The sequence below is a fragment of the Dyadobacter sp. 676 genome (assembly GCF_040448675.1).
In the GTDB taxonomy this organism is placed as follows: Bacteria; Bacteroidota; Bacteroidia; order Cytophagales; family Spirosomataceae; genus Dyadobacter.
The window spans coordinates 2936609-2994279 of record NZ_CP159289.1 but is presented as its reverse complement, the minus strand read 5'-3'; the positions used below and the strand labels follow the sequence as shown (position 1 = coordinate 2994279).

The window sequence follows — 57671 nt, the reverse complement described above, 5'->3', positions numbered from 1 at the left end:
AGCAGCAACTGAAATCGCCATCAGCATATATTCTTCCGAATGCGAAAGGGAAGTATGCTCGAACGCAGCCGGATTTGCAGTTTTGGCCAGATCATACAACGGGCTCATGAACTGGGCCAACTGGTGCGACCCGTGCAATGCCTCAGGAACACCGATGAAACCACCCAGGGCAGAAAGAATGGCGAGGATGATCAACGGAATGGTCATCGAAGCAGGTGATTCGTGCAAATGGTGCTCCTGCTCGTGCGTGCCGCGGAAGGTCCCGAAGAATGTCAGGAACAACAGGCGGAACATATAGAAGGAAGTCATGATCGAGCCCAGCACACCGATTACCCACAGGATTTTGTTGTGTTCAAAAACGTGGGCAAGGATTTCATCTTTCGAGAAGAAACCTGCAAGTGGCGGGATACCTGAAATTGCCCAGGTTCCGAAAAAGAATGTAATGAACGTAACAGGCAATTTTTTTCTCAAACCACCCATCGACCGGATATCCTGCTCGTCGGACATGGCGTGGATCACGCTACCGGCGCCGAGGAAGAGCAATGCCTTGAAGAATGCATGGGTGATTACATGGAACATGGATGCCGAATAGGCCATCACGCCCAGGGCCATAAACATATAACCCAGCTGACTAACTGTGGAATATGCCAGTACTTTCTTGATGTCGTTTTGTAAAAGGCCGATCGAAGCGGCGAACAATGCGGTAGCGCCACCGATAATGCCCACGATTTCGAGGGTTGAAGGCGCCAATGAATAGAGCACGTTGGATCGGATCACCATGTAAATGCCCGCGGTAACCATCGTAGCGGCGTGGATCAGGGCCGAAACGGGCGTCGGGCCGGCCATCGCGTCGGGGAGCCAGGTATACAGCGGTATCTGTGCCGATTTACCCATCGCACCCACAAAAAGAAACAGCGTAATGGTAATTATCACCGGATCGCCTACCTGGAAACCGGCGGCCGCTTTGCTGAAAACCTCCGAGTATTCGACCGAACCGAACGTAGCAATGATCGTGAAGATACCCAGCAGGAAACCGAGGTCTCCTACACGGTTCATGATGAATGCTTTACGGGCTGCATTGTTGTAGCTGGTGTTCTTGTTCCAGAAGCCGATGAGTAGGTAAGAGCAAAGTCCCACACCTTCCCAGCCGATGAACATGATTACGTAGTTCGAGCCAAGCACCAGCAGGAGCATGAAAAACAAAAACAGGTTCAGATAAGCGAAAAATTTACCAAAACCTGAATCGTGATGCATGTAGCCGATCGAATAAATGTGGATCAGCGAACCTACGCCGGTGATGATCATCAGCATCAGCAACGAAAGCTGGTCGACCTGGAAGGAGAACGGGATATTAAGGTCGCCGACGGTGATCCAGTCGAAGAGCGGTACTATAAACGGCTGACTGCCCGAGGTAACGAACGCATTGAACGTCATGACCGACAGCGCGAAGCTGGCCACCACCGCCAAAGTTCCGATAATGCCTACTGCGCCTTTGGGGATGTTGGGAAATCCGATTCCGTTGATCAGAAAGCCTGCGAGCGGCAACAGCGGAATCAGGATGAGTAATGATGCAGACATGTCTATTTTTTAATCTTTAATCTCTTGGTTTTGACCGGTTAGTGCGCCGAAATCTTACCATTTCAGCTTGTTGAGGAACCCGATATCCGTATTTCTGGTGTTGCGGTAAATCATTACGATAATGGCGAGCCCCACGGCTACTTCGGCGGCTGCTACGGCCATAATAAAGAATACGAAAACCTGTGCGGAAGGATCGGACCGGTATGAAGAGAATGCGATCAGCAGCAGGTTTGCGGCATTCAGCATCAATTCAATCGACATGAAAATGATAATCGCATTCCTGCGCGTAAGCACACCGATAATGCCGATTACAAATAGTAAGGTGCTGAGAATTAAATAGCTTTGAAGTGGGATATTTTGAATAACCGCTGGTATGTTAACCTCTGGCATGGTGGGGTTTGGGATCATAGCAGGTTTACCTTATTGGATATCCGGTTAAAATAGTCAAAAATAGATTTCAGGCAAAAATAGACATAATTACTACTTACTCAAACCTGAGCCGAGATTATGTCAGCGTTGGGTTAATCCCCTCAATTTAATCTCCGTCAATTTCCGTTTAGTGTCGAGCGGGAACTCTCCTTTCATCATCCAGTCGAAGAACGACGGTTCGTTTTTAAGGATGTCGGCTACGCGTTTGCCATTGTGCTTGCCAAAATTGAAAACTTCCTCGCCCTTGTCGTTATACACCATCCGGCCCGCGAAGTCTACGATTTTCGACGCGGTCAGTTCGTGCAGTACGGCGATGTCGTTTTTGATCGGCTCGGTCACGTTGCCATGCGAATCGACTATCGTAACACCTTGATAGCGTTCGATTTGTCCTTGCAAAATTTCAAATGTGGCAATGGTATCGGCCTCGGCGCTGTGGGCGTTGTCGAGCGTTTTGCCGCAATAATATTTGTAGGCCGCTGCGAGGTTGCGAGGCTCCATCATGTGGTAAATGCGCTGCACATCGACCATCCGGCGGTTCTTGATATCGAAATCCACACCCACGCGCAGGAATTCTTCGACAAGCATCGGAATGTCGAAGCGGTTGCTGTTGAAACCAGCCAGATCGCAGCCTTCGAGGAAGGCCGCCAGGTTTTTTGCAATGCTTTTGAATGTGGGAGCGTCTTTGACGTCTTCGTCATAAATGCCGTGTATCAGGCTGCTTTCGAGCGGGATAGGCATTTCAGGATTAATACGCCGCGTGCGGATTTCGGTTTCGCCGTTCACCAATGCTTTCACAACGGAAATCTCTACAATGCGGTCGCGGACGATGTTGACTCCAGTTGTCTCAAGATCAAAAAAAGCAAGGGGCTTTTTGAGATGGAGGGTATGCATGGGTTACTAAGGTTGATTTGGCACCGCGAAGTTAAGGTGAACGGTGGGATAGCGCAAGGAATGGGCTTGTTTATACAGATTATAAAAAAGCGTTAGTCCGGCGGTTGTCAGGCATGGTCATTTGTAGTCAAGTATAGTCAGGGATTGACAGGAGTAGTCATTTGTTGTCAGGTATGGTCACTGTTAACCAAGTGTGGTCAGATATGGTCGGGAGTAGTCACGTATGGTCATTTGTAGCGGAGAAAGGAAAAATTTTGTTTTCAATTCCCAACCACACCTACTATTAATGACAATACTTGACAACAAATGACCACACCTGTCAATCCCTGACTATACTTGACAATACTTGACTACAAATGACCATGCCTGACCATTCCCGACAAAACACGCCACTAATCAATCCAGTCATACGACTTCGTAACCGCCTTCTTCCAGCCTTTGTAATAGGCATTGCGCTTTTCTTCGGCCATATTCGGGTTCCAGGTATGCGCTACCGCCCAGTTTTTCTTCAAATCCTCGGTGCTCGGCCAATATCCCACGGCCAATCCGGCGGCGTAGGCGGCTCCCAATGCGGTAGTTTCGGCAACAGCCGGGGACACAACCTGCGTGTTGAGAATATCGGATTGAAATTGCATCAGCAGCTGGTTATGCACCATACCGCCGTCCACTCGAAGACTGGAGAGCCGAATGGCGGAGTCCTGCTCCATCGCGCGGACTACGTCGACGGTCTGATAAGCAGTCGCTTCCAGTACCGCGCGGGCAATATGCCCTTTGGTCACATAGCGCGTCAGGCCGGCTATGACGCCGCGCGCGTCGTTGCGCCAGTAGGGTGCATACAAGCCGGAAAATGCAGGTACGAAATAGGCGCCGCCGTTGTCTTCGACGGTCCGGGCAAGCGGTTCTATGTCGCTGCTGTTCCGGATCAGGCCCAGGTTGTCGCGCAGCCATTGCACAAGCGCACCCGTGACGGCCACGCTTCCTTCCAGAGCGTATTGCACCGGCTGGTCGCCGAATTTGTAGGAAATGGTGGTTAGCAGGCCGTTTTCGGAGGTTTTCAGTTCGTTACCCGTATTCATGACCAGAAAGCAGCCGGTGCCATAGGTATTCTTGGCCATTCCGGGTTCGAAGCAGGTTTGCCCTACCAATGCGGCGTGCTGATCGCCCAGGTCGCCGGCCACAGGCACACCCGGAAGCACTTCGTGGGTGGCGTATCCATATATTTCGCTGCTGCTTTTTATGGCCGGCAGCATCGTTTCGGGGATATTGTATGCCGCGAGCATGGACTTGTCCCATTGCAGCGTACGGAGGTTCATAAGTTGTGTACGGCTTGCGTTGGTTACGTCGGTGACGTGAATGCCGCCGTGCGTGCCGCCGGTAAGGTGCCAGATGAGGAAAGTGTCGATATTCCCGAAAATCGCCTCACCTTTCTCGGCGTCCTCGCGGATGCCCGCGACATTTTCCAGCAACCATTTTAGTTTCAAACCACTGAAATAGGTCGAAACAGGCAGGCCGGTAATATCCCGGAACTGGTTGAGCCCGCCTTCCTTTTCATATTTCGCGACAAGGTCGGTGGTGCGGGTGTCTTGCCAGACCAATGCATTGTAATAGGGCTTGCCGGTCCGTTTGTTCCAGACGACCGTCGTTTCACGCTGGTTGGTAATACCCAGCGCCGCGATGTCCGACGCGTGTGCCGATACATTAATACGCGCCAGAGCGATCACTTCAAGGGTGTTTTTCCATATTTCCGTGGGATTATGCTCGACCCAACCCGGACGTGGGTAAATCTGTTCGTGCTCCTTTTGTCCTACCGAAACGATATTCCCTTGTTTGTTGAAAAGTATGCAGCGTGTGCTGGTGGTTCCCTGGTCGATGGCGGCAATGTATTTGGACATAATGGTATTATGATTGATTTTATTTGTAGTAAAGCAAGTAAATAGGGAAAATTAACCGAGCGGCACAAATACAGCCGCGATTTTATTGAACGGAACACATGAAAACGGCACGACGGCGTTGCCTATATTTACGGATACACTAAGTAATTTCAGGAAATCCTCTCATGAAGCATAGCAGGGTTAGAAAAGCGTTGTTGGCATTGGTCTGCCTCATCACCGTTTTCATAGCGCTCGACTTTGCGTTTCCGTTCAATCCGGATATCCATTATGCGACGCAGATTACCGATCGGAAAGGCCGCGTCATTCATGCTTTTTTGAGTAAGGAAGATAAATGGCGGCTGTATTCCAATGTGAACGAAATCACGCCGTTGCTCCGTAAAACGTTGATTTATAAAGAAGATCAGTATTTCTACTATCATCCAGGCGTGAACCCGTTTGCGGTGGTGCGTGCGGCGGCCAGGAATGCATTCTCGGGCAGAAGAACTTCTGGCGCATCCACGATCACCATGCAGGTGGTGCGCCTGATGGACCCGCGTCCGCGGACTTATTTAAATAAGGTAGTGGAAATGTGGCATGCGTTTCAACTGGAAATGCATTATTCCAAAGACGAAATCCTCCAATTTTATCTAAACCTGGTTCCCTATGGAGGAAACATCGAAGGCATAAAGGCCGCCTCGTTGTTTTATTTCGGCAAGGCGCCGCAGCTGCTGAGCCTCTCCGAAATCACAGCATTGACGATCGTGCCTAACCGGCCTTCAAGCCTGCGCCCGGGCACGCGAAACGACGCCCTGCGCCAGGCGAGGAACAACTGGCTGAAACGTTTTGAAGAAGCCGGCCTTTTCGACCAGAATGTGATCCGCGATGCACTGAACGAGCCGTTGGAAATTCGCCGCCTTCAAAGCCCTCGCCTCGCGCCGCACCTCTCCATCCGCCTTCGGCAGCAAAATCCTGACACGCCCGTGATCCGCACAAATCTTAACTTGCAAGCGCAAAGCCAGATCGAAGAGCAGGTGAGAAATTATATTAACCGGAGGCAATCCATGAATATCCACAACGCCGCTGTACTCGTTGTGAACAACGAAACCATGGAAGTGGAGGCTTACGTCGGTTCCGCGGATTTCGACAATCCTTTCGACGGCGGCCAGGTCGACGGCGTGCGGGCGGTGCGTTCGCCGGGAAGCACCTTGAAACCATTATTATATGCTATCGCATTCGACGCGGGTATCATCACACCGAAATCAGTATTGAACGATGTCCCGGGTAATTTTAACGGCTATGAACCTGAAAATTTTGACAGGCATTTCAACGGGGCGGTAACCACCGAATTCGCATTGGCCAATTCGCTGAATATTCCGGCGGTGAAAGTTTTGAAAGATATCGGCACACCCGCTTTGATTGCCAAACTTCGTAAAGCCGGTTTTAAGACAGTTGACAAGCAAGCCAGGGACCTCGGTCTTTCGATGATTCTGGGCGGCTGTGGGGTCACGCTGGAAGAGCTTACGCGACTTTTTGCTGCGTTTGCCAACGTAGGAAAGCTACGGAATCTTCGGTTTTTGGACGGCGATATTTTAGATAAAAAGGGAAATCCGATCCTTTCCGAAGAAGCGACTTTCCTCACCACAGGCATCCTCACCCAGATTACAAGGCCGGATTTGCCGACGAACTTTGCCAATACCTTCCATTTGCCCCGGATCGCCTGGAAAACCGGGACCTCCTATGGCAAGCGGGATGCATGGAGCATCGGTTACAACCGCCGGTACACGGTGGGTGTATGGGTAGGTAATTTTTCGGGCGAAGGCGTGCCCGAGCTAAGCGGCGCCAATACGGCCACGCCGCTGCTGTTTTCGATCTTCAATACGCTGGATTACAATTCACCGAAAGGCTGGTATAAATCGCCGGCCAACATTTCGCTCCGCAACGTTTGTCCGGTGAGCGGCGACATCCCGTCCGATTTCTGCGACCATCAGGTGCCGGATCAGTATATTTTAGGTGTTTCGGCCTACCGGAAATGCCGGCATATGCGCTGGGTTTTTACCGATGCGGTCGGAAAGATGTCATATTGTACCTATTGCCTTCCTGAAAAAGGATTTGAAAAAAAGGCTTACCCCAATCTCGCGCCGGAGCTGATTGCTTTCTATGAATTGCAAAAACTGCCCTACCAGAAAATCCCTCCCCATAATCCGCAATGCGAAAGGGTTTTCCACGAAGGCGCACCATTGATCGTTAGTCCCCACGAAGGAAGCGAATATTACATTCGCAAAGATGAGCCGCAGCAAATCCAGCTCGCATGTCAGGCCGCGAATGATGTTCAGGAAGTGTATTGGTATGTTAATGATAAGTTATACCAAAAATCGCCGCCGCAGGAAAGCGTTTTTCTAAGCCCGCCGCTTGGCAGTGTAAAAGTGTCGTGCAGCGACGACAAAGGCCGGAATTCGGATGTTTGGATTGTCGTCAAACGCATGTAGGGCGGGTTGATCCTGGTCGGGCGTTGTCAGGGATTGTCAAGTATGGTCGGGAATTGTCGGAGGTAGTCAGGTGTTGTCAGGGGTAGTCGGGTATGGTCGGGAATTGTCGGAGGTGGTCAGGAGTTGCCAGAGATAGTCAGGTATAGCCAGGTATTGTCAAGTATGGTCCGGAATTGCCAAGTGTTGATATAATTAATTAATAACAATACCTGACTACAATTGACTATACCTGACTACTTCCGACTACACTTGACCCTTATAACGGCTGGTCCTGTGCCTCCTGGTAAAGTACCTGAATGAGCGTCTGGCCGACCGCCTTTAATGTCTTCGGATCGATGTTTTCCATCGTATCGTGCGTGGTGTGCCACTGGTCGAAGAACGTTTTGGACGGATTGTTCTGGCGGGTATGGATGATGTCGATCATCGGAATGCGCGCCACTTTATTCACGGGGACGTGATCGTCGGTAATGGCGCCGCCGGTTTCATCGATAAAATAGTTGCTGTATCCCAGGCGGCTGGCTGTTGCCCATACCTGCCTTACTACGTCGCCGGCCATCTGGGTGGAATACCCTTCCTTGAGAAATGTGGCCCCTTTCGCGCCTACCATGTCGAGCAACACTCCAAAATAGGCTGTGTAGTTCGGATTATGCTTGTTAGCGGCCCAATGCTGCGAGCCCAGGCAGAAGCCGCTGTATTCCATGCCGTTATCTTCCGAGCCGGACGAGCCCCAGTCTTCGGCGTCGAAGAAGATAATATCCACACCGATTTCCGGCTTTGCCGCCTCTTTGGAAAGCACCCGTGCAATTTCAAGTAACACACCTATGCCGCTTGCGCCATCGTTCGCTGCGAGGACCGGTTTGTTTTTAACCAAAGAATCCTGATCAGAAAAAGGCCGAGAATCCCAGTGGGAGGCTAACAGAATACGCTTAGCTGCCTGGGGATTGAAACTCCCGATAATGTTCCGTGCATTCAGCTTGGTACCGTCGAATGTGGTGGCGGTAAAAGGCTGCTCCACCACTTGCCAGCCATATTTTTTCAATGTAGCCACGAGGTAATCGCCGCAGGCCCTGTGTGGGGGCGTATTGGGTACGCGTGCACCGAAATCGACTTGTTTTTGCACAAACTGAAAAGCACTGTCGGCATTGAAATCCGCGCTTTTTACAAGTGCCGGCGGAGCTTGTTCGGCCGTTTGCTCGGAGCTGGTGCTGCTTTTGCAGCCATAAATTCCGGCGATGATCGCAAGTGCGATCGGCAATCGTCTAAAAAACAAGTTGTTAGAAAGAAATGGCATCTCCTGATTGAATATTGTTACGCTTGGTAAAACCTGCATTGACCTCTACCACATATTGTACCAGACCATACGGAGGAATGCTTTCTTCCGAATACGGTTGAGTATTTTGTGCGATGGAAACGATTTTTTTGTCCGGACCTACATATATAATGTCCAACGGAATGGATGTGTTCTTCATCCAGAAGGCATGCTCGTCGGGCTGCTCAAAAATGAAAAGCATACCTACCGAATCGGGCAGGTAAGAGCGGAACATCAGACCTTTGGCGCGCTCGGCCTCGTTTTCTGCAATCTCAACCTCGATTTTCGTCAAAGGCCGACCTTTTTTCAGGAAGGTGACCTCGCCTTCTTTATTATAAACCGGACGGGGTACTGCCGGGGCAGGCATTTCGGCGGGTTTGCTCCTGTCCCGGAAAGAGGCGATGAAATACGCCGCTCCGCCCAGCAGAAACACGCCCAGCAATATGTATGCAAAAACCGACCGTCGATGTTTCATATTATTCTTCATACGCCCAGTCGATGCGCGTTTTGGTGTCGCGGATCACCAGACCCTGATTTTTGAAGTAAGAACGGATTTCGTCCACTTTTTCGTAGTTCTGGGAAAGTTTAAATTCCCGGTAGAGTTTGAGCATACCATCGAGGATTGCGTGGCCTTCGGCCAGTTCCTCTTTCAAGCCTAAAACATCTTCGAAAAAAACCACGAACTTCTCTTTCAGCGAAATAAATACCGCCTCTCCCAGCGCCGCCGACTTCAACTGACCCATGTTCAGCATATTGATGTATTTCAACATATTGAACAGGTTCGCAAATGCCACGGCGGTATTCAGATCATCATTCATCGCATTGTAAAACCCTTCGATCGACTTTTCGATATCGGCTTTTTTGGCTTCGTCAAAAGGGACACCATCTTCGTGCGTATACGTAAGGAGCTTGGCGATGCGCAGGCCGTTAGCAAGTTTTTTGTAACCTTTCTGAGCGGCCTTCAGTGCTTCGTTCGAGAAATCGAGCGTGCTCCGGTACTGGCTCTGGAGCATGAAAAAGCGAACCGTCATCGGACTGTAGGCCTGTTCCAGCAATTCGTGGTTACCCGAAAAGAGCTCGGCCGGCAAAAAAGAATTGCCCAGCGATTTTGACATTTTTTGCCCGTTGACAGTCAGCATATTGGTATGCATCCAGTAACGAACGGGTTCTTCGCCGGTGAGCGATTTACCTTGTGCAATTTCGCATTCGTGGTGCGGGAATTTGAGATCCATGCCACCGCCGTGGATATCGAACTGTTTACCTAAGTACTTGGCACTCATGCAGGTACATTCGAGGTGCCAGCCAGGGAAGCCTTTGCCCCAAGGCGATTCCCATTGCATAATGTGCTCGGGACTGGCTTTTTTCCACAATGCGAAATCGAGCGGATTGCGCTTCTCGGCCTGACCGTCGAGGTCACGTGTTTCGTTCAGCAAATCCTCGATAATGCGGCCTGAAAGCTTGCCATATTCATTGCCGCCTGCCTGGTATTTGTTAATATCGAAATATACCGAGCCATTGGACTCATACGCCACTCCCTTGTCGATCAACGCTTGCACCGCTTCGATTTGCTCGATCAAATGGCCGGTTGCAGTAGGCTCTATGCTGGGTGAAAGCAGGTTGAAAACCGCTGTAACCGCATGGAAATCATTGGTATATTGCTGCACGACCTCCATCGGTTCGAGCTTTTGCAGCTTGGCCATTTTGCCGATCTTGTCCTCGCCCTCGTCGCCATCGCCTACGAGGTGGCCTACATCGGTAATATTGCGGACGTAGCGGACCTTGTAGCCGATGTGCGTCAGATAGCGGAACAGGATATCGAATGAGAGAAACGTGCGGATGTTGCCCAAATGCACATTGTTGTAGACCGTCGGCCCGCACACATACATGCCGACATAGGGAGGGGCAATGGGAACGAAAACATCCTTTTTACGGGTAAGCGTATTGAATATTTTGAGTGGCTGGAAAGTTTGTGCGGTCATTTATATGTTATACTTTCTTGATTACTGGTTTGTCTTTTCGAGCCGGTTCTCGACCCAATGGATAATTCTTTCTGCATCCTGCAAGCCTATATTGGCCATTTTTGCACTCGGATTACCGTCATAGCCCATGCCGATATGCAATTGGTGATACGCATTCAGAAAGCTGGCTAATACCCGTTTGTCAATTGCACTAAGTTCTTTCTGGTACCATTCGACACTTTTGCGGGACCCTTTCTCTGGAAGCACCGCGTCAAGCGCCATCAAAACGCCGCTATAAGCCGTATGCCCTGCAATCTTCACGTATTTTGTATCCTGGTATACGCCATTTTCTTTGCGGGCATTGTTTCTAAGAAATCCCCTTGCATTGTCGATGTACCTTTTAGCTTCGTTGATTACTTCCATAATAGTATGTGAATTAGTTGATAGAGAATTTTACTTCAGACAAAAATAGCAAATAACGCAGGATTGATTTGTAGATAGAACTGAGAATGAGCAGGCGGGGAGAGGCTATTCGGGCGTTTTGTTTATCTTCGCAGCGTTTTTGCATTTAAAATCCAGTTTGAAACTAACTTAAAATCAACACAGTAATCACTTATGAGTTTACTTACCGTAGGATCTGTTGCATTCGATGCGCTCGAAACCCCGTTTGGAAAAACAGACAAAATTATCGGCGGTGCCGCCACTTACATCACACTAGCCGCCTCTTACTTCACGAAACAGAATAACCTGGTTGCGGTAGTAGGGGGTGATTTCCCCAAAGAAATGATTGACCTCCTTGAAGAACATGGTGTGGATACCAAGGGTTTGGAGATCGTTCAGGATGGCAAGACATTCTTCTGGTCGGGTAAGTACCATGAGGATATGAACACGCGCGACACGCTGATCACGGAGCTGAATGTGATGGAGCATTTCGACCCCATCATCCCGGATTCCTACCAGGGTACCGAGTTCCTGATGCTGGGCAATACGGTTCCCGTGACTCAGAAACTGGTGATCGAACGTTTGGCAAAACGCCCGAAGCTGATCATGCTCGATACCATGAACCTGTGGATGAATATCGCATTGGAAGACCTGAAATCGGTTTTGAAACTGGTCGACCTCCTGACGATCAACGACGAAGAGGCGCGCCAGCTTTCAGGCGAATACTCATTGCGCAAGGCCGCCAAGAAAATCCTGGCCATGGGCCCCAAGACGCTGATTATTAAAAAAGGCGAGCACGGCGCATTGCTGTTCCAGGAAGACCGCATCTTCTTCGCGCCCGCGTTGCCACTGGAAGAAGTTTTCGACCCGACCGGCGCCGGCGACTCATTTGCGGGTGGTTTTATCGGGTATCTCGCCGCTACCAACGACATCTCTTTCGACAATATGAAGCGTGCGATCATTTATGGTTCGGCGATGGCATCTTTCTGCGTGGAGAAATTCGGCACGGAGCGTTTGGTGAACCTTTCGCAGCAGGAAATCAACGACCGCGTGCAGGAATTTGTGAAACTGGCGAGCTTCGAAATACAATAAAAGTTTAAAGTTCAGAGCAGATGAGTCTATGAGTTGGAATTGCATTTCTGCTTGTAGACTCATTTTTTTACCGGCCCATTAGTCCGATTGGTTGAAAAAACGGTAACCCCGCTGATAACCTGAAATTCACGATGAAATTGTTTGTTCACAAAATCTGCTCCCTCGTAGCGTACGCCGCGCTTATTACACCAGCATTCGCGCAGCACCATGCGCATCCCGCATTACCGCATTCCAAACATAAAACGGTTGTGATAGCCCATCGTGGTAATCATGTAAACGCGCCTGAAAACACGCTCGCTTCCACGCGTGAAGCCATTAACTGCGGTGCCGATTATGTTGAGGTGGATTTAAGGACAACCAAAGACGGCCACCTCGTCGCGATGCATGACGCCAAAGTAGACCGGACTACAAATGGTGCGGGTAAGGTAGCCGATATGACCTGGCAGGAAGTGGAAGATTTACAGGTTTTCAACCGTAATAAAAAGCCCCACCGGGTTCCCGAATTCAAAGAGATACTCGCGCTTTGTAAGGGTAAAATCAATATTTATCTGGACTTCAAGGATGCGGACGTTGCCGAAACCTGGAAGCAGATCAAAGCCGCTGGCATGGAGCACCAGATCGTAGTCTATTTAAATAAGGAAGAACAATACAAAAAATGGAGGGAAGTGGCTCCCGAAATGCCGCTAATGACCAGCCTTCCGAAAGAAGTGACTAATAAGGAGCAACTGGCTGCATTTCTGAATCAAATGCACATTCAGGTGGTAGATAACGTATCCGATCCGGAATTGCTGAAAGCTGCGCATGAACATGGCCTGTCGGTTTGGCTGGATGTGCAAAGCCCTACCGAAGGCCCGGCGTCATGGAATGAGGCATTGCATAAAGGTGTGCAAGGGTTGCAAACGGATAAGCCCGCCGAGCTTGTTAATTATATCAAGAGCCATTCGTGACCATTCACGGCCGCCGCTGCAGTGTCTTTGCGGTTGGCCGCAGCGTGGCATTATAAACCGGACAATCGGCATCATGAGCGCCCGGCAAATATCCCGTACTCATCAGAAACTCGTTCACAATCTCCCCGCCCGTAAACTTAAAAGTCTTTTTAAACAGCTTGACCCACTGCTCTTTCGTCAAAGGATGATGCGCGTCGATCCATCCTTTGAACGAGCCGTATTCCTGTTTCAATTCAAGAATTTTCCGTGCATTCACAATAGCTGCATTCACCTTCAACCGGTTTCGAACGATGCCGGGATCGGCCAGTAGCCGCTCACGGTCCGACTCGTCATAAGCAGCCACTTTTTCAATGGAGAAATTATCGTAAGCGGCCCGGAAACTGTCTTGCTTTCGAAGCATCAGCGTCCAGCTGAGTCCGGCCTGGTTGATTTCCAGCAAAAGCCGCCCGAATAACTCGTCGTCATCGTCGATCGGAAAGCCATAGTGGTTATCATGATAATGTTTGTGGAGCAGGTAGTCGGCCTGCTCCGATTGGTTGTTGTTGACGTAAGTGCAATATGACATCGCGTAAAAAACTTTAAGATTGTCTCTTTGAGAAGTGCATGGCTAACAGATGACTTTGCAAAAGTGAAAGTGCCGGGTGACAACCCTATGTCAGCAGTATTTCAATTTTTTTTGCTATGCCGCCTTGCTTTCATTTTCCGCACCTGCTGCTGCATCCAGGGGTAGCTGATGTAAACAACTTTCGTCGCACCTATGCCTATGCCCGCGCCCATGAGCACGTCGGCGAGCCAGTGATGGTTGCCAAGCACGCGCATGGTACCTACGGCCGTGGCCGTGCCATAGCCGCCTATACTATATAATATGCTGCGTTCTCCGTATTCTTCGTGCAGGATCGCAGCATTGGCAAAAGCGGTAGTGCTGTGTCCCGATGGGAATGAGTGATAATCCTCGCCATTGGGCCGAGGATAACGCACAATGCGCTTCAAGCTCTGTGTAACGCCTTGCGCGATGACATTGGACAGCAACGCCAGAATCACCTGGTCGCCGAGCTTATGTTTGCCCTTCACGCCCGCGGACGCTAGCCCGAGGCTTACCACGCCCGGCGCATACGGTAGATATTCGTCCAAATTGGTGCGGTAATTAGGATAGCTGGAAACCACGCGCTCCTGCAAATGCCGGCTGATTTTTCCCTGAACAATAAGGCCCGCCAGCCCCAGCGAAACGGGCGGGATAACATCGCCGGCAGTTACTTTCCATAGTTTGGTGGAATCCTGCTGGGCAAATGCGGCCTGAGGGAGTATTTGCAGACAAAGAAAAAGGCATATCAGATATGCCTTCATAGTTTTTGGGATCATAAAATAGCTTCTCTCACGCGTACAAGTCTTTCCAGCAACCCTTCGAGCTGATCGAGCGGGAGCATGTTGGCACCGTCGGATTTGGCTTCGGCGGGATTGAAATGGGTTTCGATGAAAAGGCCGTCGGCTCCCACGGCGATGGCGGCTTTCGCGATGGTTTCGATGAGTTTGGGTTTACCGCCGGTGATGCCCGAAGCCTGGTTGGGCTGTTGCAACGAATGCGTGCAGTCCATCACCACCGGTACGCCAAATGCGGCCATTTCAGGGAGGTTACGATAATCTACCACCAAATCCCCGTAACCAAAGCTGTTACCGCGATCAGTAAGGATTACTTGTGCTTCCGGGTTTACTTCATTGATTTTCTCCGCGGCAAATTTCATCGATGCGCCGGAAAGAAATTGTCCTTTTTTGACATTCACTGCCTTGCCCGTGCGTGCAGCGGCCACGAGAAGCTCCGTCTGGCGACAAAGGAATGCCGGGATTTGCAGCACATCCACATATTCGGCCGCCATTGCTGCTTCGTGCGATTCGTGAATGTCGGTAACAGTAGGAATGCCGAAAGTCTGACTTACTTCCTGCAAGATTTTCAACGCTTTTTCATCGCCGATTCCTGTAAACGAGTCGATTTTGGTGCGGTTGGCTTTGCGGTAGGAACCCTTGAATATATAAGGAATGCGAAGGCGTTCGGTGATTGTAACGATATGCTCGGCGATTCGCAGCGCCATATCCCTTCCTTCTATCGCGCAGGGGCCAGCCATCAGGAAGAAATTGGTCGAATCGGTATTTTTCAACTTCGGTATCGAGATCATACTGGTGTTGGTATAGGTATTGATAAATGTTTCGCGAATGTACGGCTATCCGTAACGTTCTCTTCGCACTCGGCCGATTTCTTGAAACGGAGCCCTTATAATCGGCTGATTTCCTGCTTTTTTTTATTTCAAACAGGGATTATGCAATAAAATGAAGTGTTTAAAAAATTTTTGAAAAAGTGAACTGAAATATCTTTCTTTGTGGCGATTTTAACCAAAAAGTGATTATAAAATGTCAGCAATTGCAGAAAGAGTTAAGCAAATTATCGTCGAAAAACTCGGCGTTGAAGAGTCGGAGGTTACACCGGAAGCAAACTTCCAGAACGACTTGGGAGCGGACTCTCTAGACACCGTTGAGTTGATTATGGAATTCGAAAAAGAATTCAATCTTTCTATCCCTGACGATCAGGCAGAGAACATCGGTACAGTTGGTCAGGCTGTTGCATATCTGGAAGAAAACGTGAAGTAATCCGGTTTTTACCAGTACAATCTTCTATTTCTGTCCCAATTTTATGAGTTTTAAGCGAGTTGTAATTACAGGAATGGGCGCATTGACGCCCGTTGGCAATGATGTTCCTACCTTTTGGTCAAATCTGGTTGCAGGCGTAAGCGGTGCAGCCCCCATCACGCGGTTCGATGCTGAAAAGTTTCGTACGCGTTTCGCCTGTGAGGTGAAGGGATTGGACGTTACGAATTACATTCCTCGGCAAGAAGCCCGTAAAATGGACCCCTTTACACAATACGCCGTCATCGCGGCCGACGAAGCGATGAAGGACGCCGGCTTTGACGCAGATACGCTTGATCTCGACAAAGCCGGTGTAATTTGGGGCTCCGGCATCGGCGGCCTCAAAACTTTCGAGGAAGAGGTGATGAACTATTCCGAGAACGGCAGAACTCCCCGTTTCAATCCTTTCTTTATCCCGAAAATGATCGTCGACAGCGCTTCCGGCGTATTGTCGATCCGGTACGGTTTCCGGGGACCTAATTTTATCACGGTATCGGCTTGCGCTTCGGCGACCAACGCGTTGATCGACGCATACAATTACATCAAGCTCGGTTTGATGAACGTATGTATCTCCGGCGGTTCCGAAGCGGCGGTGACGATTGCCGGTGTGGGCGGTTTCAATGCACTGAAAGCATTGTCCGAAAGAAACGATTCGCCTGAAACTGCCTCGCGCCCTTACGACAAGGACCGTGACGGTTTCGTGCTCGGAGAAGGAGGAGCGGCGATTATTTTGGAAGAACTCGAACATGCGAAAGCACGCGGGGCAAAGATTTACGCCGAAATGATCGGTGCCGGGATGTCGTCCGACGCCTATCACATCACCGCTCCGCATCCGGAAGGACTCGGCGCTTACATTGTAATGAAAAATGCGGTCGATAACGCAGGCATCAAGCCTGAGGATATCGATTACATCAATACCCACGGTACATCTACCCCGATCGGTGACCCGCAGGAGATCAAGGCCATAGAAAAATTCTTCGGCGAGCATGCATATGATCTGAATATCAGCTCAACGAAATCGATGACAGGGCATTTATTGGGAGGAGCAGGAGCCATCGAAGCTGCCGCCTGTATCATGGCGATCAAGGACCAGGTGGTGCCGCCTACCATTAACCATTTTACCGACGACCCGGAAATTAATCCGCGCCTGAAACTTACATTCAATAAGGCCGAAAAACGTCGTGTAAATGTCGCTTTGAGCAATACTTTCGGTTTCGGAGGTCATAATGCGTCAGTCGTTTTCAAGAAATACGAAGACTGATTAAATCTCTACCATTGGCAAAGCGAATTCTTATACCGATACTTTCCCTGTTCAGGACCGGAAGTGCTGAGGACAAAAAATTTAAGGAGTCGATTGCGCATGTTATAGGCGACAAGCCTTCTAATCTCGGCGTTTATCAGCTGGCTTTCAGGCACACCTCCGCTTCCCGCGAGACCGCTATCAAAGGTTTCAGGGAATCGAACGAGCGTTTGGAATACCTGGGCGACGCGGTGCTGGGCATGGTGGTGGCAGAGTTTCTTTTTACCAAATATCCCTACAAAGACGAGGGCTTCCTCACCGAAATCCGCTCTCGGATCGTGAATCGCGAGTCGCTGAACCAGATTTCGCGCAAGCTGGGCCTCGACCGGCTGATCGAATACGACGGCAACCGCCGCGGTATGTCGCCACGCTCATCCATGTACGGGGACGCGCTCGAAGCATTCGTAGGCGCCATTTACCTCGATAAGGGCTTCCGTTTCACGCGGACCTTCATCATCAGCAAGCTCATCACACATTACGATCTGGACAGTATTATCCAGAACAATGTGAACTTCAAAAGTCTCATCATCGAATGGGCGCAGCGCGAGGGCAAGGAGATCCGCTTCGAAATACTCGAAGAACGGGGTACCCGGCACCACCGCGAATTCATCTCCCAAATCCTCGTTAACGACGAGCCCTTCGCCATTGGCAACGGCTTTACCAAGAAAAAAGCCGAACAATCCGCTTCCGAGCAGGCCTGCGCAATCCTTGAATTGAAATAACCTTACTTGTTTTTAAAGCGTCTGCTCATTGGTTCTCCTATGGGCTAATGTCGTTTTGTGTGTTTTGAAAAAACGATTGTCGGTCATTTTGTCTGCATTCCGGAGAAAAGCCGGACGAATGCGGCCATTTTGTCACTATTTTTCCCATTTTTCCAGCCCGGAACAGAAGTTGTTAAATACAGGGCATAACCACGACGGTTAGAAGAAACTGAAAACATAGAACATAAAAATCTTATAACAATGAGCACATTAGTCAAACATTTCGCAGGTCCATCTTATTTGAACGGATTTTTTGGTAAGGATCTATTCCACGAGTTTAACACCCCTGCTTTCGCAGGTACCGTGCCAGCTGTGAATGTGGTTGAAAATAAGGAAGGTTTCCGCATTGAAGTAGCGGCTCCCGGCCTTCAGAAATCAGACTTCAAACTGAACCTCGAGAAAAATCAACTGACCATTTCAGCTGAGAAAGAGCAGAAGGAAGAAGAAAAAAATGAGAAGTACACCAGGAAAGAATTTAAATACACATCTTTCCAGAGAACTTTCACTTTACCCAATACCGTTGACGGGGACAAGATCGAGGCGAATTATGCCGACGGCATCCTGAGTATCGTGCTCCCCAAACGTGAGGAAGCAAAAGAAAAACCTGCCCGACTGATTGAGATTGCCTGATCGGGGCGGTCTGCATAATGGGCGTTATTCGTGAGGATAACGCCTTTTTTATGAACGCCGGTAGATAATCGCCTGGCAGGATATTTTAGTAAATCCCCAGATGAAATATCTTTGTTAAAAGATGTTAAACGAATCTACGGCGGGAATAATTTGTTGATTGATTTGCGTTATTTGTCCATAAAAATATAACCCCAACATATGTCTATGAAAACAAATTGGAAAGGTTTGGTGTTGGTTGGGTTGATTTCAAGTGCATCAACCGTGGCTGGCCTCAAACTGCTTGGTCCTGATAGTGATAGAGATGTAATTTTTAAAGAAGCCCCCGCCGAGTCCCTGGCACGTTTTACGTCGGCAGGTGCCCCGGCAGGTGCTCCCGGTGATTTTGTTTACGCGGCAGAAGCGACTACGCCAACGGTGGTCCACATTAAGTCTATCAGCACAAGGCAGGCTTACCGCGGCCAGCAAATCCCCGATATTTTCCGCGATTTTTTCGGCGATGACTTCGGAAGCCCCCGGGGCCCGCAGCAATCGGAAGCGACCGGTTCCGGTGTAATCATTACAAATGATGGTTATATCGTGACCAACAACCACGTTGTGGAAGGCGCGCAGGAGCTCGAAGTTACCTTGCATAACAAGAGTAAGTTTCGGGCGAAAATCATCGGTACCGACCCGTCAACCGACATCGCGGTGATTAAAATCGAAGGAAAGGACCTACCCGCGGTAACGCTGGGTAATTCGGATGCCGTGAAAGTAGGGGAGTGGGTGGTTGCCGTTGGTAACCCTTTCAACCTTGAGTCGACCGTTACTGCCGGTATTGTGAGCGCCAAAGGCCGTGGCCTGGGTATTATCGGCCAATCGCGCCGTAACCAGATGCAGCCGACTTCTTCTGCTCCCGGTGATTCGCCACTGGAATCTTTTATCCAGACCGACGCCGTCGTGAACCCCGGAAACAGTGGTGGCGCATTGGTGAACCTGAAAGGTGAGCTGATCGGTATCAACACCGCGATTGCAAGCCCTACGGGTAGCTTCGCCGGTTACGCATTCGCAGTGCCTTCGAGCATTGTGAAAAAGGTGTCCAGCGACCTGATCAAGTTCGGTAATGTACAACGTGGTTATCTAGGTATTTCCCTCGACGACCTCGATAGCAGAAAAGCGGAAGAATACGGTGTCAAAGTAAGCGACGGTGTGTACGTCCGCGATTTCACCGAAAACAGTGCCGCGAAAGCAGGTGGCGTCAACAAGGGTGACGTGATTGTGAAAGTGGATGGTGTAAATATCCACTCGATCCCTGAATTGCAGCAATCGATCGGCCTGCACAAACCCGGCGATAAAGTGAACCTGACCATTAACCGCGACGGTAAAGAAAAAGAGCTGACCGTTACGTTGCGTAACCGCGCAGGCGGCTCTGAAATCATCAAGAGAGACGAAGCGGCCGCGGTAATGAGCTCACTCGGAGCGCAGTTCGGGAACCTGACCGACCAGGAGAAACAAAGACTGTCACGCTACAAAATCGATGGTGGTGTGAAAGTGTTGTCGATCGAAGGCGGCAAGTTCGCGCGCTCGCAAGTGGAAGAAGGGTTTATTATCACCAAAGTCAATGGTAAAACCGTAAAAACTGTAAAGGAATTCGAAGCGGCGATCGCGGGTAAAGAAGATTCGATGGTACAATTCGAAGGACTTTATCCCGATGCTCCTTACGATATCTACTCATTCGGATTCAGATTGTAATTTCAATCTAATGTATAAATAAGCGAAGGGCTGCGATGATCACCATCGCAGCCCTTCTTGTTTTCAATGCTTTGTGAATCAAAGCAGGAATTTCAGCTTAATCACCTCTTTCTCCGTCAGGAAGCGCCATTTTCCTCTGGGCAGGTCTTTTTTGTTCAAACCGGCGAAAACGGTACGGTCGAGTTTCTGGACTTCGTAACCCAAATGCTCGAACATGCGGCGAACGATGCGGTTGCGGCCGCTGTGAATTTCCAGGCCTACGACATAGGCGTCGGGCGTAACGATACCCACTTCGTCGGGGCGGATGAAGCCGTCTTCCAGTTCCAGGCCGGCTTGAAGCCGCTCGAAGTCCTCGGTAGTGATGGGTTTATCTAGTTCGGCCTGATAGATTTTCTTGATTCCGCTCGACGGATGCGTCAGTTTCTCGGCGAGTTCACCGTCATTGGTAAGCAAAAGCAGGCCGGTCGTATTACGGTCGAGGCGGCCTACGGGATACACGCGCTCCGAGCATGCGCCCGCAATCAGGTCGAGGACGGTTTTGCGTTCTTCGGGATCGTCGGTTGTCGTGATGTAATCCTTCGGTTTATTGATCAGGATGTACACCATTTTCTCCGGGTTCAATGCCTTTTTGCCGTATTTCACCACGTCGGTGGGCTTTACTTTGTAGCCCATTTCAGTGATGATCTTGCCGTTAACGGAAATCTGACCCGAAGATATCAGGTCATCGGCCTCACGGCGGGAGCAAATGCCCGCGTTGGCGATGTAACGGTTGAGGCGGATCTCGTTGCTTTCGTCCTTCTCTTTATGCCTCGCCGCCGGCTTTTTCTTATGCTCGTAGTTGTCGAGATTATAGCGTGGTGCGGTTTCATAACGGCCTACGCGCCTTTCCAGCCCACTGCGGTCTTCCTGCTCATCGTCCTGAAAACGGGAGCGATAGGGTTTATCGTCCCTATCTTCTTTTTTTTGAACGGACCTTCGTTCCGGTCGAATGAACGCCCCGGCCTATCCTGGCCCGGCCGCTCACCACGCGGTTTGAAATCGCGGTCGTCCCTTTCAAAACGTGGTTTGAATTCACGATCGCCATTGCCTCTTTCGGGCCGCGATTTGAAATCACGCGCGTCTCTTTCAGGGCGTGGCCTGAACTCTCGCTCGTCATTATCTCTGTCGAACCGGGGTTTGAACTCACGGTTGCGGTCTCCGCCGAAGCCCGGTCTTTCAGGACGGTCACCGGAACGGAAATCTTTTTTACCAAAATCCTTTTTAAAACCGCGTTCGGCAGAATCACCTTCGCGGCGGAAGGGGCGATCGTTACCGCCTTTGTCCCATTTCTTGAAATCCGGCCTGGTGAAGCCCGGTTTATCATAGCCGGAACGCTCATCGCGGGACCTTTCATGATCGAAGCTGGGACGTGCTTTCTGGCCCTTGTTTTCGGCAGGCGCTGAAAAACGCAGGCTGGATTTTTTAATGCTGGGCTTGCTGAACCGGCTTTCCACTTCCGGCTTTGTGCGTTTGAAGTAGCCGCCTCCATCTTTGGAGCCTCCGGCCGACGGGCGGGAGCTGTTGCCGCCTCTGGAATTGTTTCTGTTTCTCATCAGGAATGCAGTATCACTACTGGATTTATTTCCTCTTTACAAATTTACCTTGTAACCGATTAGTGCATTAATTCGCACAGAATGGTATGCATTGCCACTAAAACTGGTTAGCCAACGTATCTGATGGTCAGAGTACTTAGTGTTAGAAAAAAATAGCCTGCAAAGATACGGGAATTTTGCGAGAAAATATTTTTGGAAGTGTTTATGCCAAAAATGCAACAGGAACGTTTATAAGTACTATCAGAGAAATGCGGCCGAAAATGGGCATTTTCCCTAACTAAACCTTCATTAACAAGTGCATTATGTCAGCTGAGGCGCAGGCGCAACCTTTGTGGAAACCGGGGAGGACCCTGTTGGAACAGTCCAATCTGAAAAAGTACATGGACTGGCTGTTTGTCAAAAAAGGGCTCTATTTCCGTTCTTATCACGATCTTTGGGAATGGTCGGTTACCGACCTGGAAGATTTCTGGGAAAGTCTCTGGAATAACTTCAATATCAAATCGCACGACCTGTATCTGGAAGTGCTGCAACGGCCGGTAAGCGGCTTTATCGGCACACGCTGGTTCACCCGCTCGAAGCTGAACTATGCGGAGCACATTTTCAGAAACAAAACAAAGGACAGGCCGGCGATCCTCTTTCAGTCTGAAAAATCGGAGCTTGTCGAAATCTCCTGGGACACGCTCGAAGGGCAGGTCGCGGCCGTTTCCACCTGGTTGAAACAGCGCGGAGTGAAGCCGGGCGATCGTGTGGCGGCCGTATTACCCAATATTCCGGAAGCAATAGTCGCATTCCTGGCTACGAATGCGGTAGGCGCAGTTTGGTCGTCCTGTTCGCCGGACTTTGGAAAACCCGCGATAACCGAACGTTTTTCGCAAATCGAGCCAAAGGTTTTGTTTACTGTAGACGGGTATTTTTACAATGGCAAAGTCTACGACATTACCTCGTTCGCCGGTGAGCTGCACGCATCGCTTCCCACCGTCGGAGACACGGTGCTGATCAACAATATATTTTCGGAAACCCGTCCCGACCGGTTTACCTCGTGGGACGATATTCTGCATTTCGAAAATTCCGGAATCGACTTCGAGCCCGTGCCATTCGACCATCCGATCTGGGTCCTCTATTCTTCCGGAACGACGGCGAAGCCCAAAGCTATTACCCATAGCGTCGGCGGTTGCCTGATCGAGCATATGAAGGCGCTGATTTTACATCAGAATGTAAAGCCCGGCGACCGTTATTTCTGGTACTCGACAACCGGCTGGATGATGTGGAATTATGCGCTGAGTTCGTTGCTGTGCGGAGCCACACTGGTGCTGTACGACGGCGCACCGGCCTATCCATCGTCGCAAGTGCTCTGGACATTGGCCGAAAAGGCCCGTATTACGCATTTTGGCAGCGGAGCGGCATTCTATATCGCTTCGATGAAAAGCGGCGTCAGCATTAGTTCCGAGCGATTAAACCATCTGGAAACGATCGGTTCGACAGGCTCGCCATTGCCACCCGAGGCGTTTGAATGGATTTACAGGCAAGTCAAAAAGGATGTGTGGCTGATCTCGTTGAGCGGAGGCACAGACGTGTGCAGCGCGTTCGTAGGCGGTTGTCCGCTGCTCCCCGTGTATGCGGGAGAAATCCAGTGCCGGATGCTGGGTGCTAAAATCGAAGCGTTCGATGAAAACGGCCGGTCTGTTTTGAATGAATTGGGCGAAATGGTCATCACACAGCCCATGCCGTCGATGCCCATTTACTTCTGGAACGATGATCATGACGAAAAATACTTGTCCAGCTATTTTGAAATGTACCCGCATGTGTGGCGGCACGGCGACTGGATCAAAATCACGGACCGGAAATCGGTCATCATTTACGGGCGATCCGATGCTACCCTGAACCGCGGCGGCGTGCGCATCGGGACGGCGGAGATATACCGGGCGGTGGAAAGTATTCCGGATGTGAAGGATAGTCTGGCCGTTTATCTCGAAAAATCGAATGGAGAGGGCACCATATCGCTGTTTGTCGTTTTGGCGAAAGATAAGGAACTGACCGACGAGCTGAAACAGCAGATCAGGGACACATTGCGGACGCAATACAGCCCGCGGCACGTTCCGGACACAATCGAGCAGGTGAGCGATATTCCCTACACGATCAACGGCAAAAAAATGGAAGCGCCGATGAAGCGGATACTGATGGGGCAGGATCCGGCGAAATGCATTAATATCGATACCATGCGTAATCCCGAGTCGTTGAAGGCATTTATCTAGAAATCCGTGTCGTTGGTCTGTTAACACGCTGCATTCATTTGCATTAGGCAACCAAAATTATTTAATTCACGTTGGGGAAATAGGCAATTTCTCCGGCGCCAGCCATACTCCTAATTCCAACAGGTATGAACTCAGAAAGACCTCAGCCTCCGATTCAGAACTCGAAATCCGTAGTTCGTTTGCCCATCATCATTGCGATCACGCTGGCGGCTGGTGTGCTGCTGGGAAGTACGTTTTTCAGTGGCGGGAAGAAGCTATCCGACGTCGCGAAGGGTTACGGCAAGTTCAGGGAAGTTTTAATGCTGGTCGAAAACAACTATGTGGATTCGGTAAATACCGAAGAGCTGGTCGATTTCTCGATTTCCAAAATGCTCGAAAAGCTCGATCCGCACACTGCCTATTTCAATGCGGAAGAGGCTACCGCGGCGAGGTCGCAACTCGAATCAGGCTTCGACGGCATCGGCGTGGAGTTCAATATTTATAACGACACCGTGTATGTGGTTACGCCTTTGAGCGGAGGGCCTTCGGAAGCGGCGGGTATCCAGAGCGGCGACCGTATCATTTCCGTTAATAAAGAAAACCTGTCCGGCCCCGGCGTTACCAATGCGCAGGTATACAAGTTGCTGCGTGGAAAACGGGGTACGAAAGTCGATCTGTCTATCGAGCGGGTCGGATTGAAGGATAGAATGAACTTCTCGGTGGTCCGCGACCGCATTCCTACTTTCTCGGTGGATGCGGCCTATATGGTGGACCAGGAAATAGGTTATATCAAAGTGAGCCGTTTTTCGGAAACCACTTACGACGAATTTAAGTCCGCCCTGAAAACATTGAAGGCCGAGGGTTTGAAAAACCTCATTCTCGACCTCCGCGGCAACCCGGGAGGGTATATGGAGCGCGCCACAAGCATGGCCGACGAGTTTATCGCTGGCGATAAGCTGCTTGTTTACACCGAAGGAAAAGACAGCCGTTTCGACCGCAAGACGCGTTCGCATGTGGAGGGTCTCTTTGAGCAGGGGCCGCTGATCGTGCTGGTCGACGAAGGCAGCGCATCCGCCTCCGAGATCCTTGCAGGCGCATTGCAGGACCACGACCGCGCGTTGGTTGTCGGAAGAAGGTCTTACGGAAAAGGCCTCGTACAAATGCCGATCAAACTGTCCGACGGCTCGGAATTGAGGTTGACGATTTCACGCTACTACACGCCGAGCGGCCGCAGCATTCAGAAGCCCTACGAATTGGGTAAGGGCGAAGATTACAGCCAGGACCTGGCTCACCGCTACGAAAGCGGCGAGCTGTTCAATGCCGACAGCATTAAATTCGATAAGAGCAAAGTTTACAAAACCGACGGTGGTCGGATCGTGTACGGTGGCGGCGGCATTACGCCCGACATTTTTGTTCCGAAGGATACTTTGCTGAACAGCAAATACCTTTTTGAATTGTATTCGAAGAATATTATCCGTGAATATGCTTTACGGTATGCCAACGAGAATCAGAAACGGCTTGAAAAGCAGCCTTTCAAAGAATTCCTGAAGTCGTTCCAGGTAACCGACGCCATGGTGGCCGAGCTCGTCAAAGACGCATCGAAAGCGGGCATTAAACCCAATGAAAAGGAACTGAACCTTTCCAAACCGCTCATTACCTCGCAAACGAAGGCAATCATCGGTCGTTATGTGTGGGGCAGAAAGCAGAAAAGCGGGTTAAACAACGAGGTGTTCCAGGTGCTGAACCCGACGGATAATGTTTACCGGCAGGCCGTCCAGCTGTTCAGCCAGGCCGCACAACTGGAAAAGGGTGAATTCAGCAGCCTTAATATTCCGAAAAACAAAAAGTAATTCACGCCACACCATTTAACTCAATGTCCCGTATTGCATTTATTACCGGAGCCACGTCCGGTATCGGTAAGGCTACGGCGGATGCATTCGCCGCTGCCGGAATAGACCTTATTTTGTGCGGCCGCCGCCAGGAGCGCCTCGATGAAGTCGCTGCCGAACTGTCTTCAAAAGTAAAAGTAACCACACTCATATTCGACGTTCGCGATAAAGGTGCAGTGCTAGCGGCAGTCGGGTCGCTGCCCGATGAGTGGAAAAATATCGATATTCTGGTCAACAATGCCGGCAATGCGCACGGCCTGGGCACAATCGATGAAGGCGATACCGATGACTGGGACGCGATGATCGATGGCAATGTCAAAGGGCTTCTTTACGTTTCGAAGGCCGTTATCCCGCTGCTTTTGGAACGCGGAAAAGGGCATATCGTGAACATCAGCTCGATTGCCGGTAAGCAAACTTACGTGAACGGCGCGGTATACTGTGCGTCCAAAGCGGCAGTAGAGGTGATCAGCGAGGGAATGCGCCTCGAACTGACCCAGCATGGCATTAAAACGACCAATGTCGCGCCAGGTGCGGTAGAAACCGAGTTTTCCCTGGTGCGCTTTAAAGGCGACGAGGAGCGGGCCGATAAGGTATACCAGGGCTTTGATCCCTTGCAGGCAAGCGACATTGCCGACGCCATTCTTTACGCCGTCAATGCGCCGGACCGCGTTACGATTGCCGACATCACCATTCTGGCGGGAGCGCAATCTACTGCTACGACTATTTATCGTAAATAGCATTTTATTTGGTTTCTGGCCATAATGCGAACAGGAATCGATACCTTTGTCATTCTTTTTGGGCCCCGACTTCCATAAATAGGAAGTCGGGGGTATTTCGATTGCCTATGAAAAGTTTTGACCAAAGTTCCCCGGCCGGTTCCGCCGCGCCGGTTCCGGCCTCCCAGACTGTATTCCCGATCCTTCTGGCACTGAGTTTCTCACACTTGCTGAACGACACCATGCAATCGCTCATCCCGTCGATTTACCCGATGGTGAAGGAGTCGTTCAACCTCAGCTTTTCACAGATCGGGCTCATTACCTTTACATTCCAGGTCAGTGCGTCGGTTTTCCAACCGCTTGTAGGGTCATTTACGGATAAAAGGCCCCAGCCATATGCCCTGGCGGTTGGCATGTGTTTTACATTGCTGGGGCTCGTTTCGCTTTCCATGGCAAACAGCTTCCATATTGTACTGCTTTCGGTAGGTTTGATTGGTGTCGGATCGGCGGTTTTCCATCCGGAAGCGTCGCGGGTAGCACGTATGGCATCCGGGGGGAAGCATGGGATGGCGCAGTCGCTGTTTCAGGTAGGTGGTAATGCGGGCAGTTCGCTCGGGCCGCTGCTGGCGGCCTTGATATTGTTGCCTTATGGCCGTTTTCAGGTAATCTGGTTTTCGCTGGTAGCCTTGCTGGCGATTGTTATCCTGTCGTGGGTGGGTGGCTGGTACAAGCAAAACCTGGCTATGGTTGTTAGGAAGGCAAGCGGCCCTGTCGTACGGGAGAATGCCATTTCAAAGACGAAAGTGGTGGTGTCGATCGGCATTCTGCTCCTGCTGATCTTCTCGAAATATATTTATATGGCCAGTATTTCGAGCTATTTCACTTTCTACCTCATCCATAAATTCGGCGTTTCCATTCAAAGCTCGCAGATTTATTTGTTTGCCTTCCTTTTTGCCGTAGCGGCCGGGACCTTCGTCGGCGGGCCTGTCGGGGACAAAATTGGCCGTAAGTATGTAATATGGATCTCGATCCTCGGCGCGGCACCTTTTGCGCTGTTACTGCCTTATGTCGATCTTTTCTGGACAGGCGTATTGAGCTGCATCATCGGACTGATCCTGTCTTCGGCATTCTCCGCGATCCTCGTGTACGCGCAGGAGCTGATCCCGGGAAAAGTAGGAATGATCGCCGGTTTGTTCTTCGGTTTCGCATTTGGTATTGCGGGTATCGGCTCGGCTATTCTTGGTACGCTGGCCGACAAGACGAGTATCGAATACGTCTTCTGGATTTGCTCGTTTTTGCCGTTGATCGGGCTGCTAACCGGATTTTTGCCAAATTTAGAGAGGAAGTCCTGAGCAGTTCAGGTGTATTGCTTATCAAGCAGATTTAGAAAACCGGGGATGTCGTAAACGGGTAAGAGCGTTAGGGCATCCTTTTTCAGTTTTTTATCCCTGCTAAGAAAGAAGTCTATTTTGTGATGAATTGCGGTATAATATTGCAGGGCATCTTCAATATCGTCTATTTGAGAAGTTAGAGCGAGGTTCACAACGTCGTGACCGGCATCGATAATCCTGACATCTGAAAGAAGGAGCAATAGAAGATCTTTGGACTTGGCACTTCCGTAAGCTTTGGTTAGCCAGTAGCTTACAATATGCAAAATGGAGGGAGAAATGAAGGCTTTGATTTTCTTTTCCAATACAAGCACCATGACTTTCCTGGCATTTTCATAATCTTTTCTTTTCAAAAGAAAATCGAGAATAATGTTGGCATCGAGAAAAGCGCTAACTGCCATATTTTTCTGAACGGGCTTCGTGATAGGCTTTCACAAGGTCTTGATCGGCATTTATACTAATGGGCGCATCCATTTCATCCACTACTTCGAGAATGTTGCGCTTTTGTTCGGCAGACCGTGCAATAGATTTCAAATGATCCTCAATAATCTGAGAAACACTGACCTGCCGCGCAGCCGCATAGCTTTTAATGTATGCCAGAACAGTATCTTCGATCGTGATATTCAAGCGAGTTTTCATACCACTAATATGCGCATAAACTTTCAGATATGCGCATAATTTCTAAGCTTTTATTCTCAAAATCAACTCCGGATCAGGACATAAATCCAGATAATAACCCCGATCCGCGGCATTGCAAACGCCGGGGAAATCGCCCCGGTAACTTCCCATATCCCTGATAACCTGGAAATGCAAATGCGGCGGCCAGTCGCCGTTTTCAGGGTAAGGGCCGATGGCGGCGAAGCGTTCGCCGGCCCGGATCGTTTTGCCTTCGTGTAAGCCTTCCAATGAGCTTAATGATAAATGTCCATAGAGCGTAAAGAAGGTTATCCCGCTTAATTTATGCGCAAGAATAATGGTTGGGCCATAATCCCCATAATGGTCGTTGAATGCGAAACTGTGCACAGTCGCGTCGAGCGGGGCATAAAGCGGAGTGCCGGCCTCCGCCCAGATATCGACTCCCAGGTGAATGCTCCGGGGCTTTTCGATGTCGGTAGTGAAATGTTTGCGGTGCCTGTAAATCACGCGGTCTTCGTCGTAGCCGCCAATCCCGTTAAAAGTGCTCCCGGAGAGTAGCTCGTTGAAAACGTAGGCGTTGAAATCCGTTGTTTCGGATAAATCCCTTGTTAACAGACCGGTATTGCCGGCTGTAAAATCCAGCTTTCGGTAGGGTTTGCCGTTTTGTACAATGGCTGTGAATGCGGGGTGATGGCGGAGTAGCCGGACGAGTTCAGACATCGATCAACAGATTTTAAAACAAACAGGCAAGCCGTTGCCGACTTGCCTGTTTCGGGAAAACATTATTTCGGATCCAGCGCCTGCCTGATTCTTTGTGAAACATCCTGTAAATGGTAGCGCGTGTTTTTATCGGTGCTTTTTGCAACGGCAGCATTCACCGTCACTCTCAGGCTTTCCAAATGTGCCCGTGCGATTGACGGTAAATCCGTTTTTTCAAGTTCCACCGAGCGCGTGGAAAAGCCGTAAGTGATGCCAACGGGAATCGATTGAACATTCGCGCGGCCTGGTTTCAGCAGAGAAATCAGCTTTTCGGCATATACTTTCTGGAGATTTCTTCGATACAGGTCAATCGGCTTGCCGGTTTTGATTTCCGACCATATTCCCGTTTCCAGATCAGTGAAAAGGTCATCCAGCGTGTAGTTCTTAGCCGAAACGCCCGTCTCCATCAGCCGCACGGCGCGATCGCCTGCAAAGAGGGCGGTTAGCGCGTAATCCTGCAATGCCTTAACCGCCTCTACACCGGTTTCAGGCTTCACTTTATTAAGTATGTTCTGGTCAAGTAGCCAGGTCGGTGTTTTGAAAAGCTGTGTATTCAGGAAATCGATCGCCTCCTTCTGAGTGGCTTTTGGAACAGTGGTGAAGGTGGGCCCTTCCATGTCGTAGGTGGTCGGGGTGTCGTAAATACCGCCTACGTTTTTTATCACATGGCCGAGGTAACGGCGGTATTGCGTTACCACATTGCCATAGATTTCGTCCAGCTCTTTATAGCTTTCGCCGTCTTCCCTGCTCCATTCGATCAGGTTCGGCATAATGCGTTTCAGGTTTTTGATGCCGTATTCGGAAGCTTTCATGGCATTGTCGCCCAGATCCTCCGTCTGGTAACGCGGGTCGTAGGGGCTGATTTCCGTTCCGAAATGCAGCCGGTTGTCTTTGTAAGCCTCCTTGGTGAGGGTGTTCAAGGCCAGTTTTTCAGTCTGGGCGTCCCTGGCATCGGGGAAATTGCTGTAACCCCATTGAATGGCCCATTTGTCGTAATCGCCGATGCGCGGAAAGAGGTTGGTGATGCCGTCTTCCGGCTGCGCCACGTAATTGAAACGGGCATAATCCATGATCGACGAGGTGTGCCCGTGCTGCTCCACCCATGCCTTATCACGCAGTTTTTCAACCGGCGTGGCCGAACTTGCGCCCATATTGTGGCGAAGTCCCAGGGTATGGCCGATCTCGTGCGACGATACGAAACGGACGAGTTGGCCCATCAATTCGTCATCAAACTTTTTCGTACGTGCTTTCGGATCCACCGCAGCGGCCTGGATGATGTACCAGTTGCGCAACAAACGCATTACGTTATGGTACCAGCCGATGTGGCTTTCCAGTATCTCGCCGCTGCGAGGGTCGTGTACGTTAGGTCCGTAGGCATTCTGGATGTCGGCCGCGAAATACCGGATCACCGAGTAACGTGCATCTTCGAGGCTCATGGTCGTGTCGTTTTCGGGCCAGTACTCGCCTCGGATCGCATTTCTCCAACCTGCCTTTTCAAATGCAGCCTGCCAGTCGTCGACGCCCGCTTTCAGGTATTTGCGCCATTTTTCGGGTGTAGCCGGGTCGATGTAGTAAACGATCGGCTTTTTGGGCTCGATCAGCTCGCCGTTTTGCTGTTTGCGTGCGTCCTCCGCATTTTTGGGTTCGAGGCGCCATCTTACGGCAAATACCTCCGTGTCCGAACGTTGGGATTCTTCGCCGAAAACGGCGTATTGGTTGGCAAAATAACCTACCCGGCTATCGAAAATGCGTTTTTTCATCGGCACTTTTGGAAGCAGTATCAGCGAAGAGTTCATTTCGAACGTCACGACGCCCGCATCGAGGCCCGAAGGAAGGTACTGGCCAATCGAGGGAACCGGTGCGGGAGTCAGCAACTGGGGCGTTACATTAAAGGTTTTGATCGTGCGAATTTCGGTATTGATCGGGTACGTGCTGATTTTGGAAATAAACGAGGCCTCTTTCTTGAATGCGGCGAGTTTCAGCAACTGCTTGCTTACCGAGCTCAGCGAAAACACCTGGTTGTCCGAGTTGAAGAAATCGGTGACGTCGATCACCGAAGCATTCGCGGGTTCTTTTTTTAATTGCTTTAATATCAAAAACACCTATAATCGGATCGGAGTTAGAATTTTTGACTGCCTGAAAAATAGGTTTGGTGCTGTCGGGACTGGTGACCACGATCGTCACCGACCTCAGCAGCAGGTTATTATCCATTCCTTTTTCCCAGCGGATCATTTGCCGGTTCACTTCTTCGCCACCGAAAATCCCCCCGCCCGCGGCAGTTTTGGAATAACGGGTAACCGTCATGATATCGCGGTTCAGGAGCGAGTCGGGTATTTCGAAATACCACTTATCATCCACCTTGTGTACCGAGATCATGCCTTTCTGGCTCACTGCATTGGTGCTGTCTATCAGATCTTTGAATGCTTTCGGGCCTTTCTTCTTTTCGTCTTTGAGCTTGTCCTTGACGGCTGAGGCGACGGCGTCCACGGCTTTGTCGATTTTTACATCTTCCTGTTTTTCTTTCTTTTTCTTTCGTTGCGCGTGCGCGTCGTTCATATACACGCATGCCAGCACCGCGAGGAGTAGGTAACGCATTAATCGCATAGAGTTGGTTGATTTTGAATAAGTATGAGGTTTAAATAAAGGGGAACGCGTTGTTATCTGGCCATCAGTTCCGCCAGGACACCTTCTTTGAGGGCATATTTCGAAACCTGGATTTGCCTGATGCCGTGCGTTTTGAGCACATAGTCGATCAGGCACACCGCCACGACGATCATATCGACCCGTAGCGCGATCATCCCCGGAATCGCCATGCGTTCATCGTGGTTGCGGGTAAGGACGAGGGCGTAGGTACGGTAAAACTCTTCCAGGGGAATGTCGAAGTCGGTTTGGCCTGCGGGTGGCCAGTCGTTGGTGCGGTGGTGAAAATCAATGTCCACAAGTGTATCGAACGTGCCGGATGAACCTACCAGCTTTGCGGGCGCATATTGATGTACCGCATTGGAGAGGGGAATGAGGTTCTCTTCGAAATGATTGTACAGGCTCCGGCGATCGCCCGGCGAAAGCGGGTCGTTGCGCATGAATTTTTCCATCAGCCGCTGACCGCCTATTTCAAAACTCTGTTTCCAGAAAATCTGGGAGTGGTTGCCAATGATAAATTCGACGCTTCCGCCACCGATATCCATGATCAGAGAGGGTTCGTCGCCGATGTCGGCACCCGTGCGGACACCGTGATAAATGTATTCGGCCTCGCGGTTGCCGTCGATGACCGTCACTTCGATATTCGTTTTTTGCAGGATTTCGGAGCAGAACTCGTGACGGTTTTCCGCATTTCGTACCGCACTGGTGCCGAACGCGAAGGTTTTTTCGGGCGTCACTTCATATGAGTCGAGTTTTTCGCGGAAATAGGAGAGGACGGCCAGCGCGCGGTCCCGGGCTTCCGGCGTGATAATGCGCCTGTTGATCCCGCCCAGTCCGATCCTGGCGGGCCTGCTTTCGTGGAAAACCGTCTTGAAATGAGCGCCGTTCGGCTCGGCGATGAGCAGGTGAAATGTGTTGGTACCTAAATCAATTATTCCGAGTCTCGAACTCATATCGGGCCGTTTAATCTGTTAATGACTTTCGTTTCAATGCAATGGATACAAAAATAAATGAATTTTAACGACTTATTTCTTGATTTTCTGTTGGATATAGTTTTTCTTTGCAGTCCGATTTCAGAAACCAATTCAAAGAACATTACAATTTATAAGCATGCTTATTATTAACATTAAAGACAACGAATCGATCGATCGCGCTCTTAAGCGTTACAAGAAGAAATTTGAAAGAACCGGTACAATGCGTGAGCTTCGTGCCCGTACAGCTTTCGAAAAACCATCTGTTAAGCGTCGTTTCGAAGTTTTGCGTGCGGTTTACAAGGAGAAAACTTACGGTCATTTAGAAGACTAATCCTTTGAGGAATGGTTTTCTGAAAGACTTCAATAGGATTATTGTATCCATATCATACGAAAAGGAGCTGTCTTGAATAAGATGGCTCCTTTTCGTATGTTCGGGCTATGATAACGCCGTTTCTGGAATTCCTTCAATTCGAAAAGCGCGCCAGTGCGCATACTATCAAATCGTACCGTACTGATCTGGACCAGTTTCAGAAATATCTTCTTTTCCAGTACGACTGCAAAGAACCCGAAACGGCCAAGCCACCGATGCTTCGTTCGTGGATCGTAAGCCTGATGGAAGAAGGGCTTAACCCATCGTCCATTAACCGGAAGATCGCGGCGCTCCGTACTTTCTACGGATATTTGAGGAAGAAAAAGCACATCGACAGCGACCCGGCCAAAATCCTTTCGGCGCTCAAGGCACGTAAAAAACTTCCAGCATTCGTGGAGGAAAAATCCATGGAAATGCTTTTTGAGGAAGGCACATTTTCCGATGATTTCGAAGGGCTGCGCGACAGGGTAATTATGGAGCTGCTTTACGGCAGCGGTATCCGCCTCTCGGAGCTGGTATCGCTGGAATTGAAAGACCTGAACTTGCCCGCGCGTACGATCCGTGTTTTCGGAAAACGATCGAAGGAGCGGATCGTGCCTGTTTCCACATCTTTGGCGCAATTGCTTCAAAAATACATCGGGCAGCGGGCGCCGGAAGAGCCTACCGATATTTTGCTGCTAACCGATTCGAACAAAGCTGTTTACCCCGTTTTTGTGCAGCGTAAAGTGAAACAATATCTTTCGGTCGTTACCACGCTTTCGCAGAAAAGCCCGCATGTGCTCAGGCATACGTATGCGACGCATTTGCTCAACCGCGGTGCCGATCTGAATGCGATCAAGGAACTGCTGGGCCATGCCAATCTTGCCGCCACGCAGATTTACACGCATAACTCTATCGAAAAGCTTAAAAAAACGCATCAACAAGCCCACCCCAAGGCCTGAAACCCATTTTTTAAAGTTATATTTGCCTTCAGTGCAAATTTCAAAATATAATTTCGTCACTCCATTATGAATAATAGTTTCCAGGACGCAGTTGTAACGAAGTATAATATTTTTAATAGCCTGTTTCTGAGCCTGCCCTACCGTGGCATCTTCCAAACGGGTTCGTTGCTTCCGATACTGACCCAACAAAGCGAAATTGGCTTTCAGGAAGGTAAATCTCCCAAAGAAATCATCGAGCATTTTTTTTCGGAGCTGCTGGAAACGGCTACCCCCAAAGAACGTGCTGATCTCCTTTTTGCATTTATCCAATATATCGAAAGACAAGTTGTTCTTTTCGACTCGGTGGAAGATGCAGCATTTGACCAAACCCACGATTTGACCGGCAAAGGGTCGGTGACTTACCTGACGGAGCGCCTGGATAACGACGAACTGAAAAAGAAACTGCTGGCCAAACTGGAAGATTACAGCGTGCGGATCGTGCTTACTGCCCACCCGACGCAGTTCTATTCCGGCAAGGTGCTCGGGATCATCAACGACCTGGAAGATGCGATTAAAAAGAACGATTTCACGGAGGTAAACCAGCTGCTGCTGCAACTTGGAAAAACCGCTTTCATCAACCACGAAAAGCCAACGCCGTTCGACGAGGCGGTGAGCCTGTGCTGGTTCCTGGAAAACGTATATTACGACGCGATCCCCTCCATTCTCGAAAAACTGATTAACGGCCTGGGAATGAGCGTTCACGACTGGCCGTATCCGAATGTGTTCCGTCTGGGTTTCTGGCCGGGAGGCGACCGCGACGGCAACCCGTTCGTGAACCCTGAAATTACACTGAAAGTAGCCGCCCGCCTCCGCGAAACGCTGTTGCGTGGCTATTACCGCGATCTTCGCCAGCTGAAACGGCGGCTTACCTTCAAAGGCGTCGACGACGCGATTTCGCTGGCCGAAAAAAGATGAACAGCACCATTTTCGGGCCTTTCGAGGAGGGTTACGAAAATGCGCAGGAGCTCATCGACGAGCTGCTGAAAGCCCGCGAAGTGCTCGTGAACAAGCACCAGGGGCTGTTCGTGGAGCTGCTGGATAATTTTATTCTCAAACTGAACCTGTTCGGGTTCTTCTTCGCAAGCCTGGACGTGCGCCAGGACAGCCGCAAGCATGGCAAGGCGTGGGAGGATATTTTAAAAAGACTGGAAAAGAAAATACCGCTCCTGAAATACAGCGATTACCAAAGCTGGGACGAGGCGAAGAAAATCGACCTGCTGCTCTCTTTGAATATCCCGCTGCGGGACGAGGACTATGAGGACGAGCTCACGAAGGACATTCTCGGTTCGATCAGGGCTATCAAGACGATTCAGGAAAGGAATGGCGAAAAAGGTGCCCATCGTTATGTGATCAGCAACAATACTTCCGCGCTGAACGTGATGGAAGTGGTGGCACTGGCCAAAAATCTGATCGCCAACGAGGACGGCAAACTGGCACTCGATGTCGTACCGCTTTTCGAAACGGTGGACGACCTGGCCAATGCGCCGGGCATTATGCGCTCGCTATACGAAAACGAATTTTACCGTAACCATCTGAGCAACCGGGAGAATCACCAGACGATCATGGTAGGCTTCTCCGACGGTACCAAGGATGGTGGCTACCTGCGTGCAAACTGGTCGATCTACCGCGCGAAGGAAGAACTGACGAAGGTCTCGCGTGAATTTGGGATCAAAGTCACATTCTTCGACGGCCGCGGAGGGCCTCCTGCACGTGGTGGCGGCAATAATCATAATTTTTACTCTTCGCTCGGCAAAGACATCGAAGACAAGGAAATCCAGCTAACGGTGCAGGGCCAGACGATCAGTTCCAACTACGGTACGGTTACCACGGCCATGTACAATCTGGAAAGACTCTTTACCGCCGGTTTGGAAAACCATCTTTTCAAAGGCAACCGCGAAGATGAGCTGACGGAGGAAGATAAGGACCTGATCGAGGAAATGGCCGAGATCGCCTACAATTCCTACCTGGAACTGAAAAATCATCCGATGTTTGTCAAATATCTGGATAAAAAGACGCCATTGCGTTTTTACGGGCAAACCAACATCGGCAGCCGCCCGACCAAGCGCGGTAATGACGACGGCGGCCTGAAGTTCGAGGATCTGCGTGCAATCCCGTTCGTAGGCTCATGGGCTCAGATGAAGCAAAATGTACCGGGTTTCTATGGTTTCGGGACGGCCATTCGCGAACTTGCCAAGCAGGACAAGATCGAAGATATCAAGAAACTTTACCAGAAGTCGTTGTTTTTCAGAACGTTGATTGAAAATTCGATGCAGTCGCTTTCGAAAGCATTCTTCCCGGCAACCAAGTATCTGCGTGATGAGGAAGACTACCGGGAGTTCTGGGACAAAATGTATGACGAGTTCGTGCTCACGCGCGATCTGTTATTGGAGGTATCCGGCCAGAAAGAGCTGCTGGACAGCAACAATGTTACCAAGGTTTCCATTAAAACCCGTGAGCGCATCGTACTACCATTGATCACGATCCAGCAATATGCATTGCAAATGCTCGCCGGTGATCCGAAGGACTTACAAGTGGATGTAGAGATTTACAACCAACTGATTATCCGGGCGATGTTCGGGATTATCAACGCGGCGCGGAATTCGGCTTAGACTGATAAGCGGGGTTGTGAAGCGTGGTGCAATGGACCTGCACCACGCTTACTTATAATAACCTGTGAGGCCCCGATCGCTACATAGGGGTAATCGTTGCTAAGGAAAACACAAAAAAATTACCACCTCGCCACCAGGCACCTTTCTGTAATGAAAGGTATTCATTCGCTTTTTGCCAGCAGCAGAAGGTAGTATCATCGGTATTCTCGAAAAGTGCACCGCCGAAGTATTCAGGTGTTATTTCGATTTCAATTCCATTGCCTGTTGCATTTTGGACCATGTCGAAATCAGATCTTCTAAACGGGATGACTTCTTCGAATGGAAGTGGTTGCCCGAGTTGTTGTGTGATAAGTAACTGTGCCTGGTCATAAATACCATCGTTTTCGGCTATTATTTTAATCTCGTCGTCTACCGACAATGTCTCATCATAATCATAATCGCCACATTCATAATTGAACAAAATTACTTTGCGCTCGGGCCCGCTTCTGAGAAAGTTCGTGAAATCGGAAAGGTACGTATTTTCAAGAGGCTCGCCCACAGCAGTGGGGTATGGCACCCCTAAAAGATCTTTTACCTGATTTATCAGTGAATTCAATTTATGATGTTCCATAGCTTCTGAGATTTAAGTGTGGCCAATTAAGAAAGATCATTGACTAAAAAGGAATGGTCTAATAGGGTAGAATTTTACATTAATTCCCCACACCGGCAAAAAAGAGAGGCTGTCCATCAAAGAAAATGAGCAGAAGGTCAATTTGGGCTATTATACGGGTCGGATATGTAAGCCGTTCGCCTCGCGATTGCCTTTGCGATTATGACAAATTGTTATGAGGTGCTATAATGTACCCGTCCGACGTGGGAATTCAACGACGCGGGTATGAAATCGCCCGTTTTGAAGACGCAAGGTATCGGACAACTCTTTGGTATAACGTGGTCGTATGATTTCAAAAGTGACTTGTTTGCGGTGAGATATCCCCAGGACGGCAGCCGTGGAAGAGGGCTGGCAGGTTTATATTTGGCCAGAAACTCGCAGGCCGTCAGGAGAACGCCTGTGACAACCAGGCAGATAACGACTGATTTTTTCATAATTGAAAGGACTATGACCTCCGTTGTTCCGGAATGACAATCTTCGTGTAAAAGCGCCCGTTCGTAAACCGTAATGTATCTTCCCATGAATTCCAGGAACGGGGAGAGCGGAGGACGAAAGTCGCTTCGAAAGTGCCTTTGATCTCCCTGTTGCCGTTATGCTCGTACTTTTCCAAAATCAGAAAGTTTTCCGCACCGGGCACGAGTTCGTATTTGTCGCGGTAGATGTCTTCATCGATAAAAGTGCAAAACTGCGCAAACACAGCAAGCGTATCTTCACACTTGGGATCATACGGCAATAATTTGTACCTGCCCGGAGTGGAGGGAATGGAATAGAATCCCAGCGTTTGTTGCACAACGCCCGGCCTGTCGAGAAGAGACGCTTCTACAAAGAAATATCGGCTGCGACGGCATTTAGGGATTTGCTCATCATTCTCAGTCATGGCGCGCACCCATTGATACGCATTGGAATAAGTCTTTTCCCAATTGCGACCATTGACCTTCGCTTTCAGGTAGCCGAATGAATTGGGCGGGAAGCAGACATCGGACTGGCAGCCGTAAAGACCGATTGATATCAACAAGGTCATATAGTGATGTTTCATGGTTTGTATCACAGTTTAATCTGTGAGTAGTTATCCGCCGCTGCCTTTTATATTCAAATAATGTATGCGATATAACATTTCGATCGAAATTTTGCATTATTTCAGTTTATTGAAAAACGTGCAGAATGGGATCGGTTCGGGAAGTAATCGTTCGGTAGCGTTCTCCATACGAATAGCTCTTGCCATTTACCCAGAAGCACTTTCCCCCAAACTTTTCCCCACAATTATTAGTAGACGAATTGTTGCGAGGGCTTATATTTGATAATACTCAATCCATTCCAAACTCTACATTACTTCCACATCATGACACATCAGTCGGATCATCGTGCCTATTTCTTCAAGATAGATACGACTATCAAAAAGATTCGGAATGCCCTGCAAAAACAGCTTACCGAGGCCGGTTTTGACCTTACGGTAGACCAATGGGTGCTTATCGACCATATTTTCAGAAAACAGGGCATCAGCCAGAACGAGCTGGCGGAGATGACTTTCAAGGATCCTCCTACCGTGACGAGGATCATCGATTTGCTGGAAAAAAAGGATTGGTGGAACGCGGTCCGGCTGCGGGTGACCGCCGAAAATTCAACCTTTTCCTGACGAAAAACGGGGAGGCGATTTACAATCAGGCATTTCCAATTGTGGCCGACATCCGCCGCAAAGGATGGGGAAGCCTGAGCGACGCCGATTACCAGCATTTCGTGCGGATTATGGACTCCATTTACCAAAATTTTACCTGATTTGATAAAATTTTTACCTCCCGCAAGTGGAAGAATGCCAGGTTTTTAGGCGGTTCTTCCACTTTTTTTGTGTAGAAACGGATGATATATGGAGTAAATGAATGAGCTTCCGGTTAAACCTTTCGGTACCTTTTTGTATCTAATTCATAGAACGGTTCCGCAACCGGAAGGTTCGGGGAGGTTGTTCGGTAATTATCAGTTTTCAATTTTATCCTTATTTAAAGCCATGAAAAAGCTCTTTTTGCTCGGCGCTCTGATCACTTCGTCAATCTTTGTACCTGCGTTCTCTCAAATCAAATACGAACAGCAGATTCCTGTTCCGAATATAGAAGTCGCGGGTTTCGCCGAAATGGAAGTTGTGCCCGATGAGATTTATTTCAATATCTCCCTCCGTGAATTTTTCCAGGACGAGAAAAATCAAAAAGACAAAGTCAACATCACCACACTGGAAAAGCAGCTGATCAAGGCTGTGGCGGATGCGGGCTTGCCGAAAGAGGCGCTGTCGATCAGCGGGGTGGGCGGTTACCAGAATTATGTGGATAAGAAGAAAAAACCGGCCACGTTTCTGGAAGCAAAGCAATATGAACTGAAAGTCGCCGGTCCCGAGAAACTCGACGGCATTCTTTCAAAAGTGGAAAGTCGCGGCGTACAGTATGCGAATGTTGCGCGCGTAGATCATTCGAAACGTGAGGAGTTCAAAAAGCAGGTCAAAATCGATGCATTGAAAGCGGCCAAAACAAAGGCCGAATACCTGGTGGCTTCGCTTGACCAGAAGCTGGGCAAGGTGCTCGAAATCAAAGAGCTGGATGAGAATCTCTATTTTCCCCAACCTGTATTTGCCAAGGCGAACGTCAGGGCATTTGCGGCAGAGGCGGCGGACGCCGTTCAGGACAGCGATGTTCAGTATCAGAAAATCAAAATCAGTTATCGTATGCAGGCTGCATTTGAAATCAAATAGGCCGTTTCACGCATAATCTTCCCTTTCAGGTGCCCGGCGAGTACATTGCCGGGCACAATTTTTTCAGTGGAATGCATCCGGATTTGTCGCGCCATTCTTTTGTTGGCAGTTTTAGTTTCCTTAAATTTAAAATATCGATCTCAAACTAAGTAACTGGAAATCATGAGCATTAACGCAAAACACCTGGCCACATTCATCCTGGGCGCAGCTGCGGGCGTAGCCGCGCACAAATACCTTCAGACCGAGGAAGGGGAGAAGCTTCTGGAAGACCTCAAAACAAAGGCTAACAACCTGAAAGCCGAAGCAGAAGGGGCCATCGATAAAGCTCCTGAATATTTCGAAGAACTTAAAACCAAAGGGGCGGAAACCCTGAAAAGCAATTTCCCCGACGCCGAAGCCTTTTTCAAAGACCTGTTTGAAAAGTTCAAAGGCGGCAAAGGCACAACGCCCGAAACGGACGTGGCGCCCACACCCGACCCGGTCTCCTGACATTACATATTGACTGCCGGAAAATGTTTATACCGACATTTTCCGGCATTTTGCTATTCCAACAAGCCATTGATCTGCGCATACTGGATCAACATGATCGTTTTAGCGTCGTTGATCTCGCCACTGGTAAGCATTTCTACGGCTTTCCGAAAAGGAATTTCCATTACCTCTATATTCTCCTGTTCGGCGGCACATCCGCCGCCGTCGCTCACTTTCATATCATCCGAATATTCGGCCACGAAAAAGTAAAGGATCTCGGTAACAGAGCCAGGCGACATATAAGCCTCGAATATCTTCTTTACCGAGCTCACCTTATAGCCGGTTTCCTCTTCTGTTTCGCGCTTGATGCATTCCTCTGGATTGTCTTTGTCGAGCAAGCCGGCGCAAGCCTCGATCATCATCCCGGTGTCGTTACCGTTGGTGTAGGTGGGAAGGCGGAACTGTCTTGTGAGGACGACGGTCCGGCGCTCCCGGTTGTACAGTAAAATCACGGCTCCGTTCCCCCGATCGTAAGCCTCACGCGTCTGGCGCTCCCATGAGCCATCGGCACGTTGATAGTCGAATGTGTATTTACGGAGTGTATACCAATTGTTGGAAAGAACTTCTTCCGATACGATGTTGACTCTTGGATTTGACATTGATTGAAAATGATTGTTTCTGATTGATACTGATCAAAATTAATCAAAAACTTTGCCGGTGGCAAAAAAGAATGAGCCAATGGTGAATATTAAATTGTGCCGATTACTTTGCGGGTGCATTATTACCAACGTTCCATGAAACCTGCATCTTACTGGATTGAGCGGTATAATCTCCTGCCGCACCCCGAAGGAGGCTATTACGCCGAAACTTACCGGGCATCCGAAAACATACCGCATAGCGCATTACCGGCGCGCTTCGGAGGCGAAAGAGCCTATTCTACGGGTATCTATTTTTTGCTGGAATCGCATCACTTTTCGGCATTTCATCGCATTCAGGCGGATGAAATGTGGCACTTTTATGCCGGTGGAGCATTAGAGGTCTTTGTGATCGATCCGCTGACGGGCGCGTTGAATGTGATCAGGCTCGGGAGTAACCCCGATAATGGAGAGACATTCCAGGCTGTTGTGCCCGCCGGAGCCTGGTTCGCGTCACGGCCTGCCGTTGGAAGCGCCTATGCGCTCGTCGGCTGTACGGTGGCGCCGGGCTTTGATTTTGCCGACTTTGAAATGGCGGAGCGTGAAACATTGTCGCAACGCTATCCGCAGCATGCCGGACTGATCGCCGGGCTCACACGGTCCTGAACACCCCGGTGCCCGGTTAGTATCCTACGCTGGTATCGTCGCCCCGTGGGTCGGAGCCGCCTTCCAGGGAGCCGTCGGGCAGTACGAGGATGCAGTCCATCCGGCCGATCGAGTTGCGTTGCTGTTCGAGGACATACCCTTTGTCCTGCAATTTTTTAATGGTTTCCGCCGAAAACGCGTTGGTTTCGAAAGTAGTTTTATCGGGTAACCACTGGTGATGGAATTTCAGGGCATTCACAGCCTGCTGCATCGTCATGCCGTGTTCCAGCACATTCAGTATGGTTTGGTAAACCGACGTGATGATCGTGGACCCGCCGGGAGTTCCCACGACCATCAGCAGTTTTCCGTCTTTTTCAATAATCGTCGGCGTCATCGACGAGAGCATCCGTTTACCGGGCGCGATGGCGTTGGCTTTATTGCCGATAAGGCCATACATATTCGGCGCGCCGGCCTTGATGCTGAAATCGTCCATTTCATTATTCATAAAGAAGCCCCCGCCTTTGATCACGACCCGGCTTCCGTAACCGCCATTCAACGTTGTCGTGACTGCCACGGCATTGCCCTCCGTGTCTACCACCGAGAAATGTGTTGTTTCAAGACTTTCGTAACCCGGCAGCACACCTCCCTCGACATTTCTGCTGTCGGTAGCCTTGTCCCAGGAAAAATCACTCCACCGCTTTTGAAGATAGTCCTTGCTAATCAGCTCTTTCACAGGAACTTTTACAAAATCCGGATCACCCAGAAATTTCGCGCGATCGGCGTACACCCGGCGTTCGGCTTCGATCATCACCTGGACCGTGGAATCGCTATGCCAGCCCCATTTGCGCAATGGGTGCCGTTCGGTCAGCCGCATTAACTGCAAAAGCGCCACGCCTCCGCTGGACGGCGGTGCCATCGTGATCACTTTATAATCCTTATAGCCTTCGGTGATGGTCTCGCGCCACTGCGCACGATAACCAGCCAGGTCGCCTTTGGTGATAATGCCTTCGCCGTTGCGGTTAATGTCCTTAACAAGCCGTTTTGCCACTTTGCCTGTATAAAAACCATCCCGGCCTTTTTTCTGAATGCGTTTCAATACTCTGGCAAGATCCTTCTGTACCAGCAGGTCGCCCGCCACCCAGTCGTTACCCGTCGGGTTCAGGAAATAGGAAGTACCGGCATTGACAGTCAGCAAGTCCTGTTTGATCGAATTGAGGCTTCGGGCTTCGCGTTCGGTCAAAATCACGCCATTCGTGGCAATGTCCACCGCCGGTTGCAGGACCTGTTTCCAGCTCAGCCTGCCGAATTTGGCGTGTGCCTGCGCCATGCCGTCCACCGAACCGGGCACTCCCGATGCCAGCCTGCCTAATGTGCTGGATTTGGGAATGATATTACCGTCTTTGTCGAGATACATGTCCGCATGGCTTTTGCCGGGGGCCTTTTCGCGGAAATCGATGCTGAAAGTTTTACCGTCCTTATCCCGTAGGACCAGGAAACCGCCGCCACCGATATTACCTGCGGACGGATGCACGACAGCCAGCGCAAACTGGACCGCCACAGCGGCGTCCACCGCATTGCCGCCTGCTTTCAGAATCTCTATCCCGACTTTCGACGCCTCGGGATGCGCGGATGCGACCATTCCGTTTCGGGCGATGACGCCTTTGCGTTCGCTGTAAAATGGTTTTTGATTCGGATCGTCGGACAGGAACTGGTAAAAACCGGTAGATTCCTGAACGGGTTTCTGAGCAATGGAAATGCCGGGCAATATACCCGCAAAAATTATCAGGGTATAGTGTAATTTCATATAGGAGTGTTAAGGTTAATGTTGTAATTTATTAAATCCACCCCTTTTTCTTACCTTTTATACTAATTTATTTCGATGCATTGGACCTATCCGTTAACTTTTCAATTCAAATTGTCCGTAACGTCATGATGAAGTTTTTACGACAGGTCTGGGAGAGTTTCCGGTTCGCCTGGGGGGGCCCTTAAATCAAACATAACCCGTACTATTCTATCGCTGCTGGGCGTAACTGTGGGCATTTTTGCGATTGTCGCTGTTTTTACCATCGTAGATTCCCTCGAACGCAGTATACGCGACAGTCTGAGCTTCATTGGCGACAAAGTGATTTATGTGCAAAAATGGCCCTGGGGCTTCGGCGGCGAATACCAATGGTGGAAATACTTCCAATGGCCGGAACCGACTTATGCCGAATACAAATACCTCTACGACAACCTCGAAAGCGCCAGTGCGGTAGCTGTGATGGATTTCAGGGGAAGTACGACGCTGAAAAACGGTTCGAACAGCATTAGCGCCTCGATCCAGGGAGTTTCTTACGAATACAATCTGATTTCAGACATTCCGATCCAGAGCGGCCGCTATTTCATCCCGTTGGAAACGAACAACGCCCGAAATGTGGCGATCGTCGGCGCGGACATCGCCGAATCGCTTTTTCCAGGTCAGGATGCGGTAGGAAAGCCATTCAAGCTGGCCGGCCATAAGTTCACCATTATCGGCGTGCGGGAAAAGAAAGGCGAAAGCCTGGTCGATTTTGGCGGTAGTCCCGACAAAATATGCCTGATACCGTTCTCTTCGTTCTCGAAGCTCTTTCAATCGGGCCGGCGAAGTGCCGATATTGTGGTGAAAGGCTTTCCGGAAGACGTGGGAATGAAGGAAGTGGAAGCCGAAATCGTGGGACTCATGCGCACCAAACGGGGCATTAAACCCCGCGACGGAAATAATTTCTCATTAAACCGGCCGGAAGCGGCGGCGGCGGCAATTTCCGGATTGTTTGCAGTTCTTACCGTCGCGGGCTGGGTAATCGGTAGCTTTTCGATCCTCGTTGGCGGATTCGGCATTGCCAACATCATGTTTGTATCGGTAAAAGAGCGGACAAACCTGATTGGTATTCAGAAATCCCTGGGCGCGAAAAACTATTCGATCCTGTTCCAGTTCCTGTTCGAGGCGGTTATGCTGAGCCTTGTCGGCGGGCTGGTCGGTATATTCCTGGTATACCTGCTTTCGTTCATCAAGCTGGGTTCGCTCGAAATCCTGCTGTTGCCTCGCAATGTCATGGTCGGACTGGGAGTATCCAGCATTATCGGAGTGCTTTCGGGCATTATCCCGGCAATGCTCGCGGCACGAATGGACCCGGTGATCGCGATCCGATCGAAATAATAACTAGGAAAAATCAAACTGTTTTGCGAAGTTCGCTTCTATCACCATCACACTGTTCACTATTATGCGCAAATGGGTCATTTTCGCCATATTTCTGGCTATCATATTCGGAATTTTGTATTACATCACTTTTGGATATTACAGTGAAGGAAAAAGGGGAGGGTATGTGACCAGGCTCAGCAATCGGGGATATTTGTTCAAAACCTACGAAGGGGAGCTGCGTATGGGAGGTCTTTTCGAAGGCGACGGCACTATGAACTCCTCGCAATGGGTGTTTTCGGTAAGTGGCAAGAACAAGGATGCTATCTCGAAACTGGAAGAGGCGATAAAGAACGGGCACCGCGTTTCGCTGACTTACGAAGAGAAATTTTTCAAACTGCCCTGGAATGGCGACACGAAATTCTTTGTGACGGACGTGGAAGTGCTCGGGCCGGGCCGACCGGTAACTCCTCCGCCCTCCGCGGTGCCTGCACCCACGGAAATCGATACTGCCAAAACTTTATAACCGAGGCCGGAGCTACCCTCCGGCTTTTTTGGCTTTATAGCCCTTGCCCGTGAGCCAGGTAATAACCTTGTCGCGGTGATCGCCCTGGATCTGGATTTCGCCGTCTTTCACGGTCCCGCCGCTGCCGCACAGGTTTTTCAGCTGCTTACCAAGCGCTTCAAGGTCGGCATTGGTGCCGATAAACCCTTTTACGACGGTAATCACCTTGCCGCCGCCTTTGCGGTCCAGCCACACGCGCAGATCCTGCTGCTGCGGGGCGAGGGTTTCGGGTTCATCTTCCTGATCGTTATATTCAAAGTCCGGGTTGGTGGAATACACAATTCCCGAGCGATTTTTCTTTGACATAATTTCAAATTTTAATGAAAATCAAATGATAACATCCAGGCTCCCCGGCTTGATTTTGACGATTATCTTCGTTGTATCCAGTTGAAGCGGTTCGCCATCGTAATGGATCATAGGCGGCACATCCGTTTCCACCACAGCCTGCGTTAGCCGTTGATAATCGATGTACTTCGACTGTTTCAACCGTTTGGTAAACAACCCGTAAGCAAGCGCCGTGCCATACCACTGCGGAAACGGGCCAATGGTGCAGACATCGAGCAGCCCATCCTGCAAACTGGCCTGAGGGGCCACCCAGGCATTGTTACCGAATTGCCCCGCATTGGCAAATGAAAGCGAAAACGCCCGCTTTTCCACGCCGTCGAGCCGGAACGATTGCGGTTTGAACGACCAGTAGGCCCGGAACGACACGTTTACGTAGGTAGCGAGCCCACGGGATTTCTGCTGGCTGAATAAATGCCCTACGTAGGCATCAAAACCCATTCCGGCGGTGCAAAAGAACGGAATATCATTCAATTCGGCGCTGTCGATAGTTGTAACATTGCCTTCGAAAAGTCGTTTCAGGGCAGCATCCAGTGTCAGGGGCAATTGAAGGTGACGCGCCAGGCCATTTCCCGAGCCGAGAGGCAATATCCCGATGGGAATGCCTGTGCCTACGAGCGGTTTCGCGATTTCGTTCACCGTTCCGTCGCCACCCACGGCCACGATGGCCTTCCATTTCTCCGCGTGCATATGTTCGCGTACAAGCTCGGTCGCGTGTGCGCGCTCCTCCGTAAAAAGGATTTGCGCAGAGCCGGCATTCCTTTTCGCGACGGAATGGATTCGCTCCCGCACCGCGGCGCTGTTTTTGCCGATGGAAGTGCCCGAATGGGGATTTAATATAAAAAGATAAGGGTGGGTCACTGGTCAGGCAAAAAATAGAAACAGAATGAGCAGAAAGACTATAATGAACAGGTAATAAAGGCCATCCACAAAAGGATATTTCTGGCGGTCGATTCTCTTGAAGATGCTGTCAAACTTGCTCATACTTGCTGGATCAATACTATTTCGGGTAATTGTCGGTTCGCGGCGCCGTTCTTTCCATTATATTTAGAACCGTCAATTGCATTACAAAAATCCATAAAAAATATGAGAAACTGGCTTTTTACCGTCATTCTGATCGGCGTTGTCGCCATGGCCCGGGCGCAGTCGGCGGGCGACAGGGAGGAAGTGCTCGCCATTCTAAAACGCCAGGAGGCCGATTGGAACAAAGGCGACATCAAATCGTTCATGAATGGCTATTGGGAATCCGATTCGCTGATGTTCGTAGGAAAGTCGGGCATTACCTACGGTTACAAGCCTACTTATAAGGGTTATCTCAAACGTTATCCCGACCGTGCGGCGATGGGGACATTGAAATTCACTTTTCTCAATTTCTCTTTCCCGGGTCCCGGCGTAGCGTTCGTTGTGGGGAAATTTCATTTGACAAGGCCCGAAAAAGGTGATCTCGAAGGGCATTACACGCTTTTATTCAAGAAGATCGAGGGTAAATGGCTGATCGTTTGCGATCATACCAGCGGATAATGAAAAAGAGCCGGGTTTAGCCCGGCCCTTTTGTTTGTATGCTTTGAGAACATTATACTTTTTTGAATTTCAGTACAACGTCAATGGCCGGGGACCCGGGAATTACCGCAGCATCGTCAACGGTAACTTCTAAATCTGAACCGTTCAGCGTGTATTTAAAAGATTTCGTATTATTCGCACTGTCCTTGAGTATCAAATTGCCATCCTTAACTTCCCATTTAGCTCCGTTGATTGGTATAACAGCATTAATGAGCGTTACAGCATTAGGGCAATCGGCAGTTGCAATGGTATTGTCGGCCTTAAACGTCAATTTTAAGCTGTATATACACGGGACAAGTGTAGCAGGATCGACCGGCAGCGTAGATCCGGCGGCAGGTGAAACGGCGGTCAATTGCCAGGTCGCCACGATAGGGTCGTTGTTTGCTGGCGGCGTCGGTTCATCATCGTCATCCTTACAAGCAAAAACGACAGAGAGAATCATGAACATGGCTAGCAAGGAGCTCTTGCTGAGGGCGTAGGCTTTTTTCATAATTGCGAGTAAAAAAGTTAAGATCAATAGAGTTGATTCGCGTTAGTTTTAACGCTCAAACTTAGTGAAAAATGCTTTTCCAGGTAATTTTTATGACTTAGCGGAAAATTTTGAGGATCGAAGGAAAAGGTCGATCAGTTCGGCGGCCGCTGTTTCGGGCAATTTTTGCCCGTTTTTCACCGCTTCGTCCATAGCCTGAATATGCATCCGGACGGCTTCATTTATATAAAAACGATCTTCCAGCGCAGCACGAACCTCCTCCCGCAGCCATTCCACCCGCTGCGACTGCCGGTTTCGCTGCAAATAACCGTTTTTGGAAGTTCTTGCATAATAATCCGAAATGCATTGCCATATCGTTTCGATCCCGGTGCCATCGAGCGCCGAGCACGCCATCACCCGAACAGGCACCCCGGAGGCCGTTTCAGGAAAAAGATGTAAAGCTTGCCGGTAATCCGCAGCAGCTTTTGTCGCAGCCTGTTCATTGCCACCGTCGGCCTTGTTTACAGCCACGGCGTCGACCATTTCCATAATGCCCTTTTTAATGCCCTGAAGTTCGTCGCCCGCGCCGGCGAGCATGAGCAGCAGGAAAAAGTCGGTCATACCCTTCACGAACGTTTCCGATTGCCCCACGCCTACCGTTTCGACGAGGATAACGTCGTAACCCGCCGCTTCGCACAGCAGGATGGCCTCGCGCGTGTGCCGTGCAACGCCTCCGAGCGCGAGATTCGTGGCCGAAGGGCGAATGTAGGCATTCGGGTTGCGGGAAAGATTTTCCATCCGCGTTTTATCACCCAGTATGCTTCCGCCCGATTGCTTGCTGCTCGGGTCGATGGCCAGCACGGCTACCCGTTTACCCGATGAGGTCAAATAAGTACCGAATGCATCTATAAACGTGCTTTTTCCCACGCCCGGAACGCCGGTTATTCCAACGCGGATCGATTTACCCGTGGCTGGCAAGATATTTTGGAGGATCCGGCCCGCCAGTTCCCGGTCCTCCGCCAGGCTGCTTTCCATTACGGTAATGGCGCGGCTTAGCATTGTCCGGTCGCCCGCGAGGACTCCCCTGGTATATGTTTCAACAGACAGTCGCTGGCGCATGGGAACATGGGTTAAGCATTGGCAGACAAAAGTCGTTGTCTGTCGCCAAAATGGAAACTTTTTGTCTTAAAACAGGTGAAAAGGTGTATATTGCTCGTTTACAACCCAATATTTTTAATTTTTAACCATTATAATGAAAATTTCAATATTTGGTCTGGGCATCATTGTCATGAGCAGCCTGGGCTTCTTCAACAACACTAACGCACAGGAAGCGGAAAAGGCGAAATACGACGCCCATGTCCTTTTCCACCCGCTGTTCAACTTCCAGCCGGGAAATGAATATCGGACGGGAAGCGGCGCTCCCGGACCCAAATACTGGCAGAACCGTGCAGATTACAAGATCAATGTAACCCTCGAAGAGGAGAAAGGCACCGTGAGCGGGGAAGTAGAGCTTACCTATAAGAACAACAGCCCGGAAAACCTGGAATTTATCTGGTTACAACTGGATCAGAATGCATTCGGGAGCCATTCGAGAGGGGCGCAAACGACGCCCGTTACCGGCGGCCGGTTCGGCAATATGGGATTTGACGGCGGCGATTCCATCAAATCAGTCAGCGTACAGCAGGGTAAAGGGTCGTTCGTGGATGCCGACTATAAAATTACCGATACCCGTATGCAAATCCGGCTCAAAACGCCTGTGAAAGCAAATGGCGACGCGATCAAAATCAAGTTGGCCTATTCGTTCAAAATTCCCGAATATGGCTCCGACCGTATGGGAACGCTCGAAACCAAGAACGGTATCGTGTACGAAATGGCGCAATGGTACCCGCGCGTAGCCGTTTTCGACGATATCGAAGGCTGGAATTTGCTGCCATACCTCGGCGCGGGCGAGTTTTACCTCGAATACGGTGATTTTGAATATAATGTGACAGTCCCCTGGGACCATATCGTTGTCGGTTCGGGCGAGTTGCTGAACCCGAACGAGGTGCTGACCGCCGAACAACGTAAAAGGCTGGCCGACGCCGCCAAAAGCGACCAGACCGTCGTGATTCGCAGTGCCGAAGAGGTTACCAACCCCAATACCCGTCCGAAACAGTCGGGCACACTGACGTGGCGTTTCCGTTGCATGCAGGCGCGCGACATCGCCTGGGCCAGCTCGAAGGCCTTCGTCTGGGATGCGGCAAAAATGAATTTGCCGAAAGGTAAAACCGCATTGGCGCAGTCGGTATACCCGGCCGAAGATGGCGGACAAGACGGCTGGGGCCGCTCAACCGAATACGTGAAGGGCTGTATCGAGTTCTATTCAAATTATGTGCATGAATACACCTATCCTGTGGCGACGAACGTTGCGGGCATCGTAGGAGGTATGGAATATCCGGGAATCGTGTTTTGCAGCAATAAAAGCCGCAAGGAAGACCTTTGGGGTGTGACGGATCATGAATTCGGCCACAACTGGTTCCCGATGATTGTGGGTAATAACGAGCGTAAGTATGCCTGGATGGACGAGGGGTTCAATACGTTTATCAACTTCCTGTCGGGCGATAACTTCAATAACGGGGAATATAAGACGACGCAGATGAATGATATGCACCGTCTGGCGCCGATGATCTTCCGCCCAAAGGCCGATCCGATTATGACCATTCCCGACGTGGTTCAGGCTGTGAACCTGGGATGGGAAGCCTATTACAAACCGGCGTTGGGGCTGAAAATGCTTCGGGAGCAGATTCTCGGTAAAGACCGCTTCGATTACGCATTCAAATTGTACGTGCAGCGCTGGGCGTTCAAGCACCCTACGCCTTACGACTTCTTCAGAACGATCGAAGATGCGGCGGGAGAGGATCTGGGCTGGTTCTGGAAAGGCTGGTTCTTCGAGAACTATAAACTCGACCAATCGGTGAAAGAGGTTTCTTATGTCGAGCAGAACCCTCAGAAAGGCTCTTACATTACGATCGAAAACCTGGATCAGATGACCATGCCGGTGAAAGTGGATATCGAAGAAGTGAGCGGCAAGAAAACGCGTATCGAATTGCCGGTGGAGATTTGGCAGCGCGGGGGGGGCCTGGACTTTCAAGGCAGCTACACAACAGCCGATCCGCTCGGTAACGATCGACCCGGACCATAACCTGCCGGACATCAACTCCGAGAATAATGTCTGGAAACCGGCTTCCTACAATACCGAGCCAGAGGTGAATTAAGCATTGCGAACCATAGAAAAAGCCTTCCGGCATGCAACTGGAAGGCTTTTTCATTTGGGCGAGGCGTTGTCAGATAGTCAGCAACATTGCGCCGTACGAATAGCCGCCGCCGAAGACCGTGATTACGATGTTCTGTCCCTTTTTGAATTTGTCCTTGTTTTCCGAAAGCGCTATCGCACAGCCCGCGCAGCCCGTATTGCCCAGATACTGGATGTTTGAAATCAGTTTCTCGGCCGGGATGCCCAGCGTGTTGATCACATTCAGGCTGATCCGGTGGTTGGCCTGGTGAGGAATCAGGTAGTCAAGGTCGTCGATTGACAGGCCGCATTCCTGCAAAACCTGCTGGCTTACCTTTGGCATATACACGCAGGCATTCTGAAACACATCGCGCCCGAAAGGCATGACTACTCCGCGGTCGTTGGGCCTGAGTACCACCGCTTCGATGGCCTTGCCACTGGTGGCCGCTCCTCCGGTAATGAGTTTTTTGATCTGCATATCGCCTTCCGTCTGCCGCTCTTTGGAAATGAGCAACGCAGATGCGCCATCGCCCCACAAATGGCCCGACACGGTGTCCGCTTCATTGTAATAGGCCGTATTGTGGTCGGAAACCACGACCAATGCCCGGGAAGCTTTGCCCATTGCGAAGTAGCCCTCCACAATCTCGATGGCATTGAGCAGGGAAGAGCAAGCCGACGAAATGCTCACGACCGGAATGTCGGGGATTTGAAGCTGATGTTGTACCGCGTGGGCGAGTGTTACGATGGTGTCGTAAGGCGTGTAAGTAGCTCCTACGATCAAATCTATCTCGTTTTTACTATATGGGATATTTTCAAGAAGGGATTCGACCGCCCTGATGGCCATGGTCGAGGTGTTTTCGTCTGCTGATGCTCTACGTCTTTCAGAAATTCCTGTTCTTTCTACGATCCACTCGTTTGATAGGTTGTTGAGGTTTGTAAAATATTCATTACCAATAACTTCGCTTGGCAGATAATGACTAACCGTATTAATATACATGATTGAGAAGTTGACTTCGCAAGCTACAATTCTTTTCGATTCCGAAAGTTAAATATTTCGTAGAAATCGTAGTACTTGATATTTGAACAATTCAATAATAAATTTATAAAATTATAATACGAGCGGCCGTGAATCCGCCGGTCGGCTATATAGAATATCATGGTAAAATGACAGCAGTAATGCCTCTTCAGAGGCCCAGTTGTAATGCGTTTCGGCAGCTTTCCTGCCATTATTCCCGAATTGAACCCGTAGTGCCTCGTTTTCGCAGCATAGTTCCAGCACCCGGCACAATGCCCCGGCATCCTCCGGCGGAATGCAAAAGCCGCATTCCGAACGTTCCACGATTTTCCGGTAAATGGGGAAGTCGGAAGTGACCACCGGTAATTTCAACGCCATGTATTCGAACAGCTTTGTGGGAAATGATTCGGGATAGTCGGCGACAGGTTTCAGCAATGCAATGCCGGCCACAGCCCTGGCCGCATGGAGCAGTGCATCCCGCTGGTCGGTATAGCCGTGGAAAGTGAGGTGGCCCTTTACTTCGTCGTAACCTTTTATATGTTCCAGTTCTTCCTGGCTCGCCCGCAATGGACCGAAAAGATGCAGGTGAAAATCGGGACGAGTCGTTTTGAGCATTGCACACGCATGGATCATGGTATCCAGGCAACGTTCCATCGACACGACGCCCAGATAGAAGAACACAGGTTCCCGCGCAGGCATACGCGGGTGCGCGAAGGCGTCTATGACTGGCAACGATACATAATTATGGATTATGGCAAATGGTTTGGCCACATTACGATATTCTTCAATATACGCGTCGTCGGTAAAAATGCAGTAGAACCGCCTTCTGGCAATTTTGTCGAAAATCGTGAACAGCTTTTGTAAAACCGGGCTGTTATTGTAGCGTTTGATCGAAAATTTCTTGAAAAGATTTTCCTGCACCTCATAAATCACTTTGGAACCGCGCCATTGGAAGAGCAGGGCCATCGGTATGAGTTCCGGCACGAAAATGTGGACAATGTCGGGTTTCAGGAAAAGCGTTTTGACGAATGCGGCGGGATGCGTAAAAAGTAACCTGTGCAGCAGCCGTTCAAACCGGGGAAGGCCAATGGGCCGAATTGAGGGGTGGGGAACGGCTTGAAGGCCTGGCAATGCGCAAAACACCTCATAATGATCCCCCAGCGAAGCCGCAATTTTATACACAATACGTGAGTCGGCCGCCGGATGCACCGTGCTGAGCAGCAGCACGCGTTTCATGTGCGGGTTACGATGGCCACACCCGACGACGTCCCGATCCGTTCCGCGCCGGCGTCGATCAGCGCAATGGCCTGTTCGTAGGTCTTGATGCCGCCCGACGCCTTGATTTTGACTTCGACAGGTAAAATGGAGCGCATTTGCCGTACGGTTTCCGCATTGGCGCCGGTTGGAGCGAAGCCGGTGGATGTTTTTACAAAATCAGCCTTCGCCTCCGCACAGATTTCGCAGGCTGTGTAGAGTTCAAATGAATCGAGGTAGGCGGTTTCGATAATGACTTTCAGCAATGCATTCTCCGCATGTGCGAGTTCGGCGAGCTGTTTCAGCTCCTCGCGGATGCTGAGATAAGCCATCGACTTGAAACGGGAAAGATTCATCACCACGTCGAGTTCGGTAGCGCCATTTCGCAACGCTTCCCTTGCTTCCGTCAGCTTTACGGCCGCGGTGGAATAACCCATCGGAAAGCCGATTACCGTGGCTACCTGAATCCTGATCGGGCAAAATTCCAGCATTCCGACTACGTAGGGTACGTAGGTAGGCGCCACGCACACGGCCTTGAACTGGTGGGTCCAGGCTTCCTCGCAGATTTTGCGGATGTCGGTTTCGCTGGCCGTCGGTGCCAGTAAAGTATGGTCGATGTAGGCGGAGAGATTGTCCATCCGGTGTGTTTGCGGGCTGGTTAAAAAAGGAAAGCCCCGCCGGGAAGGCAGGGCTCCGCATCATATAGGTTGCCTTTAAGCTTTGCTTTTTTCTTTTTTCGGCGCCTTTTTCGCAGGGGCTTCTTTCACTTCTTCCGCCACTTTTGCAACCGGTTCTTCGGCTGCCTCGGCTGGCGCTTCGGTCACCACAAACGATTCGGGAAGGTGCTTCGAAAGCAGGTTGTACCAGGAAATGATTTTCTTGATATCCGACACATATACTTTGGATCGGTCGAATTCGGGAAGTACTTCAGCAAGAAATTCGATCAGTTCTTTGTCCGACGAAGTTTTAACGGACAGTTTCACTTCTTCTCCGTGAATTTCACGGATTTTCAGGAACACATCCGATAATGCAACGGATTCTTCGGCCCCGTCCGTAAAGATCGAAACGTCTTTCAGCACCGACACCCGGGCAGTTGGCCCGATCAGCGTTTTCTCGCGTTTCTCATCCAGGCTTTCCACGATCACGCCTGCACGGCTGGGCTTAAGAATGCGGTACAACCCCGGCTTGCCGGATACATTGGCAACTTCTTTCAACAAATCCATTCCTGTTGATTCTACTTTTTCACTCATCCTTTCTTGCTATGGTTATATCTTGTGTTAATGTTGGATGCTGCAATCAATTTTTGCGCAAAATAACGGAAAGATTGTCCGGGAAACAACCGATTCGCTATTTTGTGTTCACAAATGACTGATTATAAGTTTCTATTGCCGCCAGTATAGGTTCCCCGCCCTCGTTTTTCTCGGCCGAGGTTACGTACATGTTCGGTATTTCTTCCCACAATTCGCCCATTTTACGCTTGTAGGCTTCTACCTGGCTGCCGATCTGGCCCGGTTTGAGTTTATCCGCTTTGGTGAAAATGATTTCGAACGGAATGCCCGCTTCGCCCAGCGACGCCATAAATTCAAGATCGACGACCATGGCGCTGTGGCGGACATCCACAAGCACGAATGTGCAAATGAGGTTTTGGCGGTAATGCAGGTAGTCGTGGATCATTTTTTCCCACTTATCGCGCTCCACCTTGCTCACTTTGGCATAGCCATAGCCGGGCAAATCCACCAGGTACCAGGCATTATCGACCAGAAAATGGTTGATCATCTGCGTTTTCCCCGGTTGCTGTGAGGTTTTGGCCAATGCCTTTTTCCCCGTCAGCATGTTGATAAGCGACGATTTACCCACGTTGGATCGTCCGATGAACGCATATTCGGGAAGAATCGGCTCGGGGCATTTCCGGTAATCAGAATTGCTCATTATGTAGCGGGCTTCCTGAACTTTCATGTTGATATGATGTTAATGAAGTTGCGAAGTTACCCTTTTTGGGCTCTTATCCGCAAAACGACACGGGGCGGCAGCGGGCTGTAATTGTGTAAAACAAAACAAAGGCGTATTTTCGTTAATGCAATATTGAAATCATAAAAGAGGTTGAAAATGAAAAATTTAAAGAATTTAGGGTTTGCCGTATTGGGCTTTATGCTGGCCATGTCGGTAGCGATCGCCGGGGAAGGATATAAAAAGGGGGCTAAAAACGCCGAGAAGGGCATTCAGTTTACCGAGGGCTCGTGGTCGGCTATTCTTAAACAAGCCAAAAAAGAGAATAAAGTTATTTTCCTCGACGCCTATACAACCTGGTGCGGGCCGTGCAAATTGCTGCAAAAGAATGTTTTCACACGCGACGACGTTGCGGCGGCTTTCAATGGGAATTTTATCAATGTAAAAATAGATATGGAAAGCGGTGAAGGGCCCGCGCTCGCCAAAAAGTACCCGATTGAAGGTTATCCGACTTTGTTTTTTATCAATAGCAAAGGCAAAGTGGTGAAACAGCTCCTGGGATACCAGCAGCCCCAGGACCTGATCAAGGTGGCTAAATCGATACAGAAAAACCCGACTATTTAATCTTACATACAAAAAGAAACCCCGCAGATTGGCTCTGCGGGGTTTCTTTTTGCACCGATCTTATTCGTAATAGTTGGGAACGCGGTGGCCGCTGCTTTCCAGCAAACGATCCTTGCGGAATAGCTGAACATCGGCCGTAACCATGTCGTTGACGAGCGCTTTCAGGTCGTATTTCGGTTTCCAGCCCAGTTTTTCAATCGATTTTGTCGGGTCGCCTATGAGCAGTTCCACTTCGGTCGGGCGGAAGTAGCGCGGGTCAACGGCCACAACTTCTTTACCGATCTCAACCTGGAACTCCGGATTGCTGCATTTAACCACTTTCGCGATCTCGTTCACGCCCTCACCGGAGAATTCCACTTCGATACCCACTTCCGCGAAGGCCATTCTCACAAATTCGCGGATGCGGGTCGTGACGCCGGTCGCGATCACGAAATCCTCGGGAGTTTCCTGTTGCAGGATGAGCCACATCGCTTCCACGAAATCTTTGGCATGGCCCCAGTCGCGTTGAGCGTCGAGGTTACCTAGGTACACTTTGTCCTGCAAGCCTAATGCGATACGCGCTACGGCACGGGTGATTTTGCGGGTTACGAAAGTCTCACCGCGCAATGGCGACTCGTGGTTGAAAAGAATACCATTCACGGCGAACATATTATATGCTTCGCGGTAGTTGACCGTAATCCAGTAACCATAAAGCTTGGCAACCGCGTAAGGCGAGCGTGGGTAGAATGGCGTGCGCTCGGACTGCGGCACTTCCTGTACCAATCCGTACAATTCCGAAGTGGATGCCTGGTAAATTTTGGTTTTGTGGGTAAGTCCCAGCAAACGTACCGCTTCCAGGATTCGGAGCGTTCCGATGCCGTCGACATTAGCGGTATATTCAGGCTCTTCGAAGCTCACCTGAACGTGGGACATTGCCCCGAGATTGTATATTTCATCCGGTTGAACTTCCTGGATAATCCGGATGATATTCGCAGAGTCGCTCAGGTCGCCGTAATGAAGGTGAAAGCGTACGTCTTTCTCGTGCGGATCCTCGTAAATGTGGTCGATCCGCTGGGTGTTGAACAACGAACTGCGGCGTTTGATACCATGCACTTCATATCCCTTGCTCAAAAGGAGCTCGGCCAAATAGGAGCCATCCTGGCCGGTGATCCCTGTAATTAGCGCTTTCTTCATTCTGTTTGGTAGTATGTATATGTGGATAATATTATCCGGTTAATAAGTATTTACAAAAATTGCGTCCAATGGCCTCCTAGTTATGGTCGGAAGCCGGGTTTATCATCAGGCTCCGCTTGATATCGACCCTGTCGGCCAGAATCACGGCGGAAGCGTATTGCTCCCGGATCACATCCAGGTATTGCTCCGCGTCGCTCCTGTACATGAAGTCGCCCACTTTCACGCGGTAGGTAGGCTGGGTGTATGAAACATACGGGTTCAGGTCCGGAAATGCCTGGTAGATATATGACT

54 protein-coding genes and 4 pseudogenes (2 of these 58 running past the window's edge) are annotated in these 57671 nt (G+C 50.1%); 24 read left to right on the top strand and 34 right to left on the bottom strand.

Annotated features, from left to right (window positions below; translation table 11 throughout):
- From nuoL to glpK, 4 genes are all read right to left on the bottom strand, one after another.
- Window positions 1-1578, bottom strand: the 5' portion of a protein-coding gene (gene nuoL / locus ABV298_RS13465) for an NADH-quinone oxidoreductase subunit L (RefSeq protein ID WP_353722599.1). It extends 342 nt beyond the left edge of the window; the window shows 1578 of its 1920 coding nt (coding positions 1-1578); it begins with the start codon at window positions 1576-1578; its stop codon lies off the left edge, out of view.
- Window positions 1579-1632: 54 nt separating this feature from the next.
- Window positions 1633-1968: an NADH-quinone oxidoreductase subunit NuoK gene (gene nuoK / locus ABV298_RS13460; RefSeq protein WP_169409448.1), complete on the bottom strand. Its 336-nt coding sequence runs from the start codon at window positions 1966-1968 to the stop codon at window positions 1633-1635.
- Window positions 1969-2088: 120 nt separating this feature from the next.
- Complete coding sequence (locus ABV298_RS13455; protein ID WP_353722598.1) at window positions 2089-2898, bottom strand: 3'-5' exonuclease; 810 nt, start codon at window positions 2896-2898, stop codon at window positions 2089-2091.
- A gap of 392 nt (window positions 2899-3290) precedes the next feature.
- A complete protein-coding gene (gene glpK, locus ABV298_RS13450) occupies window positions 3291-4790 on the bottom strand; it encodes a glycerol kinase GlpK (RefSeq protein ID WP_353722597.1) in 1500 nt (499 codons plus the stop codon).
- Window positions 4791-4954: 164 nt separating this feature from the next.
- Here glpK and pbpC point away from each other — a divergent pair, with 164 nt between their 5' ends.
- Window positions 4955-7255, top strand: coding sequence for a penicillin-binding protein 1C (pbpC, locus tag ABV298_RS13445; RefSeq protein ID WP_353722596.1), 2301 nt, complete (start codon window positions 4955-4957; stop codon window positions 7253-7255).
- A 256-nt stretch (window positions 7256-7511) separates the two neighbouring features.
- Here the strand turns inward: pbpC and ABV298_RS13440 are convergent, their stop codons facing one another.
- From ABV298_RS13440 to ABV298_RS13425, 4 genes are read right to left on the bottom strand one after another with little or no spacing between them, the layout of a single operon-like run.
- Window positions 7512-8546: a M28 family peptidase gene (locus tag ABV298_RS13440; protein ID WP_353722595.1), complete on the bottom strand. Its 1035-nt coding sequence runs from the start codon at window positions 8544-8546 to the stop codon at window positions 7512-7514.
- A complete protein-coding gene (locus ABV298_RS13435; protein WP_353722594.1) occupies window positions 8530-9051 on the bottom strand; it encodes a DUF192 domain-containing protein in 522 nt (173 codons plus the stop codon). Before ABV298_RS13435 ends, ABV298_RS13440 begins: the two co-directional genes overlap by 17 nt.
- Window positions 9041-10543, bottom strand: a complete 1503-nt coding sequence (gene cysS, locus ABV298_RS13430; protein WP_353722593.1) for a cysteine--tRNA ligase — start codon at window positions 10541-10543, stop codon at window positions 9041-9043. The genes ABV298_RS13435 and cysS overlap by 11 nt, the downstream gene beginning before the upstream one ends.
- A gap of 21 nt (window positions 10544-10564) precedes the next feature.
- Complete coding sequence (locus tag ABV298_RS13425) at window positions 10565-10945, bottom strand: DUF5618 family protein (protein ID WP_353722592.1); 381 nt, start codon at window positions 10943-10945, stop codon at window positions 10565-10567.
- Between the two features lie 192 nt (window positions 10946-11137).
- On the opposite strand from ABV298_RS13425, the gene ABV298_RS13420 reads away from it, so the two are divergent.
- Entirely contained in the window at window positions 11138-12055 is a 918-nt protein-coding gene (locus ABV298_RS13420; RefSeq protein ID WP_353722591.1) for a PfkB family carbohydrate kinase, read from the top strand.
- A 131-nt stretch (window positions 12056-12186) separates the two neighbouring features.
- A complete protein-coding gene (locus ABV298_RS13415) occupies window positions 12187-13002 on the top strand; it encodes a glycerophosphodiester phosphodiesterase family protein (protein WP_353722590.1) in 816 nt (271 codons plus the stop codon).
- Window positions 13003-13006: 4 nt separating this feature from the next.
- Here the strand turns inward: ABV298_RS13415 and ABV298_RS13410 are convergent, their stop codons facing one another.
- The 3 genes from ABV298_RS13410 to kdsA all read right to left on the bottom strand — a co-directional run bounded on the left by ABV298_RS13410 (window position 13007) and on the right by kdsA (window position 15170).
- A complete protein-coding gene (locus tag ABV298_RS13410) occupies window positions 13007-13567 on the bottom strand; it encodes a DNA-3-methyladenine glycosylase I (RefSeq protein WP_353722589.1) in 561 nt (186 codons plus the stop codon).
- A gap of 101 nt (window positions 13568-13668) precedes the next feature.
- Window positions 13669-14346 (bottom strand): phosphatase PAP2 family protein, encoded by a 678-nt coding sequence (locus tag ABV298_RS13405; protein ID WP_353722588.1) that lies wholly within the window; start codon window positions 14344-14346, stop codon window positions 13669-13671.
- A gap of 11 nt (window positions 14347-14357) precedes the next feature.
- Window positions 14358-15170 (bottom strand): 3-deoxy-8-phosphooctulonate synthase, encoded by an 813-nt coding sequence (gene kdsA, locus ABV298_RS13400; RefSeq protein WP_353722587.1) that lies wholly within the window; start codon window positions 15168-15170, stop codon window positions 14358-14360.
- Window positions 15171-15402: 232 nt separating this feature from the next.
- Here kdsA and ABV298_RS13395 point away from each other — a divergent pair, with 232 nt between their 5' ends.
- From ABV298_RS13395 to ABV298_RS13375, 5 genes are all read left to right on the top strand, one after another.
- On the top strand, window positions 15403-15639 hold the full coding sequence (locus ABV298_RS13395) for an acyl carrier protein (protein WP_015813362.1): 237 nt from the start codon (window positions 15403-15405) through the stop codon (window positions 15637-15639).
- Between the two features lie 43 nt (window positions 15640-15682).
- Window positions 15683-16936, top strand: coding sequence for a beta-ketoacyl-ACP synthase II (gene fabF, locus ABV298_RS13390; RefSeq protein ID WP_353722586.1), 1254 nt, complete (start codon window positions 15683-15685; stop codon window positions 16934-16936).
- Between the two features lie 14 nt (window positions 16937-16950).
- A complete protein-coding gene (gene rnc / locus ABV298_RS13385) occupies window positions 16951-17697 on the top strand; it encodes a ribonuclease III (protein WP_353722585.1) in 747 nt (248 codons plus the stop codon).
- 240 nt (window positions 17698-17937) lie between these two features.
- On the top strand, window positions 17938-18366 hold the full coding sequence (locus ABV298_RS13380) for an Hsp20/alpha crystallin family protein (RefSeq protein WP_353722584.1): 429 nt from the start codon (window positions 17938-17940) through the stop codon (window positions 18364-18366).
- Between the two features lie 204 nt (window positions 18367-18570).
- The gene (locus ABV298_RS13375) at window positions 18571-20094 is read left to right on the top strand and encodes a Do family serine endopeptidase (RefSeq protein WP_353722583.1); all 1524 of its coding nucleotides are present in this window, start codon (window positions 18571-18573) and stop codon (window positions 20092-20094) included.
- A 78-nt stretch (window positions 20095-20172) separates the two neighbouring features.
- On the opposite strand, the gene ABV298_RS13370 is transcribed toward ABV298_RS13375, so the two are convergent.
- Both ABV298_RS13370 and ABV298_RS13365 read right to left on the bottom strand, forming a co-directional pair.
- Window positions 20173-20766 carry a pseudouridine synthase gene (locus ABV298_RS13370; protein WP_353722582.1) on the bottom strand — a complete coding sequence of 198 codons (594 nt, stop codon included), beginning with the start codon at window positions 20764-20766 and terminating at the stop codon, window positions 20173-20175.
- A 203-nt stretch (window positions 20767-20969) separates the two neighbouring features.
- Window positions 20970-21686, bottom strand: coding sequence for a hypothetical protein (locus tag ABV298_RS13365; RefSeq protein ID WP_353722581.1), 717 nt, complete (start codon window positions 21684-21686; stop codon window positions 20970-20972).
- A gap of 302 nt (window positions 21687-21988) precedes the next feature.
- Here ABV298_RS13365 and ABV298_RS13360 point away from each other — a divergent pair, with 302 nt between their 5' ends.
- From ABV298_RS13360 to ABV298_RS13345, 4 genes are all read left to right on the top strand, one after another.
- Window positions 21989-23938: an acetoacetate--CoA ligase gene (locus tag ABV298_RS13360; protein WP_353722580.1), complete on the top strand. Its 1950-nt coding sequence runs from the start codon at window positions 21989-21991 to the stop codon at window positions 23936-23938.
- A gap of 125 nt (window positions 23939-24063) precedes the next feature.
- On the top strand, window positions 24064-25767 hold the full coding sequence (locus ABV298_RS13355) for a S41 family peptidase (protein WP_353722579.1): 1704 nt from the start codon (window positions 24064-24066) through the stop codon (window positions 25765-25767).
- 23 nt (window positions 25768-25790) lie between these two features.
- Window positions 25791-26543, top strand: coding sequence for an SDR family NAD(P)-dependent oxidoreductase (locus ABV298_RS13350; RefSeq protein WP_353722578.1), 753 nt, complete (start codon window positions 25791-25793; stop codon window positions 26541-26543).
- Window positions 26544-26650: 107 nt separating this feature from the next.
- Window positions 26651-27874, top strand: a complete 1224-nt coding sequence (locus ABV298_RS13345; RefSeq protein ID WP_353722577.1) for an MFS transporter — start codon at window positions 26651-26653, stop codon at window positions 27872-27874.
- A gap of 5 nt (window positions 27875-27879) precedes the next feature.
- Here the strand turns inward: ABV298_RS13345 and ABV298_RS13340 are convergent, their stop codons facing one another.
- The 6 genes from ABV298_RS13340 to ABV298_RS13315 all read right to left on the bottom strand — a co-directional run bounded on the left by ABV298_RS13340 (window position 27880) and on the right by ABV298_RS13315 (window position 32898).
- Window positions 27880-28311 carry a PIN domain-containing protein gene (locus ABV298_RS13340; protein WP_353722576.1) on the bottom strand — a complete coding sequence of 144 codons (432 nt, stop codon included), beginning with the start codon at window positions 28309-28311 and terminating at the stop codon, window positions 27880-27882.
- Entirely contained in the window at window positions 28301-28549 is a 249-nt protein-coding gene (locus ABV298_RS13335) for a DUF6364 family protein (protein ID WP_353722575.1), read from the bottom strand. The genes ABV298_RS13340 and ABV298_RS13335 overlap by 11 nt, the downstream gene beginning before the upstream one ends.
- A gap of 42 nt (window positions 28550-28591) precedes the next feature.
- Entirely contained in the window at window positions 28592-29266 is a 675-nt protein-coding gene (locus tag ABV298_RS13330; protein WP_353722574.1) for a peptidoglycan DD-metalloendopeptidase family protein, read from the bottom strand.
- Window positions 29267-29328: 62 nt separating this feature from the next.
- Window positions 29329-31311, bottom strand: coding sequence for a zinc-dependent metalloprotease (locus tag ABV298_RS13325; RefSeq protein ID WP_353723182.1), 1983 nt, complete (start codon window positions 31309-31311; stop codon window positions 29329-29331).
- A complete protein-coding gene (locus tag ABV298_RS13320; protein ID WP_353722573.1) occupies window positions 31193-31900 on the bottom strand; it encodes a DUF5118 domain-containing protein in 708 nt (235 codons plus the stop codon). Before ABV298_RS13320 ends, ABV298_RS13325 begins: the two co-directional genes overlap by 119 nt.
- Before the next feature lie 62 nt (window positions 31901-31962).
- The gene (locus tag ABV298_RS13315; RefSeq protein WP_353722572.1) at window positions 31963-32898 is read right to left on the bottom strand and encodes a phosphatase; all 936 of its coding nucleotides are present in this window, start codon (window positions 32896-32898) and stop codon (window positions 31963-31965) included.
- A gap of 157 nt (window positions 32899-33055) precedes the next feature.
- Between ABV298_RS13315 and rpsU the strand changes: the two genes are divergently transcribed.
- The 3 genes and pseudogenes from rpsU (at window position 33056) to ABV298_RS13300 (ending at window position 36878) form a co-directional block, all read left to right on the top strand.
- Window positions 33056-33250: a 30S ribosomal protein S21 gene (rpsU, locus tag ABV298_RS13310; protein WP_015813375.1), complete on the top strand. Its 195-nt coding sequence runs from the start codon at window positions 33056-33058 to the stop codon at window positions 33248-33250.
- A gap of 107 nt (window positions 33251-33357) precedes the next feature.
- Entirely contained in the window at window positions 33358-34230 is an 873-nt protein-coding gene (locus ABV298_RS13305) for a tyrosine-type recombinase/integrase (RefSeq protein ID WP_353722571.1), read from the top strand.
- A 66-nt stretch (window positions 34231-34296) separates the two neighbouring features.
- Window positions 34297-36878: pseudogene (locus ABV298_RS13300) on the top strand (phosphoenolpyruvate carboxylase).
- Between the two features lie 79 nt (window positions 36879-36957).
- On the opposite strand, the gene ABV298_RS13295 reads toward ABV298_RS13300, so the two are convergent.
- A complete protein-coding gene (locus tag ABV298_RS13295; protein WP_353722570.1) occupies window positions 36958-37488 on the bottom strand; it encodes a hypothetical protein in 531 nt (176 codons plus the stop codon).
- Between the two features lie 484 nt (window positions 37489-37972).
- Window positions 37973-38563, bottom strand: a complete 591-nt coding sequence (locus tag ABV298_RS13290) for a hypothetical protein (protein WP_353722569.1) — start codon at window positions 38561-38563, stop codon at window positions 37973-37975.
- A 303-nt stretch (window positions 38564-38866) separates the two neighbouring features.
- On the opposite strand from ABV298_RS13290, the pseudogene ABV298_RS13285 reads away from it, so the two are divergent.
- The 3 genes and pseudogenes from ABV298_RS13285 (at window position 38867) to ABV298_RS13275 (ending at window position 40747) form a co-directional block, all read left to right on the top strand.
- A pseudogene (locus ABV298_RS13285) lies at window positions 38867-39300 on the top strand (MarR family transcriptional regulator).
- 226 nt (window positions 39301-39526) lie between these two features.
- Window positions 39527-40258, top strand: coding sequence for an SIMPL domain-containing protein (locus ABV298_RS13280; protein ID WP_353722568.1), 732 nt, complete (start codon window positions 39527-39529; stop codon window positions 40256-40258).
- 162 nt (window positions 40259-40420) lie between these two features.
- The gene (locus tag ABV298_RS13275; protein WP_353722567.1) at window positions 40421-40747 is read left to right on the top strand and encodes a YtxH domain-containing protein; all 327 of its coding nucleotides are present in this window, start codon (window positions 40421-40423) and stop codon (window positions 40745-40747) included.
- A gap of 53 nt (window positions 40748-40800) precedes the next feature.
- Here ABV298_RS13275 and nudK read toward each other — a convergent pair whose 3' ends face one another.
- Window positions 40801-41385 (bottom strand): GDP-mannose pyrophosphatase NudK, encoded by a 585-nt coding sequence (gene nudK, locus ABV298_RS13270; protein WP_353722566.1) that lies wholly within the window; start codon window positions 41383-41385, stop codon window positions 40801-40803.
- 135 nt (window positions 41386-41520) lie between these two features.
- Here nudK and ABV298_RS13265 point away from each other — a divergent pair, with 135 nt between their 5' ends.
- Complete coding sequence (locus ABV298_RS13265; RefSeq protein ID WP_353722565.1) at window positions 41521-42027, top strand: cupin domain-containing protein; 507 nt, start codon at window positions 41521-41523, stop codon at window positions 42025-42027.
- A 16-nt stretch (window positions 42028-42043) separates the two neighbouring features.
- Here ABV298_RS13265 and ggt read toward each other — a convergent pair whose 3' ends face one another.
- Window positions 42044-43810 carry a gamma-glutamyltransferase gene (ggt, locus tag ABV298_RS13260; RefSeq protein ID WP_353722564.1) on the bottom strand — a complete coding sequence of 589 codons (1767 nt, stop codon included), beginning with the start codon at window positions 43808-43810 and terminating at the stop codon, window positions 42044-42046.
- Between the two features lie 125 nt (window positions 43811-43935).
- Between ggt and ABV298_RS13255 the strand changes: the two are divergent.
- Together ABV298_RS13255 and ABV298_RS13250 are read left to right on the top strand one after the other, a co-directional pair.
- Window positions 43936-45181 (top strand): annotated as a pseudogene (locus tag ABV298_RS13255) (ABC transporter permease).
- Window positions 45182-45245: 64 nt separating this feature from the next.
- Window positions 45246-45686, top strand: a complete 441-nt coding sequence (locus ABV298_RS13250) for a hypothetical protein (protein ID WP_353722563.1) — start codon at window positions 45246-45248, stop codon at window positions 45684-45686.
- Between the two features lie 12 nt (window positions 45687-45698).
- Here ABV298_RS13250 and ABV298_RS13245 read toward each other — a convergent pair whose 3' ends face one another.
- The gene (locus ABV298_RS13245; RefSeq protein ID WP_353722562.1) at window positions 45699-46031 is read right to left on the bottom strand and encodes a translation initiation factor; all 333 of its coding nucleotides are present in this window, start codon (window positions 46029-46031) and stop codon (window positions 45699-45701) included.
- Between the two features lie 21 nt (window positions 46032-46052).
- A complete protein-coding gene (locus tag ABV298_RS13240; protein WP_353722561.1) occupies window positions 46053-46928 on the bottom strand; it encodes a diacylglycerol kinase family protein in 876 nt (291 codons plus the stop codon).
- A 225-nt stretch (window positions 46929-47153) separates the two neighbouring features.
- Here ABV298_RS13240 and ABV298_RS13235 point away from each other — a divergent pair, with 225 nt between their 5' ends.
- Window positions 47154-47588: a DUF4440 domain-containing protein gene (locus ABV298_RS13235; protein WP_353722560.1), complete on the top strand. Its 435-nt coding sequence runs from the start codon at window positions 47154-47156 to the stop codon at window positions 47586-47588.
- A 52-nt stretch (window positions 47589-47640) separates the two neighbouring features.
- Here ABV298_RS13235 and ABV298_RS13230 read toward each other — a convergent pair whose 3' ends face one another.
- Both ABV298_RS13230 and meaB read right to left on the bottom strand, forming a co-directional pair.
- On the bottom strand, window positions 47641-48117 hold the full coding sequence (locus ABV298_RS13230; protein ID WP_353722559.1) for a lipocalin family protein: 477 nt from the start codon (window positions 48115-48117) through the stop codon (window positions 47641-47643).
- A gap of 90 nt (window positions 48118-48207) precedes the next feature.
- Window positions 48208-49215 (bottom strand): methylmalonyl Co-A mutase-associated GTPase MeaB, encoded by a 1008-nt coding sequence (gene meaB / locus ABV298_RS13225; RefSeq protein ID WP_353722558.1) that lies wholly within the window; start codon window positions 49213-49215, stop codon window positions 48208-48210.
- A 169-nt stretch (window positions 49216-49384) separates the two neighbouring features.
- Between meaB and ABV298_RS13220 the strand changes: the two are divergent.
- Window positions 49385-51350 (top strand): annotated as a pseudogene (locus ABV298_RS13220) (M1 family metallopeptidase).
- A gap of 69 nt (window positions 51351-51419) precedes the next feature.
- On the opposite strand, the gene ABV298_RS13215 reads toward ABV298_RS13220, so the two are convergent.
- The 5 genes from ABV298_RS13215 to yihA all read right to left on the bottom strand — a co-directional run bounded on the left by ABV298_RS13215 (window position 51420) and on the right by yihA (window position 55592).
- Window positions 51420-52364: a ketoacyl-ACP synthase III gene (locus ABV298_RS13215; protein WP_353722557.1), complete on the bottom strand. Its 945-nt coding sequence runs from the start codon at window positions 52362-52364 to the stop codon at window positions 51420-51422.
- Window positions 52365-52475: 111 nt separating this feature from the next.
- Entirely contained in the window at window positions 52476-53618 is a 1143-nt protein-coding gene (locus tag ABV298_RS13210; RefSeq protein ID WP_353722556.1) for a glycosyltransferase, read from the bottom strand.
- On the bottom strand, window positions 53615-54274 hold the full coding sequence (deoC, locus tag ABV298_RS13205; protein ID WP_353722555.1) for a deoxyribose-phosphate aldolase: 660 nt from the start codon (window positions 54272-54274) through the stop codon (window positions 53615-53617). Before deoC ends, ABV298_RS13210 begins: the two co-directional genes overlap by 4 nt.
- A 75-nt stretch (window positions 54275-54349) precedes the next feature.
- The gene (locus tag ABV298_RS13200) at window positions 54350-54886 is read right to left on the bottom strand and encodes a DUF5606 domain-containing protein (RefSeq protein ID WP_353722554.1); all 537 of its coding nucleotides are present in this window, start codon (window positions 54884-54886) and stop codon (window positions 54350-54352) included.
- A gap of 97 nt (window positions 54887-54983) precedes the next feature.
- Window positions 54984-55592 carry a ribosome biogenesis GTP-binding protein YihA/YsxC gene (gene yihA, locus ABV298_RS13195; RefSeq protein ID WP_353722553.1) on the bottom strand — a complete coding sequence of 203 codons (609 nt, stop codon included), beginning with the start codon at window positions 55590-55592 and terminating at the stop codon, window positions 54984-54986.
- Between the two features lie 150 nt (window positions 55593-55742).
- Between yihA and ABV298_RS13190 the strand changes: the two genes are divergently transcribed.
- Window positions 55743-56207: a thioredoxin family protein gene (locus ABV298_RS13190; protein ID WP_353722552.1), complete on the top strand. Its 465-nt coding sequence runs from the start codon at window positions 55743-55745 to the stop codon at window positions 56205-56207.
- Between the two features lie 60 nt (window positions 56208-56267).
- Here the strand turns inward: ABV298_RS13190 and gmd are convergent, their stop codons facing one another.
- Both gmd and ABV298_RS13180 read right to left on the bottom strand, forming a co-directional pair.
- On the bottom strand, window positions 56268-57380 hold the full coding sequence (gmd, locus tag ABV298_RS13185) for a GDP-mannose 4,6-dehydratase (RefSeq protein ID WP_353722551.1): 1113 nt from the start codon (window positions 57378-57380) through the stop codon (window positions 56268-56270).
- A 76-nt stretch (window positions 57381-57456) separates the two neighbouring features.
- Window positions 57457-57671 carry the 3' end of an SPOR domain-containing protein gene (locus ABV298_RS13180; protein WP_353722550.1) on the bottom strand. Its footprint extends 322 nt past the window's final position, so the window shows 215 of its 537 coding nt (coding positions 323-537); the start codon falls outside the window, past its right edge; it ends in the stop codon at window positions 57457-57459.

Coding starts and splice junctions, on each gene's coding strand:
- nuoK (WP_169409448.1), bottom strand. CDS start 1,968: ATGCCAGAGGTTAACATACCAGCGGTTATTCAAAATATCCCACTTCAA.
- ABV298_RS13455 (WP_353722598.1), bottom strand. CDS start 2,898: ATGCATACCCTCCATCTCAAAAAGCCCCTTGCTTTTTTTGATCTTGAG.
- glpK (WP_353722597.1), bottom strand. CDS start 4,790: ATGTCCAAATACATTGCCGCCATCGACCAGGGAACCACCAGCACACGC.
- pbpC (WP_353722596.1), top strand. CDS start 4,955: ATGAAGCATAGCAGGGTTAGAAAAGCGTTGTTGGCATTGGTCTGCCTC.
- ABV298_RS13440 (WP_353722595.1), bottom strand. CDS start 8,546: ATGCCATTTCTTTCTAACAACTTGTTTTTTAGACGATTGCCGATCGCA.
- ABV298_RS13435 (WP_353722594.1), bottom strand. CDS start 9,051: ATGAAGAATAATATGAAACATCGACGGTCGGTTTTTGCATACATATTG.
- cysS (WP_353722593.1), bottom strand. CDS start 10,543: ATGACCGCACAAACTTTCCAGCCACTCAAAATATTCAATACGCTTACC.
- ABV298_RS13425 (WP_353722592.1), bottom strand. CDS start 10,945: ATGGAAGTAATCAACGAAGCTAAAAGGTACATCGACAATGCAAGGGGA.
- ABV298_RS13420 (WP_353722591.1), top strand. CDS start 11,138: ATGAGTTTACTTACCGTAGGATCTGTTGCATTCGATGCGCTCGAAACC.
- ABV298_RS13415 (WP_353722590.1), top strand. CDS start 12,187: ATGAAATTGTTTGTTCACAAAATCTGCTCCCTCGTAGCGTACGCCGCG.
- ABV298_RS13410 (WP_353722589.1), bottom strand. CDS start 13,567: ATGTCATATTGCACTTACGTCAACAACAACCAATCGGAGCAGGCCGAC.
- ABV298_RS13405 (WP_353722588.1), bottom strand. CDS start 14,346: ATGAAGGCATATCTGATATGCCTTTTTCTTTGTCTGCAAATACTCCCT.
- kdsA (WP_353722587.1), bottom strand. CDS start 15,170: ATGATCTCGATACCGAAGTTGAAAAATACCGATTCGACCAATTTCTTC.
- ABV298_RS13395 (WP_015813362.1), top strand. CDS start 15,403: ATGTCAGCAATTGCAGAAAGAGTTAAGCAAATTATCGTCGAAAAACTC.
- fabF (WP_353722586.1), top strand. CDS start 15,683: ATGAGTTTTAAGCGAGTTGTAATTACAGGAATGGGCGCATTGACGCCC.
- ABV298_RS13380 (WP_353722584.1), top strand. CDS start 17,938: ATGAGCACATTAGTCAAACATTTCGCAGGTCCATCTTATTTGAACGGA.
- ABV298_RS13375 (WP_353722583.1), top strand. CDS start 18,571: ATGAAAACAAATTGGAAAGGTTTGGTGTTGGTTGGGTTGATTTCAAGT.
- ABV298_RS13370 (WP_353722582.1), bottom strand. CDS start 20,766: ATGGGCTACAAAGTAAAGCCCACCGACGTGGTGAAATACGGCAAAAAG.
- ABV298_RS13365 (WP_353722581.1), bottom strand. CDS start 21,686: ATGAGAAACAGAAACAATTCCAGAGGCGGCAACAGCTCCCGCCCGTCG.
- ABV298_RS13360 (WP_353722580.1), top strand. CDS start 21,989: ATGTCAGCTGAGGCGCAGGCGCAACCTTTGTGGAAACCGGGGAGGACC.
- ABV298_RS13355 (WP_353722579.1), top strand. CDS start 24,064: ATGAACTCAGAAAGACCTCAGCCTCCGATTCAGAACTCGAAATCCGTA.
- ABV298_RS13350 (WP_353722578.1), top strand. CDS start 25,791: ATGTCCCGTATTGCATTTATTACCGGAGCCACGTCCGGTATCGGTAAG.
- ABV298_RS13345 (WP_353722577.1), top strand. CDS start 26,651: ATGAAAAGTTTTGACCAAAGTTCCCCGGCCGGTTCCGCCGCGCCGGTT.
- ABV298_RS13340 (WP_353722576.1), bottom strand. CDS start 28,311: ATGGCAGTTAGCGCTTTTCTCGATGCCAACATTATTCTCGATTTTCTT.
- ABV298_RS13335 (WP_353722575.1), bottom strand. CDS start 28,549: ATGAAAACTCGCTTGAATATCACGATCGAAGATACTGTTCTGGCATAC.
- ABV298_RS13330 (WP_353722574.1), bottom strand. CDS start 29,266: ATGTCTGAACTCGTCCGGCTACTCCGCCATCACCCCGCATTCACAGCC.
- ABV298_RS13320 (WP_353722573.1), bottom strand. CDS start 31,900: ATGCGTTACCTACTCCTCGCGGTGCTGGCATGCGTGTATATGAACGAC.
- ABV298_RS13315 (WP_353722572.1), bottom strand. CDS start 32,898: ATGAGTTCGAGACTCGGAATAATTGATTTAGGTACCAACACATTTCAC.
- rpsU (WP_015813375.1), top strand. CDS start 33,056: ATGCTTATTATTAACATTAAAGACAACGAATCGATCGATCGCGCTCTT.
- ABV298_RS13305 (WP_353722571.1), top strand. CDS start 33,358: ATGATAACGCCGTTTCTGGAATTCCTTCAATTCGAAAAGCGCGCCAGT.
- ABV298_RS13295 (WP_353722570.1), bottom strand. CDS start 37,488: ATGGAACATCATAAATTGAATTCACTGATAAATCAGGTAAAAGATCTT.
- ABV298_RS13290 (WP_353722569.1), bottom strand. CDS start 38,563: ATGAAACATCACTATATGACCTTGTTGATATCAATCGGTCTTTACGGC.
- ABV298_RS13280 (WP_353722568.1), top strand. CDS start 39,527: ATGAAAAAGCTCTTTTTGCTCGGCGCTCTGATCACTTCGTCAATCTTT.
- ABV298_RS13275 (WP_353722567.1), top strand. CDS start 40,421: ATGAGCATTAACGCAAAACACCTGGCCACATTCATCCTGGGCGCAGCT.
- nudK (WP_353722566.1), bottom strand. CDS start 41,385: ATGTCAAATCCAAGAGTCAACATCGTATCGGAAGAAGTTCTTTCCAAC.
- ABV298_RS13265 (WP_353722565.1), top strand. CDS start 41,521: ATGAAACCTGCATCTTACTGGATTGAGCGGTATAATCTCCTGCCGCAC.
- ggt (WP_353722564.1), bottom strand. CDS start 43,810: ATGAAATTACACTATACCCTGATAATTTTTGCGGGTATATTGCCCGGC.
- ABV298_RS13250 (WP_353722563.1), top strand. CDS start 45,246: ATGCGCAAATGGGTCATTTTCGCCATATTTCTGGCTATCATATTCGGA.
- ABV298_RS13245 (WP_353722562.1), bottom strand. CDS start 46,031: ATGTCAAAGAAAAATCGCTCGGGAATTGTGTATTCCACCAACCCGGAC.
- ABV298_RS13235 (WP_353722560.1), top strand. CDS start 47,154: ATGAGAAACTGGCTTTTTACCGTCATTCTGATCGGCGTTGTCGCCATG.
- ABV298_RS13230 (WP_353722559.1), bottom strand. CDS start 48,117: ATGAAAAAAGCCTACGCCCTCAGCAAGAGCTCCTTGCTAGCCATGTTC.
- meaB (WP_353722558.1), bottom strand. CDS start 49,215: ATGCGCCAGCGACTGTCTGTTGAAACATATACCAGGGGAGTCCTCGCG.
- ABV298_RS13215 (WP_353722557.1), bottom strand. CDS start 52,364: ATGTATATTAATACGGTTAGTCATTATCTGCCAAGCGAAGTTATTGGT.
- ABV298_RS13210 (WP_353722556.1), bottom strand. CDS start 53,618: ATGAAACGCGTGCTGCTGCTCAGCACGGTGCATCCGGCGGCCGACTCA.
- deoC (WP_353722555.1), bottom strand. CDS start 54,274: ATGGACAATCTCTCCGCCTACATCGACCATACTTTACTGGCACCGACG.
- ABV298_RS13200 (WP_353722554.1), bottom strand. CDS start 54,886: ATGAGTGAAAAAGTAGAATCAACAGGAATGGATTTGTTGAAAGAAGTT.
- yihA (WP_353722553.1), bottom strand. CDS start 55,592: ATGAAAGTTCAGGAAGCCCGCTACATAATGAGCAATTCTGATTACCGG.
- ABV298_RS13190 (WP_353722552.1), top strand. CDS start 55,743: ATGAAAAATTTAAAGAATTTAGGGTTTGCCGTATTGGGCTTTATGCTG.
- gmd (WP_353722551.1), bottom strand. CDS start 57,380: ATGAAGAAAGCGCTAATTACAGGGATCACCGGCCAGGATGGCTCCTAT.